The sequence below is a fragment of the Bacteroides sp. AM16-13 genome (assembly GCF_003602705.1).
Taxonomy (GTDB): domain Bacteria; phylum Bacteroidota; class Bacteroidia; order Bacteroidales; family Bacteroidaceae; genus Bacteroides; species Bacteroides xylanisolvens.
The window spans coordinates 1-52,082 of the sequence record NZ_QTLK01000012.1; the positions used below are offsets into that span (position 1 = coordinate 1).

The window sequence follows — 52,082 nt, forward strand, 5'->3', positions numbered from 1 at the left end:
GTTCTATTTTTTACTTGTACTACTTGTATTGTTTATCAATATTTCAAAGAACTAACGTGGCTTCCGCCGCGCCTGCTTTCTTTGCGAAAGCGGATGCAAAGATAAGGACTTTTTCAGATAACTTCCAAACTTTTTCGAAGTTTTTTTTGTTTTTATTTTCTGATGCCTTAATCTTGTAGCAGAATGTCAGCCATTAGGCTCTGTCTCTCTAGCAAAGCGGGTGCAAAAGTAGACAACTTATCAATAACATCCAAATATATCTGACTATTTTTCGGCTCTTTCTTGAAACTTTTTTTGTAACTCATTGATTGATAACGATGTCATAGAGTATGTTTTTTCAGATAGACACATCCTTATATGGAACACCTATACATTATTATATAGTGCACTCAAATGTAAGTTCTATTTTCCTATACCTAACAGAAATTCTATATACATTCAAGATTCCACGATCCACTTTTCGATATTACGAGTTTCTGCGCTAAAATTTACTCCTATTTTAAAATGATAGCCGTCATAACACTCTCTCAAATCTTCACAGAGTTTATCATACGTTATTCCACGTGCTGCTGCAAATTCATGTAGTTCCGCTTCCAGATTTTCATGGATTTCACGCTCGCTGACACCACAAATTTCGACATACTCATTCCACATTGAAATATCATCCAAATTGTTCAAGTCACTGAATACACTGACTTTGCCAAACTTTGTCACGCCGGTAAGCAGAGCAAACTTTATATACCCGTCCTTCGTTTTCAAAGCGCCATAAAATGGCCTCAGGGTATTTTGGAATTGCTTTTGAAGTTCTTCATTGCCGATGGCTTGTAACATAGGTTTGTCATACTCATCTACCAGAATAACTACACGTTGCCCCGTCTTTTCGAATGATACCAGCAAAGCGCAGGGAAAAGAATGTTTCAGACGGACGGGTGCCGTATTGGCTTTCCCAATATTCAAGATTATCATTCAATATTTTATCCAGACTTTCCAGCGTGTCATACTTCTCAATATTAAGGTCGAGATGCAATATAGGATGCTTTATCCAATCCTTTTCCAACTTTTCCACAGCCAATCCTTCAAACAGTTCCTTTTTCCCTTGGAAATAAGCCTCCAAGGTAGAAATGAGCAGACTCTTTCCAAAACGGCGCGGACGACTCAAGAAGTAATAACTTCCGGTCTTGACCATTTGATACATTAATGCAGTTTTATCAATATAGAAATAACCGTCATTACGAATCTTTTCGAAATTCTGAATGCCGATAGGATAAATTTTATTGCTCATAATCTCTGCTTTTATAAATTAATACCAGTCACCTGTCCTACATATATATATTTTTAATAGAACTCCTTCTCACGCAAGGTTAAAAGATTCTTTTCCTCAAGCCACTATTACCTCTAATTTTCCCTACAATAAAGTTTGAAAAATAAAAAAACATCTGCCACCTGCAACAAAATCGAAATAACAAGCTGACTGATAAACAATTATAGCGTTGCAGATACCGTTGCAGATACGTTGCAGATAAAAGTATCTGCAACACAGCGGTAAGAAGAAATATTGCACACCAAGCATCAAAGTTTATTTTCCTATCATTGAAGCGCTCGTTTCCTGCGTCAGAACTCCGGTTCCCAGGCGGGAAACTACAGTTTCCGCGCATGGAAACGAGAGTTTCCAGCCAGAGATACTAGCGTTTCCCGCTAGAGACACTGGAGTTTCCATATAGAGAAACGACAGCGAAACCGTAGCTAAAGATTTTCAGAGAAGGAGATATACAAGACTAACCCCAGTTATAATCCTCCACGTAACCGTCGAAATACTCATCCAGACTAACGCCAAGCTCCTTGGCTACGGCAATAATCCGCCGTTGTTCGACCGGACTAAGGTTCATGTCTCCCCTACGTTTCAAATAATAGTTCTTTCTACCCATATATTCAATCATACGATAGCGAAAGGTATCTGCCACACGAACCGTAAGAGCACTAATCGTACGCATAAAGCCGCGTGCATAACGCACTTTCTCATTGGAACGGTAATAATCACAAGCACTTTTCATCGCTTTCAGCCGGTTGGGATTCATTATTGACAGGAAAACCCGCTCCGCCGGAGCATACTCTAAGGCGATATGCCGCAGACAAGTCGTGGCACGCGGACATTCTTCGGCTGCACACAAGCCGAAAGTATAAGGAACGATGGAATAATCGAATGGTTCTTTCATTGCTGTTTATCGGTTTTATTGTTATTAAATTCTACAAATGTACGGATAAAAAGGATAAACAGATAAAATATCCATGTTTATTTGCAAGAACGGGCAAATATGACTAACTTAGCAGAATATTATTAACAAAACAAAAGATGAAAATCACTCAATTAAGAGACAAGGACAAAACTACTGCGCTGACTACAATGGATATGGAAACGTGGATAGGAAAAACACGGACAGAAACAAAGACACAGCCTGTGTCCGCTTTCAGAGAAGTGTTGCGATATTCCCTGCCCGACTCACGCTGCTACGAAGCAGACAAGCTTCCGAAGATTCTTCCGGCTGCGGAATTCCGCAGGGCGGAAGGTGGAAAACAAATGAAAAGTTATAACGGAATAGTTGAACTGACCGTCGGACCGTTGTCAGGCAGTCCGGAGATTGCACTGGTAAAACAATTGGCATGGGAACAGCCGCAGACTCACTGCGTCTTTACCGGTTCGAGCGGACGGACAGTGAAAATATGGGCGAAATTTACACGCCCTGACAATTCGCTTCCACAGAAAAGAGAAGAAGCGGAGATATTTCATGCGCATGCCTATCGTTTGGCCGTGAAATGCTATCAGCCGCAAATTCCGTTCAGCATTTTACCCAAAGAGCCTAGTCTGGAACAGTACTCACGGCTATCACACGACCCGGAACTTATGTACAGACCGGATTCCGTTCCGTTTTATCTGTCGCAACCGTCAGGGATGCCCGAAGAACTGACTTATCGGGAAGCGGTACGCTCGGAAAAGTCACCGTTGACACGGGCCGTACCGGGATATGACACGGAGCGCGCTGTATTCATGCTTTTCGAAGCGGCTTTGAGAAAGACCCATGAAGAAATCTACGAAGCGGAAGATGAAGGTGCACCCGAAAGAGGGGAAGACTTTCAGGCTATGGTGACACAACTGGCAGTCAACTGCTTCCATTCGGGCATTCCCGAAGAGGAAACGGTGAAACGTACTATTTTCCACTATTACCTGCGCCGGCAAGAGGTGCTCATCCGTCAGTTGGTCAAGAATGTATATGAAGAACAAAAAGGGTTCGGAAAGAAGAGCAGCTTAGGGAAAGAACAGTACCTGTCACTCCAGACAGAGGAGTTTATGAATAGGCGCTACGAATTCCGTTACAACACCCAAGTGGGAGAAGTGGAATACCGCGAACGGAACTCATTCCATTTTTACTTCAATCCTATCAACAAACGGGTGCTGAACAGTATCGCACTAGATGCGCAAGCCGAAGGTATTCCGCTATGGGACAGGGACATAAGCCGGTATATCTACTCCAACCGCATCCCCGTATTCAATCCGTTGGAAGATTTCCTCTACCATCTCCCCGTCTGGGACGGCAAAGACCGTATCCGCGGACTGGCACAAACCGTTCCCTGCGAAAACAAGCATTGGGTAGACTTGTTTCACCGCTGGTTTCTCAACATGGTCATGCACTGGCGTGGGACAGATAAGAAATATGCGAATAATGTTTCGCCCCTGCTGGTAGGCCCGCAAGGTTGCCGTAAATCGACATTCTGCCGCAGCCTCATCCCGCCCGCCATGCGTGCATACTATACGGACAGCATCGATTTCTCACGAAAGACGGATGCCGAATTGTATCTCAATCGTTTTGCGCTCATCAACATTGACGAGTTCGACCAGATCAGCGCCACCCAACAAGGATACCTGAAACATATCCTGCAAAAACCGATTGTAAATATGCGCAAACCTTATGGAAACGCCGTACTTGAAATGCGCCGTTATGCTTCATTCATCGCGACGAGCAACCAAAAGGATTTGCTGACCGACCCTACGGGCAGCCGCCGCTTTATCTGCATCGAAGTAACCGGAACGATAGATACAAACAAGGCGATAGATTATGAACAGCTTTACGCGCAGGCCATGTATGAGCTCGACCACGGCGAACGTTACTGGTTCGACCAGTCCGAAGAGCAGATTATGACCAGAAGCAACCGTGAATTTGAACAAGTTTCGCTCGAAGAACAGTTGTTTTACCGTTATTTCCGTCCGGCCAAAGAGAAAGAGGATGGCGAATGGCTCTCACCGGCGGAGATTTTGGAAGATATAAAGAAAAGCAGTGCCATACCGTTGTCAAACAAGCGGGTAAGTGTGTTCGGGCGAGTTCTCCGTAAACATGAAATCCCGTCGAAACGTGTACACAGAGGTACTGTCTACCATGTTGTACGAGTTTTATAAGACCAACAGATGCGTTGCAGATACTACATCTGCAACGTATCTGCAACAGGTATCTGCAACGCTGTAATACGTTTATTTTCAATAAGATAATTCAATTTCGTTGCAGGTGGCAGATAAAAAAGCACTTTACAAACTTATGTGTAGGTAAAGCTATCTTTCTGTTAAATTCTCAATGAGCCATAAACAAAAATCTCCCCTGCCTGTTACATAGGCAACTTAAACATAGTAACCTAAACATAAAAATTATGGCTAGAGAAAGTGTAAAAATTCTACAAGGGAAACTAGATGTAGAAAGTTTGATCGCACAGTTGAACGCAGCATTAGCTGAAGAATGGTTGGCATACTATCAATATTGGGTAGGTGCATTAGTAGTGGAAGGTGCCATGCGCGCCGATGTACAGGGTGAATTTGAGGAACATGCCGAAGAAGAGCGCAGACATGCGCAACTGCTCGCTGACCGTATCATTGAGTTGGAAGGAGTTCCGGTGCTTGACCCGAAGCAATGGTTCGAGTTGGCAAGATGCAAATATGATGCTCCGCAGGGGTTCGACTCTGTCAGTTTGCTGAAAGATAATGTAGCCTCCGAACGCTGCGCAATCCTTCGTTATCAGGAAATTGCAGATTTTACCAATGGGAAAGATTTCACTACCTGCGACATTGCCAAACATATTCTTGCCGAAGAGGAAGAACATGAACAGGATTTACAAGATTATCTGACGGACATCGCCAGAATGAAGAAATCATTCCTCGACAAGTAAATTCTAATATAATAATTAGGCAAAAGAGGGTGTATCCTGCAGGGGATATTCCCTCTTTTATCTATTATAGTACGATAAAAACAAAACTATTTTAGAGTAAATCAAGAAGAAATCTTTCTTTTTTCGTATTTTTGTCCCAATATGCACGTTTAATCCAAGTAGATAACGAACATTAGCAAAAAAAGAATGAAAGTAATTGATTTAATACATAGCAACAAGAAAACTGCTTTTTCTTTCGAGATACTTCCACCGCTGAAAGGAACGGGAATAGAAAAGTTATATCAGACAATCGATACGCTTCGGGAATTTGACCCGAAATATATCAATATCACTACTCACCGCAGCGAATATGTGTATAAAGACCTCGGTAACGGATTGTTTCAGAGAAACCGCTTGAGAAGGCGTCCAGGAACGGTTGCCGTGGCTGCCGCCATCCAGAACAAATACAATATTACGGTAGTCCCGCATATTTTGTGCAGCGGATTCACACGTGAAGAAACCGAGTATGTGTTGCTCGACCTGCAATTTCTGAATATCACGGAATTACTGGTGTTGCGTGGTGACAAAGCGAAACATGAGTCGGTATTTACACCGGAAGGTGACGGTTATCATCATGCTATCGAGTTGCAGGAACAAATCAATAATTTCAATAAAGGTATTTTTGTAGACGGTTCGGAGATGAAAGTCAGCAGTACGCCGTTTTCATACGGGGTAGCTTGTTATCCGGAGAAGCACGAAGAAGCGCCTAATATCGAGACTGACCTTTACTGGCTGAAGAAAAAAGTGGAGAACGGGGCGGAATATGCCGTGACGCAGTTGTTCTACGATAACAGGAAATATTTTGAATTTGTGGAGCAGGCGAAGGCGGCAGGTATCAATATACCTATCATTCCGGGAATCAAGCCGTTCAAGAAGCTGTCTCAACTAAGCATGATTCCAAAGACTTTCAAAGTGGATTTGCCGGAAGACTTGGTGAAAGAGGCTTTGAAATGCAAGAATGACGCGGAAGCCGAGCAAGTAGGTATCGAATGGTGTGTAGCCCAGTGCAAGGAGTTGATGGCTCACGGAGTGCCGAGTATTCATTTCTACTCTATCGGAGCAGTAGACAGTATCAAAGAAGTAGCCAAAATCATTTATTGATATGTTTTTCAGAGACGTAATCGGACAAGAAGAAATCAAGCAACGGCTCATTCAGGAAGTGAATGAGGGGCGTATTCCACATGCCCAGCTTATCTGCGGCCCGGAAGGGGTCGGGAAAATGCCGTTGGCTATTGCATACGCACGTTACATCAGTTGCACTAATCGGGGGGAGACTGATGCCTGCGGAACGTGTCCGTCCTGCGTGAAATTCAATAAACTGGTGCATCCCGACGTACATTTCGTATTCCCTATCGTGAAAAGCGCAAAGGGGAAAAAGGAAGTATGCGATGATTATATAGCCGACTGGCGACCGTTTGTTATCAATCATCCTTACTTTAATCTCAATCACTGGTTGGGAGAGATGGATGCGGAGAACTCACAAGCATTGATCTATGCCAAAGAGAGTGACGAGATTCTGAAAAAGCTTAGTTTGAAATCCAGTGAAGGGGGATTTAAGATTACGATTGTATGGCTGCCGGAAAAAATGCATCCGGTGTGTGCCAACAAACTGCTGAAGTTGCTTGAGGAACCGCCCGAAAAAACGGTTTTCTTATTGGTATCGGAAGCGCCGGACATGATTCTGCCCACTATCCTAAGCCGTACCCAGCGCATGAATGTGCGGAAGATTGATGAAGCCAGCATCGACCGGGTATTACAGACTAAATATAACATTTTGCCTGCCGACAGTATTTCCATTGCCCATCTGGCAAATGGGAATTTTATCAAGGCACTCGAAACAATTCATCTGAATGAAGAGAACCAGTTGTTTTTTGACTTGTTTGTCAGCCTGATGCGGTTGTCTTACCAACGGAAAATCAGGGAGATGAAAATGTGGAGCGAGCAAGTGGCGGGCATGGGACGTGAACGTCAGAAGAACTTCCTGGAATATTGCCAGCGCATGATTCGGGAGAATTTTATCTTCAACCTGCACCAGCGCAATTTGACGTATATGACGATTAATGAACAGAATTTTGCAACCCGCTTTGCGCCTTTTGTCAACGAACGGAATGTGATGGGTATCATGGACGAATTAAGCGAAGCGCAACTACATATAGAACAGAATGTAAATGCTAAAATGGTATTCTTCGACTTCTCGCTGAAGATGATTGTACTGTTGAAGCAATAATAAATATATAAACTTATGGAATATAAACTTCATAATGGAAGCGGTGGCCTTTGCTGCAAAGGATGCTCCCGACAAGATAAAAAGCTGAACACCTACGATTGGCTGGCGGACATTCCGGGCAATGCGGAAGAGAGTGACATGGTGGAAGTGCAATTCAAAAATACCCGGAAGGGATATTTTCGGAACAGCAACAAGATTAAACTGGAAAAAGGAGATGTAGTTGCCGTTGAAGCGGCTCCCGGCCATGACATCGGCGTGGTTACATTGACCGGCCGGCTCGTTCCCCTGCAAATGAAGAAAGCAAACTTCAAAGCAGATACGGAAATTAAGCGTGTCTATCGGAAAGCCAAGCCGGTAGATATGGAAAAGTTCAACGAAGCCAAAGCCAAAGAACACGCTACGATGATTCGTGCGCGTCAGATTGCGTTGAATCTCAATCTGGATATGAAAATCGGAGACGTGGAGTATCAAGGGGATGGCAACAAAGCTATTTTCTACTATATCGCCGATGAGCGGGTAGACTTCCGGCAACTGATTAAAGTATTGGCCGAAGCATTCCGCGTACGTATCGAAATGAAACAAATCGGTGCCCGTCAGGAAGCAGGACGCATCGGCGGGATTGGCCCTTGCGGACGCGAACTTTGCTGCGCTACATGGATGACGAGCTTCGTCTCTGTTTCTACCAGTGCAGCCCGTTTTCAGGATATCTCATTGAATCCGCAGAAACTTGCCGGACAGTGCGCTAAGCTGAAATGCTGTCTGAACTACGAAGTGGACTGTTATGTGGAAGCACAAAAACGTCTCCCTTCAAGAGAGATAGAGCTAGAAACGAAAGATGGTACTTTCTATTTCTTCAAAGCGGATATTCTAAGCAATCAGGTTTCTTATTCTACGGATAAAAACTTCCCAGCCAATCTGGTCACTATCAGCGGCAAACGTGCGTTTGAAGTAATCTCCATGAATAAGAAAGGGATGAAACCGGACAGCTTGCTCGAAGAAGAAAAGAAACCGGAACCGAGAAAACCTGTTGACTTGCTGGAACAGGAAAGTGTTACCCGTTTCGACCGCAGCCGGAATAATAAAGAGGGCGGCAATAATGCTAACCGGAATAATAAAAAGAAGAAGAAAGGAAACAATAATAACGGAAACCGCCCGCAACAGCAAGCAGAAGGCGGCAATCGTCCGCAACAACCTCAACGGGAAAATGAAAACCGCCCGCAACAGTCAGAAAACGGCAACAGAGGGGAAAGAGACAACCGCCCGAGAAATAACAATAACAACAACCGGAACAGAGGACAGAACCAAGGACGGAACAACGAAAACAGACGTCCGGAAAGAGGATCAAATCAGGAACGTCCACAAGGACAGGAACGGTCGAATCAGGAACGTCCGCAGCAACAAGACCGTCAACGCGAACAGCAAGGACAGGAACGTCAAGAACGTCGTCCCAACCACGAGCGTCCTTCTAGGCCGGAAAGAAATCAGAATCAGGAGAAACAGTCAACTAATGAAAAGCCTACTCAAGAATAGTATATTGAGTCTATTCAGCGCTTGCTTACTGACAGCCTGCAATGAACATACAGTGTATCACTCTTATCAATCCCTTCCCAACAAGGGATGGGGAAAGAGTGATACACTCTCTTTTCAGATTCCCATAACTGACAGCGTTCCCACTACTCTCCGGCTTTTTGCGGAAGTCCGCAACAGTATCGAATATCCTTATCATGACCTCCATTTATTTATCAGTCAGAATTTACAGGATTCTACGGTATGGCGCACTGATACCATTGCTTTCTGCCTGGCTGACTCTACCGGAAGATGGACGGGACACGGATGGGGAAGCATTTACCAATCGGAAACTTTTATTACATCTGTTCGCCCTTTACATCCTGCAAATTATACTATTAAAATTATGAGCGGAATGAAAGATGAAAAGTTACAAGGATTGAGCGATGTAGGTATCCGTATTGAGAAGCAGTAAGATTAGAGTCTTCTGCCACGTCCTGCATCAATGCGCAGGAAGATAAACAGCAATATCGTAAATCCCCATAAAGAAGAACCTCCATAGCTGAAGAAAGGCAATGGAATACCGATAACCGGAGTTAACCCCAGTACCATACCGATATTAATAAATAAGTGGAAAAGGAAAATACTGACGACCGAATATCCATAAACCCGCCCAAAGTTGGAAGTCTGCCGCTCGGACAGGAAGATTAATCGTAAGATCAAAATCAGGAAAGCCAACAAGACAGCAGCCGAACCGACAAATCCTTGTTCCTCACCCACTGTACAGAATATAAAGTCGGTATCCTGTTCGGGCACGTACTTTAATTTTGTTTGCGTACCATTCAGGAACCCTTTTCCTGTCAACCCACCGGAACCGATGGCAATCTTGGACTGATTCACGTTGTATCCGGCACCGGTCAAATCTTCTTCCAAACCGAGCACTACTTTGATACGGACTTGCTGGTGAGGTTCGAGCACATTATCAAATACATAATTGCTGGAATACAGGAAGCCGACAGAACCGATTGTAAACAGGGCAATCAGGAAATAAGTACGCTGCCGCTCACTTAATGCCAAATAAATCAGATAGCCTATCACCACAATACAAAGCGTCCATTGCACCCAAACGAGGCTAAAATGCACCCAATATTCGGATATTAAATAAGCAATCAGTAATATAGCCAAACTTCCACCAATGATATTGCGGGTAGCAGACCATTTCTTACGATATACCCACACCATACCACCGGCAAATAATAAGATCAATAGTAATACGATAAATTCTCCCAGTGGTGTAGGAGTATCGGCGATAAAGACTTCATCAAAACGGATGCCGACCACAAAGTAGATTACCGCACATACGCCCGCAAAAAGCACTACTCCCGGCATTCCTTCACGATAAAGAACCAGAAAAAAAGCAAGATAAACCAATGCAGATCCTGTCTCCCGCTGACCGATAATCAATAACATCGGAAGAAGAATGATGAACCCCAGGATAAAGGCACACTTTTCTTTCTTGATACTGAATGAATAAGAATTCATGTATTTAGCCAACGCCAAGGCCGTAGCGAACTTGGCAAACTCGGCGGGTTGCAGGCTCACAGGCCCCATGACAAGCCACGAGCGTGATCCTTTGGTGTCCGGTGCTATGAAGATGGTAACAATGAGCAGGAGAATCATCCCCACATATATAATGTACGCGAACATATCATACATACGGTCTTCCAGCATCAACAGCACGAATCCGAGCCCGAAGGAACAGATAATCCACACGAACTGCTTGCCGGCACGGGTCGAGAAGTCGAGGAAGTCGCGTTCGCCATAGTCATAGCTGGCTCCGCAGACGCTAAACCATCCGCCGACAATCAGGAGCAGGTAAATAAAAATCGTTACCCAGTCCAGCGTTTTCCACAAACTATCGTTCCTCGTTACCATATAATATCACTCTGTTACTAAATTCTTCCGCCCTCAACTCATTCTCCGGCGAGAGCTTGCCTTTCAAATACTGTTCCATCATCAGTGCGCCGAAAGGAACTCCGTAAGTAGCACCCCATCCGCCGTTCTCTACATAGACGGCAATAGCTATCTTCGGTTTGTTCATCGGCGCAAAGCCCATAAATACCGAGTGGTCGTGTCCGCGGTTCTGCGCAGTACCCGTTTTTCCACAGGCTTCCAAATCCGGAACCATCACTGACAGCATACGACAAGTTCCTCCGGTGGCTGCGCCACGCATCCCTTCTACGACTGATTCATAATGTCTTTTCTCAATAGTGGTATAACGTGGTACGCGATAGATGCTGTCCAACTGATTATCTTGGATTTCCTTTACAATATGCGGTGTCACAAAGTATCCTCTGTTAGCAATCGTTGCTCCCAGGTTAGCAATCTGAAGGGGAGTGGATAGAATTTCCCCCTGTCCGATAGAGATACTGATTACTGTCAGTCCGTTCCAATGTCCGCGATAGGCTTTATCGTAGAACTGCGCATTCGGAATCAAGCCCCGTTTCTCTCCCGGCAAATCAACTCCCAGTTTGTAGCCAAATCCTTGCGAAACCATGTGGTCTTTCCAGACCGTAATGGCGTTTTGTGGCGAACCGTATTTACGATCGCCAAACATACGGAACAATCCCCAACAGAAATAGGAGTTGCACGATGTAGCAATAGCCGGAATCAATGGCAAGGGAGATCCGTGAGCATGACAGCCTACTGTCAATCTTCCGTAATGGAATCCATGTGAGCAAGGGAATGCCGGACTTTGTTCGGTGATAATTCCTTCTTGCAGAAACGTCAGTCCTTGCGCTGTTTTGAACGTAGATCCCGGAGGATACACTCCCATCAGGGCACGATTCAAAAGCGGTTTGGTCATATCACGTTGCAAGGCCAGATGGTTCTTGCCACGCTGGCGGCCAATCATCAAATGCGGGTCATAATTGGGAGAGGATACCAGACAAAGGATTTCTCCGGTCTCCGGTTCAATAGCCACAATGCTTCCAATCTTATTTTTTAATAAACGTTCTCCCAGCATCTGTAAGTCAATATCCAAACTCAATGTCAGGTTCTTGCCGGGAACGGAAGGACGGTCATATTCACCATCCATATAATGTCCCTGGATACGACCGTGCGCATCGCGAAGCAGAATCTCAATTCCTTTCTCGCCACGCAGATACTTTTCATACGATTTCTCGACTCCTAACTTGCCGACATAATCCCCACGGATGTAGTATCCTTCTTCATCCGCTTCCATTTCTTTTGCGGAGACTTCTCCGATATCTCCCAAAGCATGGGCGGCAGCATTGTACGAATATTGGCGAATGGTACGCCGTTGGATATAAAAGCCACGAAACTTAAACAGCTTTTCCTGAAAGACACCACATTCTTCCGCCGAAAGTTGTGACATAAACAACTGGTTGGTATAGCGGGAATACCCCGGATTGCGGCGACGGTCTTTCATGTCGCTCATAATTTTGAGAAACTGCGCACGGGTGATATTCAGCGATTGGCATAAATCGAGTGTGTCCAGATTCTCTATTTCCTTTGGCACGATCGTTATGTCGTATGCCGGCTGGTTGAATACCAATAGTTTACCGGTCCGGTCATAAATAGCGCCACGCGAGGGGTATTGGATCTTATTCAGAAAAGCGTTACTGTCAGCATTCTTCTTGTAGTCATCAGTCGTGATCTGCAATACAAAAAGACGTATCAGATAAATCAAAACAATGGAGATAGCAATGCCTCCGATTACAAATTTGCGCTTCTCTAAGATATAATCTTTTGCCATCGTTACTTCTTAATCCCTTCTATAGCTATGATACAGGTTACAGTCAGAATAGTGCAAAGAAGCACTCGCAACAGTAACAGCCAAATGCTGGTAAATGAGAAGAACTCAATGGAGAGTAATGCCAGACTGTGCACAAAAACACTTGCAGTGGTATATTTTAAGAAAGGACTGATTCCCATCGTCTTGAAAGAGGGAATAAGGCTGTCCGGATTATCACGAGGCATGAACAGACGAAGCAAAGAGGGACGGAGAAAGGCAAGCAATACGGTAGCTGCCGCATTCATTCCCGGAGTATCGGAGAATATATCAATGGTCAGCCCGAAGAAAAAAGCCCACAACATCAGTTCATTCCGGGAAGTGCCGGAGCTGAATTTCAGAATAAAATAGATATAGAGAAAAGGAGTAGCATAGCCGGCAATATGTACACTATTAAGGATTAGCACCTGAAGAAGTACCAAGCCGATAAACCATCCGATTCTATGTATATAAGTAATAATCATTCTTTCATCACCTTGTTTTCAAGTTTCTTCTGTTCTTCCTGACCTGTCCGGGCTACCACCCGAACGTCACTCAACTTACCGAAATCAGTAGCCAGCTTGATTTTCAACAGATAGGAAAGTCCGTCATTAGAGTCGGACATATCATCTACCGTTCCCACCATTATACCTTCGGGAAAGACGGTGGAGAAACCACTGGTAACGACTGTATCTCCCAAATTAAACTCTGCATGACGAGGCAAGTCTTTCAGATAAGCATAGCGCGAATCTCCATGTTCCCATTTCAGGTAGCCGAAATAATCACTGCCGATAATCTTGCAACTGATATTCGACTTGCTGTTCAGTACCGAAATCACCACCGAGTAGGAAGGAGAGGTTTCATAAACAATCCCTACAATCCCATTACCATCCACCACTCCCATTTCGGAGCGAATACCGGAAGAGGAACCTTTATCGAGCGTGATATAATTATCAACCAGATTCAAACTGTTCTTTATCACATGCGCTTTAAACAACTGATAATCCGCTTGCGGCACCTGCCGGATGCTGTTGATGGCCATAGAATCGAGCTGCTGCTCTCTCAATGCTTTTTCCAGATTAGTGATCTGTTGTTCGAGCACCATGTTGCGATCCAACAGATCTTCATTGACCGATTTCAGATGAAAATAAGAGGAAATCCCTCCCGAAACTTCATAAACCGCCCCCACAACCGTATTGGCAGAAGTGAAGAATGCACTCTGCTGATAACGGTTGAACCGAAATAACAAAACAAAACTGGCTACCTCCAATAAGATGAAGAGGAACCAGTAATTGTATTTCAGAAGGAAGTTTAATAAATTCCTCATCCCCGGTTTATCTCATTAAGAAAGAGAAACGGTCTACGTTCTTCAATGCCACTCCTGTACCTTTGGCAACTGCATGCAAAGGATCTTCCGCAATATGGAAAGGAATATTGATCTTATCGGTCAATCTCTTATCCAGTCCACGAAGCAATGCACCACCTCCGGAGAGATAGATACCATTGTGCACAATATCAGCATACAGTTCAGGAGGTGTATTTTCCAATGCACTCAAGATAGCAGTTTCGATCTTTGAAATTGATTTCTCCAGACAGTGAGCTACTTCCTGGTAACATACAGGCACTTCCATCGGAAGAGCTGTGATACGGTTCGGACCATGAACGATATAATCTTCCGGAGCATCATCACCCAGTTCGGTTAAAGCAGCACCTACATTGATTTTGATACGTTCTGCCATACGCTCGCTGACTTTCACATTGTGCTGACGGCTCATATATTCGCGAATATCCTCTGTCAGGTCATCACCGGCTGTGCGGATGGAGTTGTTGGAAACGATACCTCCCAAAGAGATAACGGCAATTTCCGTAGATCCACCACCTATATCGACAATCATGTTTCCTTCCGGAGCTTCTACGTCGATGCCGATACCGATTGCCGCAGCCATCGGCTCGAAAATCAAATAAACATCACGACCGCCGGCATGTTCCGCAGAGTCACGGACAGCACGGAGTTCAACTTCCGTACTTCCCGAAGGAACGCCAATCACCATGCGAAGAGAAGGTGAAAACAAATGGTTGCGAGTATTCACCTGCTTTATCAAACCGCGCATCATCTGCTCGCAAGCATAGAAGTCGGCAATCACTCCGTCTCTCAACGGACGGATGGTACGTATGTTTTCGTGGGTTTTTTCATGCATCAACTTCGCCTTTTCCCCCACGGCAATCATCTTTTCTGTACGGCGATCCAGAGCTACAACCGAAGGCTCATCCACCACGATTTTTCCGTTCGTGATGATGATAGTATTGGCTGTGCCCAAGTCCATTGCTATCTCTTGTGTAAAAGAAAATAATCCCATATTTTTAAATGAAGAATTAAGAATGAAGAATTAAGAATGAGGATGCTGTCACGTGCAGTCATTCTTCATTATTAGTTCTTCATTCTTCATTAATATTAGTGTTTAAAATGACGGATACCGGTAGTCACCATCGCCATACCGTGCTCATTGCAATAAGCAAATGATAAATCGTCTTTTACCGAACCTCCCGGTTGGATAACAGCCGTAATACCTTCTTTATCTGCAATTTCCACACAGTCGGGGAACGGGAAGAAGGCATCGGAAGCCATGACTGCACCATTCAGGTCGAAGCCGAATGATTTGGCTTTTTCAATTGCTTGTTTCAATGCGTCTACACGTGAAGTCTGTCCTACACCGCTTGCAAGAAGTTGTTTATCCTTTGCCAATACGATGGCGTTGGATTTGCTGTTCTTTACAATTTTGTTGGCAAACAACATATCTTCCACTTCTTCCGGAGTAGGAGCTTTGTCTGTCACGGTTTTCAGGTCGGCTACCGTTTCAATATTAGTATCTTTATCCTGCACCAATACGCCATTCAGCAAAGCACGGAATTGTTTCTTAGGCAATTTAGCTTCCTTACGAACGAGGATGATGCGGTTCTTTTTCTGTCCCAGGATTTCGAGTGCATCCACATCATAATCCGGCGCGATAATCACTTCGAAGAAAATCTTGTTGATTTCTTCCGCAGCTTCTTTGTCGATGACACCATTCGTAATCAATACACCTCCGAAAGCAGAAACCGGATCACCGGCCAATGCGTCTTTCCAAGCTTCCAAAACTGTAGCACGGGAAGCTAATCCGCAAGCGTTGTTGTGTTTCAGGATAGCGAAAGTGAGGTCATCGAATTCGTCGATCAAGTCAACGGCTGCATTGATGTCGAGAAGATTGTTATAAGAGATTTCTTTTCCGTGAATCTGGTCGAACATTGCTTCCAGATTTCCGTAGAAATAACCTTTCTGATGTGGGTTCTCACCGTAACGAAGTTGCTTCTGGCTATTAACAGAGCAACGGAAAGCAGAACCTTCGCCGGCATCGAAATAGTTGAAAATAGCCGAATCGTAGTGAGAAGAAACGGCAAATGCTTCTTTAGCCATCCAGCGACGTTCTTCGAGTGAAGAAGTAGCGCCGTGCTCCATCAACATATCCAATAATGGTTTGTATTGAGCTTGAGAAGCTACGATGATTACATCGTTGTAGTTCTTGGCTGCGGCACGAATCAGTGAGATTCCGCCTATATCGATTTTTTCAATAATGTCTGCTTCAGATGCACCGGAAGCTACGGTAGCTTCGAACGGATACAAATCAACAATAACCAGATCTATCTCGGGAATTTCATATTTCTCAATCTGTTGCATATCCTGTTCCAGGCCGCGACGACAAAGAATACCTCCGAAAATTTTCGGATGTAATGTCTTTACTCTACCACCGAGAATAGAAGGATAAGTGGTCAAATCTTCCACTGCCTTGCAAGGATATCCCAATGATTCAATAAACTGACGAGTTCCGCCTGTCGACAAAAACTCTACTCCCTCTTCATGAAGTTTGGTAATAATTTCATCCAAACCTTCTTTATGGTATACAGATACCAATGCAGTTTTTATTCTTTTAGACTCTGACATTGAATTGCTTATTAAGTATTTGGTGTGCAAAGTTACGAAATATTGTTTATCGTACGTAATAAATAAGGTGTGAATTAATAAAAAAAAGCGTTGACTCTCCTCAACGGAAAATCAACGCCTCTTCGCATATATGTTCTCTATTCAAAAACTATTACCAGATAGATACTCGTTTTTCTTTAGGTACGAACATCGAATCCTGTTCGGTGATTTTGAATGCTTCATACCAATTCTGGATATGAGGAAGAGCACCGTCCACACGCCATTTGCCTAATGAGTGAGGATCAAGTTTGGTTAATCGGAGAATTTCTTCCGGACGGATATTTCCTGCCCACACATTAGCGTAAGCCAGGAAGAAACGTTGTTCCGGAGTAAATCCGTCAACAATTTCCAGTGGTGCGGCTTCTGTTGCATTCTTGAATGCCTGGAAAGAAACTTGCAAACCTCCGTGGTCGGCAATGTTCTCTCCAAGTGTCAGGCTACCGTTTGCGTGTACGCCCGGAGCTACTTCAATGCTGTCAAAGAAGTTAACCATCACCTGTGCCCGTTCTTCGAACTTTTTAGCATCTTCTTCTGTCCACCAGTCTTTCAGGTTTCCGTCTTTGTCATATTGACGTCCCTGATCGTCAAATCCATGAGTCATCTCATGGCCGATTACCACGCCGATTGCACCGTAGTTCATAGCATCGTCCGCATTCATATCGAAGAACGGAGGTTGCAGGATAGCTGCCGGGAAACAGATTTCATTAGTAGTCGGGTTATAATAAGCGTTCACAGTTTGAGGAGTCATCAACCATTCATCCTTGTCTACCGGTTTGCCGGCTTTGGCAATCATTTCGTTATAATCCCATTCGTTGGCACGCTCGATATTTGCCCAGTAAGAATCATCTTTGATCTCCAGTGCGGAGTAATCTTTCCATTTATCAGGATAACCTATTTTTACATGGAAGGTTGCCAGTTTCTCCAACGCTTTTTCCTTGGTCGGTTCACTCATCCATTCCAAACCTTTGATACGTTCTCCCAAAGAAGTTTGCAGGTTCTTCACCAGTGTAACCATACGTTCTTTGGCAGCAGCCGGGAAGTACTTCTCTACATACATCTGTCCTACCACTTCGCCAAGTACACCATCTACGGTGCTCACGGAACGTTTCCAGCGAGGTTGCATTTCTTTCTTACCAGACATTGTCCTACTGTAGAAGTCGAAGTTTTGTGCTTCAAAATCATCGCTTAGATAAGAAGCGGCAGCATCTATCAATCCCCATTGGAGGTACAGTTTCTGATCGTCCAGTGATACGGTGTTTATCACATCGGCTACTTCCTTCATGGCAGCAGGCTGACCTACGTTCACTTCTTCCAAATCTTTCAAACCGGAAACGGTGAAATAAGTATCCCAGTCAAAAGTCGGGAAGTTCTTTTTCAGCGTCGCCCTATCCATCTTGTTATAATTAGCATGAGGATCACGCAATTCCACTTGTGAACGAGCCGCTTTCGCTAGGCGAGTTTCGATGTTCATCACTGCTTTCACAGCTTTCTGTGCAGTAGCCTCATCATAACCTGCCAACTGGAACATTTTGGCGATATGTTCCTGATATTTATTACGGATATTTTTAGTCTGCTCGTCATTCTCCAGATAATAGTCACGCTGTCCCATTCCGATACCACCTTGATAGGTCTGTACGATATTCATGGAACTGTTCATATCATCTGCACTTACGAACATGGTGAAGTAAGGACGGATGCCTTTCTTCTGGCTCTCGGCGATATATGCATAGATTTCTCCTTTATCCTTGAGAGCGTCAATGGCTGCCAGTTCTGCTTTGATCGGAGCTACACCTTCCTGGTTCAGCTTCACGCTATCCATTGCGATATTATAAAGATCGCCTACTTTCTGCGCAGCACTGCCCGGTGCGTTATCTTTCTTCGCTGCCAATTCGGCAATCAATGCTTTCAGTTGTTCACGACTGTTTTCGCGCAACATGTCGAATGTACCGAAACGTGAATACTCGTCTGTCAGCGGATGATCTTTCACCCAACCTCCACAGGCATATTGATAAAAACTTGTACCCGGCATAGCCGTGGTATCCAGATTAGCAAGGTCGATACCGGACGTCAGCACGGCCTCTTTCTTACTGTTACATCCTGTTGTCATAAGGCATACGGCAAGAATTGGTAAATACTTGGTTACTTTCATATTGTATAAATAATTAAATAGTCTCTCTAATCAACAATCATCCTACCCGCAGTCCGGCACCGAGGAAGAAGGTGACCGACACCGAGGAACGCCTCGTTCCTCAACGAGAAACACCTGTTTCGACACCGAGAAACAGATACCCGCCAGGAATACCTTCTACCGAGGTATAACGTTTCTCTCACATAGTGCCCGGAAATATGCATTTTGTTCTAATTTTTCGTTTCTTCCAGTTCCATCGAAACCCGTTCCCACTCTTCAACAATGCCATCCAACTGTTGCTTCAGTTTTTGATGCCGTTCATAGAGCTGCATATCCGAAGCTCCTTCGGGAGTTGCCATCTTCGCTTCTACGATAGCAATCGCGGATTCGGTTTCCTCTATTGAGGCTTCGCAGTCCGCCACCTGGCGTTCGAGTTTCTTAATCTTCTTATTAAGTTCTTTCTGGGCTTCGTAAGAGAGCTTATTCTCCGAAGGCTGACCGGTTTCAGGTTCATTACCTTTAGCTGAAGCCGTAGGAGAAGCCGACAGTCCCGCTCCTTTCTGAAGCTCGTTCAAGCTATCTATCTTTTTCTTTTGCAAGAATTCATAGATACCTCCAAGGTGTTCTTTTACAAGTCCACCACCAAACTCATATACTTTAGTCGCAAGTCCATCCAGAAAATCACGGTCGTGGCTGACAAGAATCACTGTTCCGTCAAATTCGCGGATAGCTTCCTTCAAAACATCTTTCGAACGCATATCCAAATGATTGGTCGGTTCGTCCAGAATCAGTAGATTTACGGGTTCCAGCAGAAGTTTAATCATCGCCAATCGCGTACGTTCTCCTCCGGAAAGGACTTTCACCTTTTTATCCGAAGCTTCGCCTCCAAACATGAAAGCTCCCAGTATATCACGTATCTTCAGACGGATATCTCCTGTCGCTACTCGGTCAATCGTATCGAATACAGTCAGGTTCTCATCCAACATTTGTGCCTGGTTCTGCGCAAAATAACCGATTTGTACATTATGTCCGATCGTTAGTTTGCCTTCGAAATCAATTTCGTCCATGATACATTTCACCAAGGTAGACTTACCCTCTCCGTTCTTTCCGACGAAAGCCACTTTCTCTCCCCTGTTGATAGTCAGGTTGACATCATGGAAAACGACATGGCTGCCATACGCTTTGCGCACATCTTCGCAAATCACAGGATAGTTTCCGCTACGACTGGCTGGAGGGAATTTTAAACGCAAGGCGGAATTATCTTCCTCGTCCACTTCGATGCGGTCTATCTTTTCCAGTTGCTTGATACGGCTTTGCACCTGTACGGCCTTCGTTGCTTTATAACGGAAGCGTTCAATAAAATCTTCCGTATCTTGTATTTGTTTCTGCTGATTTTCGTAAGCACGGAGCTGTTGCTCACGGCGTTCTTTACGCAAGACTACAAATTCATCGTACTTCACTTTGTAGTCGTAAATCTGACCGCAAGTAATTTCGATGGTGCGGGTAGTTACGTTATTCAGGAAAGCACGGTCATGGCTGACTAATACGACTGCATTGGCACGTGTAGACAAAAAGTTTTCCAACCATTGGATACTTTCAATATCAAGGTGATTGGTCGGCTCATCGAGCAAAAGCACGTCCGGGCGTCGTAAAAGCAGTTTTGCCAATTCGATACGCATACGCCATCCACCGGAAAACTCCGAAGTAGGGCGTTCAAAATCTTCCCGGCTGAATCCCAATCCAAGAAGTGTCCGTTCGATTTCCGCCTGAAAGTTCGTACCGCCCATCATCAGGAAGCGGTCGTTTTCATGCGTGAAACGGTCTATCAACTGATGATATTCTTCCGAATCATAGTCTGTCCGTTCCGCCAGTTCCTGATTCATCCGTTCCAACTTCGCCTGAAGCTCAAATATATGTTCGAATGCCAGTTCTGCCTCTCCCATCACCGTCCGGTTGTCGGAAAGAATCATGACCTGTGGCAAATATCCGATGGTTACATCTTTCGGAGTAGCTACCACTCCGCGTGTCGGTGACTGCAAACCTGCCAATATCTTCAGCATGGTTGATTTGCCGGCACCATTTTTGCCGACCAGCGCAATGCGGTCTTTCTTATTAATTACATAGCTGACGTCCTCAAAAAGCGGCGTCGCATTAAATTCTACTGATAATCCTTCTACTGAAATCACTTCTGCTTCTGATTTATAACATTTTGGACTGCAAAGATACTGAATATTTATTAGATACTACTTAGTATGATACGTTATGAAAAACAAAAAAAGCAGTCATTCTTATGAATGACTGCTCTTTATCTTAATCAATGGCTCTTCTTTAGAACAACTTAGCAGGATATTCACCGGCATCTACCAATGCCTGAATCTTGTCTACTACGCTCTGACGGTCTTCCGGATAAGTGACGCCGAACCACTTGCTGGTAGTATCCAGTACTTCAACAGTGGCAGTTCCGTCATTAATCAATTTATCTACCATCAATGGGATGAAGAACTCGCTCTTCAGGTTTTCCATATTCTTCGGATCGCTAAGGAAAGTCTTGAAGAATTCCTGGCTGTAAGCGAAGTAATCAGGAGTGAATCCCCAGAAGTTCATACTTACCGGAGTCGTGTCGGGAGTAGCCGTCCATTCGCCATCATCACCGATATATTTCACTTCACCGTCCAGACGTTGAATCTTCGTACGTTCTACTACAGATGTCAACAATCCTTTAGCATCTGTACTACAGATACCACGAGATACCGTACCGCTTTCGCTCAATGTATTTCCTACACGAAAACCTACCATTGAATAAACGTTCTTTGAATTTTCAGGAAGAGCAGAAAGGAATTTGCCCATTACCTGGAAAGAATCACGACCATAGAAGTCATCGCAGTTGATCACTGCAAACGGTTCTTTAATCACATCAGCACCCATCATTACTGCATGGTTAGTACCCCAAGGTTTGGTACGGTCTGCCGGGCAAGTAAAGCCTTCCGGAAGATCGTCAATTGACTGAAATACCAGTTCGCAAGGAATGTGACCTTCGTATTTGGAAATAATTTTATCACGGAAATCTTGTTCAAAATCTTTGCGGATTACAAATACAAGTTTGCCAAATCCGGCATTGATAGCATCATAGATTGAGTAATCCATAATAGTTTCGCCATTAGGACCCAGTCCGTCTAATTGCTTCAAGCCTCCATAACGGCTACCCATACCGGCTGCCAATAAGAATAAAGTTGGTTTCATAAATTGTGTAATATTAAAAGGTTAGTGATGTCAACGGCATCAGATTTCGTTGCAAATTTACAAAAACTTTCTTTCTTTTGTCTTGAAACAAAAGAAAGAAACAAAGAAAAATTCAAGACTGACTTTTTTCTCCTACTCACACCCTTCACTACGCTAAAGGGCAGAAACTCGCTTCGCTCAAACAATCTGCCCTTTTTAACGCTTCGTTACGGGTGTTCGCTTAACGGAGAAAAAAGTAGGTCGGAAAACCTTTCGGCATGTAAACCCATGCAGAATCAAAAGTACATCAATGACAAATCTAGAAATCCGGTAATTCATAACCTATGCAGCAAACACGCCGAAAGGGGATCGGCCTCGTTTTTCCGGCGTTAAGCGCAGGCGTTTTCTCCAGCGTTAAAAAGGGCAGACTGTTTGAGCGAAGCGAGTTTCTGCCCTTTAGCCGGAGAGAACACCGGAGTAGCCGGAAAAACGCAGCCTTGAATTTTCTTTGGTTCTTTCTTTGTTTCAAGACAAAGAAAGAACGTTAGAAGGGATAACCGATAGCAAAATGTATTCCCAGATTCTTCATAAAGGATCCTGTGACATTGTAATATCCGCTTCGTTCTGTATCGTAAGGCAGATGCAAAGGAATACCGAAATCAAGACGGAACACAAGAATATCCATATCATAACGAATACCGACACCGGTGCCCAAAGCGATCTGTTTCGGGAACGTTTTCAGTTCGAGTTGTGAATTGGGACGGGCCTCATCCTTGCGCATCAGCCAAACGTTTCCCGCATCCAGGAAAGTGGCTCCCCAAATGCTCTTAAAGATACGGAAACGGTATTCTACATTTGCCTCAAAACGGAAAGTACCCGTCTGGTCGAGGTAAGAGTAGCGGCTTTCCGCCGGATGGTATCCGCCCGGGCCGATGCTACGTACCGTAAAAGCGCGGATGCTGTTGGCACCACCCACATAGAATTGTTCGCTGTAAGGGGCTATCGTTGCATTACCGTAGGCGAAGAGAGCGCCCAAAGCTACACGGGAAGCAATCTTATTATTCTTGTCCATATTCCACAAATGGCGGAATTCCGTATTCAGTTTCACAAACTGCGCGAAAGGGACGTTCAGCAAACGCTTGTCCTCTTTGCTGAAAGACTGACCGAAAGCACGGTAAATCACCGAGGTCAGGTTACCGGCAGAGGTTACAGTCGATTGCCACCAGATCGGATTTTTAATACCGCGTGCGGAGGCATTATCATACGTATAGGTATATTCCATAGCAGGAATAAACTGGTCTTTCAAACTGATATATAATGCAGGATTGGCATCGGCAATCTCCCTGAACTCTTCCGATTGGTGTTGCAGGACGTTGAATGTCAGTTTGAAAGGGGTGATACTATGCCGGCTTGTACGTGTCGGTTGGAAATCGTAGGTAGCATTTCCGCCGAATGACAATAGTTTATAATACCTGGCACGGTTCAACTGGTCGATGTATAAACGGAATGTAGTGGTAGCCGGGAAGTCAAACTCCCTTTTCCCCCAATGCGGGAAAACCACGCGCGGGAAAGTCAGAGAGGTAGAAACTCCCATCTCCCAGCTGTTCATCAAAGAGCTTTTTTCTCCTCCGCCGGTTTGCCATTCATAAGAGCCTTTCAGCTTCACGTTCCAGCTTTCGCCACCTCCGAATACATTGTTCCGGGTGACACCGAATGATGCTCCGGGACCGGTTTGGTCGTTACTTTTGGTTACGACATTCAATTCCAGTTCGGCGTCCAGCGGCTTGGCAAACGTGGCCTGCATGGTTACGTTCAGCGTATCACAAACGGCTGTCGTATCTTTCGGAGCATATTGCAAATCCAGATAACTGAAGATTCCCAACTGGCTAAGTTTCTCCTGCACCTGCTCCTGTCGATACTGACTGTAAAGACGGGTACGATTGGAAGCCCGCATCTGTGCATTCCGCACAAACTGTTGATAGTTCAACCAACGATAAAGCATATTCGGACGTACCTGCAATTTCTTATAATAATGTATATTCAGATTCTTATACATCATGCTGTCATTGGGCGCCTCACCATTCTTGCCAAACAGGTAAACAGAAGCATCTCCTACATAGTAAGGACGTTGTGCCGCAGCGGGTAATCCCGGAACGGGAATCAGACGAAGGCTGATATGTCCACCGGGAACCAATGTCGTATCTGCCTGATAAGTCATATAATCGGGACGGAAGTAAAAATATCCCCGGTTACGCAACAGCGTACTGATACGGGTACGCTCTTCATCCAGATCGACCACGTTAAACTGCTCGCCGGGACTTATATAAGACATTCGACGTCCCCGTTCCATAATGCGCAACGTTTGAGGAGTGAAACGCTGATAATAAACCGTATCTATAAAATAAGGATTCTTCATGTCTACCGTATAAAGAATACTTGCTTTCAGGCTGTCTTTCTTATCGACCAATGTTTCATAAGTCACTTTCCCATTGAAGTAACCATAATCACGGAGTAAGTTTGTAGCCACCTTGATACGAATCTCCGGATTGACAGTAGAGATAAACACCGGAGGATTGGCAGCCAGGCGGTTGAACATCCACTTTCCAAATCCCTTTTTATATTTCACAAAGTCGTTATACATCCACATTTTAAAAGGAATAGGCAGAAGGCCTCCTAACATCTTTGTACTGGGAGTTTTGTCAAGAGCCGCATCAATCTCTGTTAAAGCCGTCTCTCCTACCGGTGTTGCCGACTTATTCTCTACCACCGTTTTTCCTCCTGTATAAAGTACCTCCCCTTCAGGCAGGTGTTTTGTCACCGAACAGCCCGAAAACAAAATGATACCAATCAGACAACTTGCTAATATGTTATTATATATCCCTTTCATGCTTACTTCTTTTTCTTAAAGATGAACAGTTCACTGAGTTTGTCCAGTTTCTTGCGAAGTACCAGACCGACTCCTGTTTCCGTAATCTCGCCTTCGAGTACACTCTCGTAGTTTTTATCGTAGAACAGACGAACATAACGGGTTCCGGTTCTATCCAAACGATATTCCAGAGAGATGTTATCGATAAAGGATTCCGCATCATTCGTCGCATTCTCACCTGTAGACACCTTACCTCCGATTACAATCTGGAAACGGTTGTTAAAGAGACGTTGTGAATAACGGAAACTGTAATCCGTACGCTTACCACCCGTATCCGACAAATTGTGATCTTCGATACCGACAGAAACACTGGCATTTTTCAAATTTCCCATCAATGAGTTGATTTGGCTGCTTAATACGGAGTTCAGTGCGGAACCCATATTTAGTTTACCCAATCCACCACCTCCGCCACCAATCGGTCCGGTGCCAAGATAGGTTTTCATAACCATAATATAGAGGGCTTGTTTACCTCTCTCTTCCGCCCCCATGGCTGTCAACTCGTTTTGTATGGTTGCATCTTCGGGAGCAGATACATCAAATGCAAAAGAAAGATTATCCAACCGGTTCTTGACAACGATGGACACATCGAAATTAACCGAACGTGTTCCGCCGTTCTCTCCCTCGGAAACAGAAGCACGGATACGATCGGTTGCTTTGAAGTTCAACATCGGGTCCATGGGGTTTCCTGTCCATTCCACATAGCTACCGTTATCGATAGCAAATTCTTTGGCAGCAATGACAGGTAAAGCATATTTCATCAAACCGCCGCTCAACGTATAGCGTCCGGTCAATGTCAGATCACCTTGCGGAGTATATTTCATAGAGAGGTCACCTCCCCCTTCCAGTTCGACACGATTGTCATTGCTTGCATCCAAATCGACTTTCAAACGGACGGATGGATCGATATGTACCATCATCACCATGTCCAACCCGCCTAAAGAAACAGTCGGCACTTCTTGTTGGACAACCGTAGTGGTGTCGCTAAACGAAGTAAAGGTTACCAGACTTCCCAAACGATCCTGTACCGTCAACGGCGAGTCGGTCAAGATATAGGAAACGTCTGTATTACCCAGCAGGCTCATGTTTCCACGCATGTTCAATCCATCCAACGGCCCTTTCACTGTTGCCCGGAAATCGGCAAAGACTTTTCCGTAGACCAGACTCTCACGAGTGCGTTTGGCATCCAGAAGCGTATAGTTCTGCGCCAGCAGATTCAGATTCGCCATCGGTCGGGACATATCCCTGAAATCAACATAACCGTCAATCGTGAATGGAGTTTTTCCTGTTGTATAGATAGCGAATTTATCAAATTCCAACCGATTATTCTTTATCTGTACCGGACGGTTATCAAATCTGAAGTTGGCACCATACTGCCGGGACAGGACAGAAACGCTATCCAATATCAGTTCGCCATTAATCAAAGGCTGTTCGGTGCTACCGGTAATATTCAGATTACCATCCATATCACCAGCTAATGTAACCATCTGATCGGGAATAAATACATTAGCTACACGAAGCGGGAAATGCTCTAAAGTGGCGTTCACTTCCAAGCTATCCTTTCCTAATCGGGTTGGGATCAACTTGCCATCCGCCACCATCACTTCCACCTTGTCATGATTCAGATAAGCGTTAAGATATTGCTTTCCTTGTTCGCCCGGCAACCAGGTAGCTCCTAATGTCACATCACCAATTCGTTGACGTTCATAAGTCAGCTCGTCAATAGATGATTCAACCGAGAGTTGAAGGTCTTTTTCAGTCTGTACGTAGTGTGCTTCCGCAGAGAATAAACCGGTTATTTCCGGGAAGTAAGGTAGTACCTTACTCAATTCGGCTAAACTGATTCTTCGGATTTCAACATCTATATTCTGTAAAGAAACAGTGTCTCCCTGCACCGAATGTACACGGAATCCCATTCCTTCATCATCCCACATATCTACATTAGCGTAAACACGCATATTTTTATGCACATAAATCCAATTGTGATTCTCATTAAAATGGAATTTCTGAAAGGCAACAATCGGTTCTTCCGGGATTAATGTGAAAGCTAATCCATCGCCTTTTCCATGACCTTCCAATAAAGGACGTGCATTGACGCCAAGCAATACGCCAGTTTCTCCTTTTCCATTCTTAAAGTCTACCAGCAGTTCCGCATCCCGGTCACGAATCTCTCCTGTCAGTGTAGTAGAGAAAGAGAATTGCGGATTCTTCGGTCCGTTAATAACACCGGCACGCAATTTCATGAGTGTAGTGTCTTGTTTGACCGTAAAGAAGATGGTGTCTAGTTGCAAAGTATCCACTTTCAAAGCGTGAATAGCGGCTTTTCCATTGATTCCCCAATCAGGAGCCGTTCCAAATTTCACTGAAGCATCATGGTAAGCAATCTTTTTAGTAGCCAGAAAATACGCCAAGGGGTTTTCTTGCCCTGCAGAGAAAGAGAAAACTGCCGTCGGTAACGCCTTACGCAATTCAGCGTGATTCAATGCTTTCTCATCAATCTGCTTCATCAATACATCCACAAAATGAGTAGATTGGCGAATTAAAGGATTAACACCGGAGCGTGCGCTCAAGTCGAGTTTCATATCACCGGAGATTAAATGTGCCGAAACTAAATCCCGACGGGCTTCGGCAACTAAGTTAAAAGTCAACGGACGCTTCATTGGCTGCGGCATAATTCCCAGTTCATGCAAATCCAGTTGAGTAACATCAATCGTTATTTTACCGTCGGGGTAACTGTGTGCCAGATTATATTCAGCATCTGTTATCATTTTCAATAAAGCATTATCGCTTGTCAGATGTGCAGTGACCAATGCGCCTTTAAGTTCTCCCGTCAGATCAAGATCGGAAAGATGGTATTTAGCATAATGAAGTTGATCTAATGCAAGATTCAATTTGGCAAATGAATGGTAGGACATGACATCTAATCCACGACCATTAGCTGCAGCCGAGAGAGAAAGTTCATAGATAGAGTCTTTCGGGAGGAAACTATGAAGTTGCAGATTGTCTATTTTCAGATCAGCCTTATAGACTTCGGTAGCGGTATTTAAGGCCGCATTCACATCCATAGCTCCTTGTCCTTCTTTCAAACGGAGATTTGCTTTATATTCAGGACCTTTGATATCCACTTTCGCCACCAGATTCATACTGTCAGGAATAACAAGCGTGCCATTAGGGGCTTCTCCCGACAGAGCGGTCAGGAAGTTTAGGTTTTGAGTGGTCATTTTCAGACCGATGGTTCCGGTGCGTGTGAGGTTGTCGGCGAGGTTTTCCAAAAGACCACCGCCCTCCAATGCAAAAGCCCCCGGCAGGTCTACTGTAAAGCGGGAAATCTGCATTTCTTTCAGATTGCCATCCGTACCGGCACGGATGACGAGCGGGCGGAATGGATAGGCTTCTTTGAAGCTTTCAGGTAGAGCACCGGCAAATAGCATGACGTCTTCTTTGCCAATATAGGCATTGAGACGGGCAGATAAGCGGCCCGTAGTCGGGATGTTGACCAGTTCCCAATAGGTATGTGCAGATAAATCGATTTCAGAATGTGGAGTGTTCAGTTTCAAACTGGGAACACAGATAACAGAATCATTGGAGTAGGCTCTACCCGTCAGGGCAGTGACGCTCAATCCGGAGCGTTCGTTCATGGTAAATTCACGAATGACTGCGTTCATATCCCTCCCTTTATACAGCAAGGAATCCAGAGCGATGCGAATATCCCGAACGGCAATATGAGAAGCGTCGAAGCCCTCTGTCGGTTGAGCAGTTCCGGTATCATAGCTGGCGGAGGTTCCCGATAATAAGAACTTCTTCAAGTCGTAGTATTGATTCTTCAAATCTGCTTGAGCATTATTGATGGCCGCTTCTCCAATATGGGCCGTCATACGCATGGAATCAGCAGGAAGTTGCATGCTGAACGATACATTTTTCAATTTCAACTGATGAAGAGCTACTTTCCAGTTGATCGGAGCAGAAGCTGTGGTATCTTTGGGCGTAGTTGTGGTATCATTCATCAGTAGCTGCATGTGAGTGTCGGATAGTTCGACCTGATTGATAACCGCTAGTTCATTAGACAGATCGACGCCATGACTTTGCAGGAAGAAACGTCCCAAAACGCCTTTAATCTTCATTCCCTCCATCAAATCGGCTGAATTAACGGCTACCCGGCTCAAAGTCACTTCATCCACTTCAACTTTTCCTTTTATCAACGGCCATGCCTGTACACGGACATTGAGGCTTTCTAAAGACAAAAGGGTGTCCGGCTGTTGAATGACCTCCACGCCACGTACCAACAGATTAAGTGGGAAACGAAGGTCTATCCGCTCCACCTGAATCTGCATGCCGGTTGCTTTAGAGGCGTATGCAGTAACCTCCCGACGCAAAAGATTCTGAACGGGAGGAACATAAAGCAATACCATTAGTATTACAAAGAGTATTATAGGAGTAAGCAGTATCCAGCTTACCCAACGTATCCATTTTCGTTTCATGTAAAATGTGTCAGTGTAAATAAGGTGACACAAAGTAAACAAATTATTCCGAAAAAAGGTTGACGACAGGAGCAAAATGTTCTGCAACAAAAGAAATATAAGTATTCTGTTTTTTCTGACTTCACCAGAAGCAGCGACTTATATTGCTTCATTTATATCATAATAAAAAAGATGAAGTTACTTGTTAGTCATATTACCCAATGTATCCGATTGTCTAATAAGACAGATATTGGCTCTATTTACAGATATACAGAATTCCTTAAAAAATACTATCTTTGATAATAAAAGCAGCGTTCGCCACTAGCTTTAAATCCCCATTGATCAGAAGCTTCAACAGCGATCAAATGAACACCTTCGCAGCACTCTTTAGGTAATTGTAGTCCCCAGATTTGAGGAGAAAATTGCCTTCTGAACGGATTTCTACGATTGAAACGAGTTGGATATATTTTTAGCTGATTCCAACTTCTCACCCTTGCTACATTCACATCAAGTTCTTCTTTCTTCTCACATAATAACCATTCACCATTATCCAAACGACAACGTACTATTGTACTATCTGAAGCTCCATAAACAGTTACAAGCATTTCTCCCTGGTGTTTGTTTCTCAATTCATCGATATAAACATCTGTCGAGTCAATACCTGCAATCCAAATATTCATCTGTCGGGAAGCATCCATCCCTATGCCCTTATACCGGAAAGAATAGTCTTTCTCTGTAAAATCAAAAACAAAATAATTACGAGGAGTACCACATTGCATCAAAGCAGACGGAATACCTTCCCAATCCTTTTCTCCCACCCACCAGAAACCACAAGAAGCCCCTGTTACTAATTCATGTACACAAACATCCTGACCATGTAAAAAATTCCTCTCCACCTGATGCATGTGCCCAGTCAAAGCTAAAACATTCCCTCGTCCTTCTAATATTTCAATCAATGCGGATGAATTAGTAGTATGTACTAATGGAATATGCATACAAAGTACGATCTGAGCATTTTTAGGTACAAGTTTCAGATCATTTGAGACAAAGCGCAATTGACTATCAGAAATCTTCCCTACATAAGAACGTGTTCCTTTACCATAGACATTATTTAGAACAATAAAATGTACGTTTCCTTCGTTAAAAGCATAAGTCGCTGATCCAAAAGCTGTATTATATGAAAAGGTTTGATTAATCCTTATAGAATCAGCATCCCGATCGTGATTACCTATAACTGTCCATGATTGTACAGGCAATAGTTCCATCATCTGTTTGATAGCGGGAAATAAATTTAAATTGTTATTCACTAAATCACCTAAAAATATATTGAACGAAGACGAATCTGCTTGCAAAAGTTCTGGCCATAAAGAACGGGAAGCATAATCCAACTCCTGAGAATTACCGACTTGTACATCTCCTATTGCGTTTATTGAGAAATGCTTATTTACCTTTTTCTTATTCAATCCAAAATTGATTTGTTGCGTCTCGGTATCCCCATGACTATTCCAATAATAAAATCCTGAATTTACTATTTGATTAGACAATAGTGTCCAATTATTCGGAAGAATCGGGAAGATACTGTTTCCCTTAGAAAGTCTGATTCTGAAATGTCCCTGTTTATCTGCAAGTAGAACAGTATCTCCATTAGATATGGCTATTCCCGAAATACCTTTTTCTCCTTTGTCCTGAATCCCATTTTGATTACCATCTTCATAGACACAACCTTCTATCCAAGCAACATCTTGAGCCAAACATTTTGTGGAAACAAAACTGCCTAATAAGAAGAATATATATATAATCATGAACTTTTTCATTTTTTCATCTTATTAAGATAAAAACAAGGAAGGATATATTAAGATAAAAACCATCTATACCCTTCCTCGCATTTACATTATTTTATTAAAAGCATAACGTTTACTTATCTGTATATTTAAAAACTATAGCATGGTTATTGTCATCTGTAAATGAAATATATCCAACTCCTGTGGAGGAGAAAGCTATATTCAAATTACTAGAAGCAATATCTGCTAATTTATGAGGATCTGACCATTGCTTAGTTTCATTATCCAAATAAATAACCTTTGGATAATCTTGATCTTGTTCATCTCTGTAGGCAACAAAAGGAGTACCATCAGGAGCTATTGATATGGCCACTGAAGTTGAAGTTGAGGTTTTAAAATCCAAAGGCAATGGATTTCCTCCTACTGTGGACCATTGTTTTGTTACCGGATCATATTTCTTTAGTCTCAAGTTATACACACCTGATGTCACTGCATCATCACTTGTTAAGATATAAAGTGTACCATTTTCTTCTGCTTCAATATCCAATCCAACAATACCAGTCTGAGTAGCATTTGGTTCTACATAGTTATTTAATAGAATACTCCATGTTCCATTTTTATATTCATATACTGAATGACCATAATTTACGCCTGCTACTGCCCCACGGTTAACCACCAACAGATAGGCAGCATGCTCTGTCTTAGCAAGATTACAATTATAGATTGGAGTCCCGGAAGCCAAAAGTGGTAATTCACTACTCGCCCAACTGTTCTGATAAATAGACATAACTAACACTCGCCTTGGAAAAGAAACTTTGTTGCTATTGTTCACTTGTGAAACAATAGTCTCTCCATTATCTAATACTCTTAAATGTAATTGCTGAGATTGAGCATTTACAAATCCTTGATTACCTACATAATTCCAGGTAGTCCCATTCCATTTCATTAAAGACGCAGCACCTGCAACTGTGGTAGCACTGTTATCAGAATAAACGACATAAGGAATTCCATCCTTGTCAATATCAAAATCATAATTTGACAAACTAACTTCTCCTCCAAAGCCTTCTAAAGAACCAACTGCTGTCCAAGTTGTACCATCAACAAGTTTTATGACAGCCATTTTCTCTTCTTCTTTTAGTTTAAAACCAAGATATGGAACTTGATCCACCGGGTTTATTTTTAAAACAGATCCACTGAAAACTGATGTCGCTGTAAAGTCCGGCATTCTTACCCAAGCCATATTAGAAGACTTAGCAACTGTTATCGTATACTTTACATTCTGTTTTCCATTACTAACAATGTAATCTACAGGAGCTGTAAAATCATTGGCAGTAGCACCACTAACTTGTGTAACTCCATCTACCAAGACGATATTACCATCGTTCGTCGTAAAGCGAGCGACAAGTGCACTTTTATCTATAAATGCAGGCATAGTAACCTTAGCTGTTGTGGAAGATAGGGTAGCTATATAATCATCTGATAATATACTTGAATTATCTTCAGCATAAAACCCAAAGGTTAACAGCTTAGCTTCAACTCCTTCATCTGTCCCATCATTCTTGTCATCCGAACAAGATGAAAACGCAGCAAACAAAACAATTACTGCCATCCAAAATAAATCTTTCATTCTATTCATACCATAAATATTTGTGGACCGGAGTCCTGTTATACAATCATATTATTACTAATTTTTAGGGTAAAGCACAGCTTTTATCATGGGAGTAGTGCTCAATAAAGATTTTGCAAAAGAAGAAATATCTTTTGCTGTTATACTATTTACTGTTTGTGCATAATTATTCAGATATTTCCAATCCTCCTGTTGATTGAATATGGAATTGCGAATCCAAGAAGTCCAAAAAGAGTTTTTTTGTTTATCCAATTCAAAATCTTTCAAAAGATTACGTTTAACATCCGTTAATATACCGTCAAATGATTCCGGATATTCATAAAGTCTTTGTAATTCTTCTTGTGTAGCATTAACCAAACTATCAACATCCTCTGGCAAGCAGACAAATCCAATCATCGTTCGTGATAAGAAAGAAGGATATAAACCCGCACTCGAAGCTACGCTTACACTATAGACTTTTCCCATTTCCTCACGCAAACGGTTAAGTAAACAAGTGCGCAACATCGCTTTCATTACATTCGATTTCAATGTGAATGAGCTAAACTCCTCTAACAAACTGTCTTGCTGGAAAATCAATGAAACTGATGCTTTAGGAGAATCCCCCGTGTGACGTATCAATGAACAGGATTTATAAGGTATATTACGTTCTGTATAACACCAATCCGTATCATTCGATCCTTTAGGTAATCCACCAATATATGTAGTGATTAACGGCTTTATATCCTGTATAGTACAGTCTCCCAAAATAACAAATGTGTAATCTTTCGCTGCACCATAAAAACGATTGAATAGAGGAAGCATATCCTCTTGCTTTACATATCGTGTTATTAAAGAATCAGAAAGTATTGTATTTGTGTAATTTCGTCCGTTCAAAAGCCACATTAGTTCTTCCTGAAAAAACTCCGTCGGACTTTTTTGCTTGACACGATAATTTTCTTTTGTCTTCTCTATTGTTTGTTTACAAATTGCTGTATCCAACTGAGGGTACATCCATTTGGTATAGAGTAGTTGAAACATTGTTTCCATATCCTTTACCTGCGATACTCCAGCTAGCCCAGTACGTGTCTTATCAACAAGTAGACGCATAGAAGCAGAGTTTCCTGCCAGAAAATAGTTCAATGCATCCCTTGAAAAATTTCCGGCTCCAGAAAGTGAAATAATACTGGGAGCGAATAGACCTGTATAATAATGTAAAGAATCTAAAGAATAAAGCCCTCCTTTCCGAAAACCAGTCAACAACACCTTCCCCTTATCGAGTTCTGAAGACTTAAATATAATGCGCGTGCCATTATTTAGCCAAAGAGACACAGCTCCTATCTCTGGTATATTTTCTTCTCTGACAATATGTCCCCCCGACGGTAATTGGCATAATTCATCCGGTACAGAAAAATATTTATTATACCGTTTCGAAGATTGTTTTCTGGCTTCTTTTATAATTGACATCAAAGTCGCATCTCCATTCACTTCCTTATTAGCTTTTTCATTTGCTCGCAATAGATAATGCATCTTTTGGGGTGAATATACTTTTGCCAAATTCCTAACCAAAGCAACAGAGTCTAGTTCTGGAAAATATCGTTGAACTAATCGATACTCTTCTTGTAATGAGGTAAATCTGTTTCCTACATAAAAATCGGCATAAATATCGTTCATTAATTCAACGGAAGCAGGATTTTGCTGATTTTGAAGTTTATTCTCCAAGTTATTATAAATAACCTTTTTGGCACGTTCTATTTCCGTCTCAGTAAACCCATAACGAAAGATTTGCTGTTGCTGTGCAATAAACTCCGAAATACCTTTTTCCATTTTCCCAGGTAGTAGTTCTACCGAACATAGCAATACTCCAGTTGCATTCAGAAAACTTGAGTACTGAATACTGGCTTTCCTATAAGAAGGATTTTCAAAAGCCCAAGCATTCATTCGCATCTTAAAAAGGCGATTCAATAATGTTCGGGTCAAATAAGCCTTATAATCCTTTGCTGTCTGAACCGGTTTTGAAAGTGGCAGCAACTGAATCATATCCAATTCTATTGTTTTCAGCGATTCATTGGTAAGTATCTTTACCGCTTCCTTTTTATAAACAGGAATGTGGCATTGCTTCCAAATAGGAGAGGCAAGAGACGATAGTTTCCCGAATTTCTCCTTTATAAGCGTCTCAACCTGTTCAGGATTTATATCACCTACAACGGCCACAGCCATTAGTGAAGGATGATACCATGTTTGATAATAATCCAGAATATCCTCTCGTTTACAGTTTCTAATGACAGCCGTATCACCAATAGTCATTCGTTCGGAATAGTGCGAACTATTCAGAAGCTCCAATAGAAAAGCTGTATCACTATCGCGTTTGGCATCTCTCTTCGACAACCATTCCGAAAGTATAACTCCACGTTCTTTTTCTACCTGCATTGAATCGATAGAAAGCCCGCCTGCCCAATCAGCTAAGATAGTTAATGTTGAATCTACCATTTGAGGATTGGATGAAGGCAACTGCAATTTATACACAGTCTCATTAAACGAGGTGTGCGCGTTTAAATCTTTCCCGAATTTGGCTCCTTTCGACTCTAAGAAACGAACCATACCATCAGAGGGGAAATGATAACTACCATTAAATGCCATGTGTTCTAGGAAATGAGCCAATCCTCGTTGATTCTCCTTCTCCATGACGGAACCAGCCTTCACAAACAAACGATAAACGGCTTCCCCTTTGGGATTCGTATTCGGGTAAATATAATAGGTTAATCCATTATCCAGTTTTCTTACAATCAGATTCTTATCATACTGTAAGAACTCCGATGATTGCCCGTATACAACAGGGCTTAGCAATAAGCCTATAAAAATCAGCCATAAAAACTTTTTCATTCTACTCCTTCATTAATTCTGTTTCTCTATCACCAGTTCGCGCTGTAAACCGTCGGGACCTGGAAGCCCCATAGTCAGTCCTTGATTATTGCCAGTCAAACGAATGGTTATTGTATTGTCTTTGTTCTCATCTAAATGATTTGGCATCCATCGGATGCGTATGGGCATATCATAAATACCCGGTAGAAAAGTTAATGTACTACCCTTTGTTACCAGTTCAAAATCAACACCGGATTTCAGACCATCTCCTACTATGACTTGATAGTTCACTTCCAGATTCTCAGTCAGAGGTTTCGAACTCAGATACACACTATAAGTATTAATGTTATTCACATCCGACTTGACAATAACTTTAGATACACCTTTATCTGTCATAATATGAATAAAAGGCGTATCATAAGGCTCTTTCTCATCAGTAGTACATGCCCAAAGGCAGCTTATTAGTAATATAAAGTATAGTGATCTCATAAATGATTTATTTTTAATTGTTTACTGTCGGATTGGGTTGCATATTTGTATTCGCATTCAATTCTACTTGCGGAATAGGCAATACAAAATAATCACTAGGATAAACGATCTTTTCCACTGAAGAATTCGTATTTTCCTCACGTTTAAGATCCTGCTTCCAGCGTATAATGTCAAAGAAGTTATGTCCCTCAAAACAGAGTTCCTTTACACGTTCCTTCTCTATCAGTTGTATCAGTTTTGCGTCTGAATATTGACTAAGTGTATTGACTGCATAGTCTGTATCTACAGCACGCTCCAAAATAGATTTAAGATATCCGGAAGCAGCTGTATAATCTTTCAGATGCCAAGCTGCTTCAGCAGCATTCATATACATTTCGGAAAGACGGAAAACAAATGGATCATCCCTATTCACTTGATTATCTGGCTGTTTTAGAGAATAATATTTGGAACAATAAGCTATTCCATCTTTATTTCTAAGTAAGCCAAGACGGATATCTCCTTCATCGAACAACGTAAATAATGTATCTGCAGGAACACAGGAAGCATCATAAAAAGCCTTTAATTTTCCTGATTGATCTATTCCATTCAATCGAAAGATAGCTTCTCCCGTAGTAGAAAGATCCTGGTACATATTTAAATAGGTATCTCCTTGAGACAGTTTCCCTGTCCCAATTGCCAGTTTTGCATACTTCAGGGCGTTATTCCAATCTTCCATATACAAATAGACTCTCGAATATAATGCGTTGACCGCTTGTAAAGAAGCATAATATATTCCACTTGATTCAATGCCCCTGAAACAATCGGCAGCTCGTTCCAAATCTGCTAAAATTTGTAAATATACTTTCTTAACACTCTCCCTGGAAACATTATCATCGGGACCTGGAGTTTTTAATAGAATAGGAACTCCTAAATGTGAAGCATCTGACGTGTAATTATAAGGTTGTGCATATACCCTACATAAATCGAAATGGCACAATGCCCTCAAGAATAAAGCTTCTCCGAGAATACGTTGACACATATCCTTTGCATTCGGATAAGCTGAAATCACCTGAGGCTGATATTGAATTACATTATTCACATTTGCCAAGGCTTCATATATTTTACGCCAAATATACCCTACAGCTCCTGTCTCTTGTAAAGCATCAGAAGTAAAATTATACTGATCAAGCATATCTGCTCCTGCAGAGACATACTTCATTGACAACATATTTCCGGCAACATCCGGATATTTTGTAAACTCATTGTCATAATAAGCATACATCTTATTATATGCGCCAACCAGCCCTGCATTAAGTCCGTCAGGATCTGAAAGGAATGAAGGGATTGTTGTTTTTCCTTTTTCTTCAACTTCTAAAAAATTGGTACAACTGCTAACCAATTGCATAATGATGCATAAAGCACCGACTAGTAGATATATTCTTTTTTTCATGTTATCTTAAACCTATTTAATTATAATCCTACATTTAGTGCTATCGAGAAATATCTTTCCATCGGATAACCACTCATACATGTTTTATAAGAATTATGATCCTTTCCCGAATAAGGGGTCCAGACCCATAAATTATCTCCAATTAAAGAAATAGAACAATCTTTTAAGCCAGTCGAATGTAGAATTGTCCGGGGAATTCGATAGGAAAATACTAGATTCTGCAAACGAACCTGAGTTTTGTTATACAAATAACGGGTAGAGTTCATCACCGACTGAGTAGAGACACCCCATATTGGTTTAGGGTTCAGCACTAAATCGCCGGATTTTTGCCAACGATTCAACTGGTCAATAGACTGATTTTCCGTCATTATATTCAACCCATCCGAATTACTTGCCCTACCGAAAGATGTAAATCCGTAGCCTCCTATTGAATAATTGAACATAAAGCGCAAACTAAAATCTTTGTACGTTAAAGTATTTGTCAAGCCACCAGCTAGGACAGGAGTTGAACTCTTATACGGGACACGGTTATCCGTACTGTAAATCCGTGTTATATTCCCTTTTGCATCATACCACAAAGGTGCTCCGTCACGAGGATCAACTCCAGCCCAGCGCACTAAGTTATATGTATGTATGTCATATCCTTCCCTCCAAACCATCTCACCCATATTTTTCTGAATGCCATTATATAGCTCTAAGAGTTTATTACTATTATGTGCTAGATTCAGATCAGTTAACCAACTGAAATCACCATCTTTCTTCGGCCGGAAATTGTGACTAGTTATAGTCACTTCAATCCCTTTATTTAATATTGTTCCTACATTTCTATACACACGAGTATCACCTGTCGTTCGAGAAACATCTAAATTACTCAACAAATTAGTTGTCTTATTATGATACCCTTCAACTTCTATATCCAAACGATCGAACAAGCGTACACGAACACCTATATTTGTCATATAAGTAGTTTCCCAACTCAAACGGCTGTTTGGACACCCCGACATAACACCACCTATTTCTCCTGCATAAGAATAACTTTCCCCATAAGAATATAAGCCAAGAGCTTCCTGAGAACCTAAGCGGGAATTTCCATTTGCCCCATAACTAGCTTTTATTTTCAAAATATTCATCCATGGAATATTGTAAAAACTCTCATTCTGAACATTCCAAGAAACTCCTATAGAACCAAAATTAGCCCAGCGTACATCTGACCCAAATTGTGAATTTCCGTCTCTACGTCCATTTAATGTCACATAATATCGATGATCGTAAGAATAACTAAGCTGCCCTAACATAGAAGCTTTGCGTTTCGTCTTACTAGTATTAGTCCCTTTACGCTCTTTTGCATAAGACACATCTTGAATATGATCATTAATGAAGCCTGACCCTGTAACTCCAAGTGTCACATAGTCCTGTGAACCAGCCTCAATCCCCAATAATCCACTTATATCATGTTTATCAAAAGACTGCTTATAATTAATGCGATGTACAGTAGTCCAGTTCATCATATTTAATGAGTTTCTAGTGGAATAACCTATCGGACCATCAGCGCTCGTCATTCCGGACCAATTAGTACGAGCATAATAAATTTCTTCCTTACCTGACTGATAATCAACACCAAATTGTCCTGTGTAAGATAACCCTGAAAGAATATCATATCTCAACATTAAATTGGCATTCGTATATAAAGTCTTTTGATTATAAATATTCTCTTCCCTTTCCGCTACACTGTTCAAGAAACGGTTCTCCGACCATTTAGGACTTCCATCCGTTTCTTTTCCGGATATAACCTTATTGTAAAGACGAAAAGTTCCATCTTCATTATATGGTTCGAATATCGGTAAGTACTCATAATAATCCCTTCCTGGATTAAACAAATCATTCACATTATAAGAAGTAGCAAGATCAACCGAGACCTTAAACTTTCGAAGAAAAGTAAAATCCAAATTAGAACGAATAGAAAAACGCTGTTGTTTATTCCCTTTCACCGTTGCTGTATTCTCTAAATAAGAAGCTGATAAATAATACGCTGTATTCCGAGCCCCTCCCATTAAAGATAAATTTGTTTGAAAAGTATTAGCGGTATCATAAAACACATCTGTCCAATCTGTATTTGTAAGGCTGTATTTGTTCATTTCATTATCAGTATAGGGAAAGTATTTTAAATCGTTCCCTGCATTTTGATAAGCTTCCTTAGCTAACATTAGATATTGATTGGCATTCAGAACTTTCGGACTAGTACTCTTATCAATCTTTGCAACTCCATATTGAGCCGTTAAATGAATACGCAAGTCACCTTCTTTTCCTTTTTTAGTTGTTATCAATATGACTCCGTTTGCACCATTCGCTCCGTAAATGGAAGTTGCCGTAGCATCCTTCAATACTGTTATTGACTCAATATCATCAGGATTGATAAAAGATAACGGACTGATAGTCGTACTCATTCCAGGAATCAAATTAGTATGTTCACCTGTATAAATAGGAGTCCCATCCACAACCCACAATGGCTCGTTCGAAGCAGATAGAGAAGCATCTCCACGAACCCTTACATTGTAACGTGCACGTGTATTATCCGGTGAATCTGTATTCGGATCAATTTTCACTCCCGGAATCAAGCCATCCAACATTTTATCCACTCGTAAAGCTGGTAATGCTTTTAACTGGTCAGCATTCACTTGAAAAGCACTACCGACTTGGTCTAGCCTCTTTTGTGCTGTACCATACGCTCCTACAACCACGACATCATCAATAGAAATCGCATCCTGAACAAGTTTTACATTAAGTACTCTTCCCTTAACGGGTACTGTTTTCGTTTTCATCCCCACAAATGAAAAAGTTAAAAAAGCCTCTGCCTTACTAGACACTTGAATTGAATAGCGTCCATCCATATCCGTTATCGTAATATTACGAGTATCCTTTTGTTGTATAGTTACACCGACTAATGGTTCACCGGTATCATCCTTTACTTCTCCTGTTACTAAGAATTTATCATCCTGCTGTAGTTCTTCTTTTTTATTAACAGTGATAATATTGCCAGACTTTTTAAAAATAAAACCTGTTCCATTAAACAAACGATTCAAAACATCAAAAACTGATTCCTTTTCTGCCGTAACGGAAATCGGTGTTATAGTCTCCAATAATTCTGTATTATAAACAAAATCCAGTTTGGTCTGTTTTTGGATCTCATTAAACAATGTACTAACAGAAACACCACTCAAATGTAACGTTACCTTATAATTCTCTTGCATATAATCTTCACCAACGAACAAGAACGATTCCTCACTATAATTTTCATGAGAAATGGCATACAGGTAATTAGGGACTAATGTTGTACATAGCAACATTATAATAATTAGAATTCTCATAATCACTTATATATTATTATTTATTCTTCCGATCAATTTTAATACGAAGTCCGGAAATCTTAAAGTCAACATTTACTGTCTCTTCGATAGCATTCAAAATGACAGCTATATCGTCATATCGATATAAACTGCCTGTGAAATGAAGTACTTTCAATGATTTATCTAAGAAATCAACATCTACATTATACCACAATGCAAGTTCTTCCATCAGACTTCCCAGACTCTCATCATAAAAAATAAAACGATTAGAATGCCAAGCGGTATTTAATAACAAATCTTTATTTTCAACTGATAAAAGATCCGTAGAAGCATCCCATATGGCTAGCTGTCCTGGTGATAGTTTATGCAACTTTTGAGATTGAGTATAAATTCCAATGCTACCCTGCACTAAAGCAACTTCAACTTTTCCTTTCACACGAGACTTCACATTAAACGCCGTCCCAAACTGCTGTATCAAAATTCCTTGAGTTTCTACTTTAAATGGATGTAATGAATCTTTCGCTATTTCAAAAAAGGCCTCCCCTTTCAATTCTACAGTTCGTTCATTCATACCTTTAAAACTAACCGGATATTTCAACTCTGATAAAGAATTCAAATGTACCCTTGTTCCATCTGATAAAGTTAATCGAAATTCTCCTCCACGAGGAACAGACAAAGTATTCTGTTGACTTATTTCCACTTTTGATGTTTCTGGGATATGATAAACAATCATCCCATCATACTCTCTTGCAATAGGTGTATCACCTATATAAATCCAATGTTCTTGCCCTGATTTTTTCAATTGTTTAGCACTACCATCTTCTAAAGTCAATATTGCTTTTGACTCTCCAGGAGTTATTCGTGATGCCTCATAGTAAAAATAGAGTCCTCCCCCTACAGAAAATAGCAATATCAGTAGAGCACAAGCAATCTTCAACCAACGACGAGAAAAAAAGCCTATTTTTCTTTGCGTTGATATCCTTCTAGTTCCCTTATGTAAAGAGGTCCATACTTTACGGAAAGCCTCATCCGATTTAGCATCAAAACGATGATATTGACGATAATCCTCAACAGCAGTCTTATCCAAGCTGATTTTCTGAAAAAAACGCAGATGAGATTCATCCTCTTGCAACCATTTTTTTAGAATTTGGTCTTCTTCTTTAGATAAACACCCGACCAAGTATTTAACAATTAGTTTTTCAATCTCCATACTATCTAATTATCATTTGTATTACACAAACGATTATAGATATAAATCGAGGTACAAGAAAAGAATAAAAAATGAGGTATCTGGATATTTTTTTTGCAATTTCTCTTTCAGATTGTTCCGAAGAGTTTTCATTGCACGTTTCTTTTGAGTTTTAACAGTTTCTATTGACAACGATAATTTTTTAGCAATAGCATCATTATCATAACCTTCCAGATGTAACAAGAATATTTCCCGACAACGTTCCGGAAGTAAATCAATCTGTTTAAATAGTAAGCGAAAAACTTCTTCTTTCTGAAAAGAATCATCCGACAAGAAACGATTTGCAGTCAAAGCTTCTTCAATATAACGACTTTCTACATTTTGATGTCGCAAATAATCAAAAGCCGCATTTCTTATCGAAATATAAAGAAATGAACGAAAATTCGCTTGCGAAGGAAATATACGATTTTCTTCCCACAAAGATGCAAATACATCTTGTACGATATCTTCAGCTATATCTTCACGTTTCGTATATTTTTGAGCATAACATACTAATATCCCGTAATAATCACTGAACAATCTTTCAAATATATCTTTCCGATTAATAGAAAAACCAGGCTCACGTATCATTTAGCAAGTTTTAGACAGCAAATATAGAAATAAACGATAGAAAAAAACAATAAATAAACATTAAATCATATTTCAGAATTAAGAATATTCGAACACTCTACACCGTTTACCTCTTTCAGGATTTTCTGAATTTCTTGAAGAATGCTCTCAACCTTTTCATTTATTTCCGTAGAAAAGTCCTCCCCACGCCTTGCCTCCAACCAACTCAGTAGAATTACAGCATTCCCAGCTCCAATCAATGTAAAAAGAGGAAGAAGTTTGTGAGCTATTGCAGCTATTTCATCCACCTCCTTAGCATTTAATGCCTGCACCATCCGGTCAGCACTCTTTTGTGTTTCCTCTATAAATGTTTGGATAATGGAATGTGTAGCTTCAGGATCATCCTCCGAAAAAGAAGTGAGGGCATTTACATTTAGTTGCATATCTTCTGTTATATGCGCTTCATCGGCCGAAAGTTGACCTTCATTTACTGTTAGCAACAATTCCTTTACTGTAAACGGTTTATGCAAACAACCGGCAAAACCATGTTCATGTAAAGCGGCTTTATCCATTTCACTACGGGCAGTCACAGCAATAACAGGGATTGTTTTTGCTTGTGGTATATTAGAAGCCCGTAATAGTTTTACCAGATCAAACCCGTTAATGGCAGGCATTTGTATATCTGTCAGCAATACATCGAAGACGGAAGAGCGAAGTTGTTCAATCAGCTGTTCCAGCTGTTCACAGCACACTGCATCAATACCATGCTGTTTCAACATGGCGGCAGTCAGATTCAGCTGAATCTTATCGTCATCAATCAAAAGCACACGAATGACTTTCATGGGAGGAATGGCAGCCGACTGTTTGGGAGCGTATGGACTTTCATTCTCCGAAGATTCACTTTCCGGAGATTCGCTCTCTGCAAGGAATTTACCTACCGGATAAAGAGGTAAAGTTACAGTAAAACAGCTCCCTTTTCCTAATGTGCTTTGCACGTCAATGGTTCCTTCAAGCAAAGTTACCAATTTCTTCACAATAGAGAGTCCGAGTCCGAAACCTTCTTCCCCCTGCGCACCGGAAAGACGTGTAAATTCTTGGAAGATACGTTCACGATCTTCTGATGCCATTCCTTTTCCTGTATCGGCAATGGCGATGGTTAACTTAGAAGAATCATAACTGGCTGTCAGGCTAATTTCTCCTTTTTGAGTAAACTTTACGGCATTGGACAAAAGGTTGTTCACAATTTGCCGGAGTCGCAAAGGATCACTGATATATCTTCCATTCAGTTCCGGGACGACGTGACATTGCAAGGCTAAACCTTTGGCAGCGGTCAAAGGTTCGAAACTGACATAAATTTCGTCGAATAGCTGGGAAGGGTTAAAGGTTACGCGATTCACTTCCGCTTTATTGAGATCAAGCCGGTGGAAATCAAGCAAGTCACTGACTAACTTCAATAAATGTTCTGAAGAACTTTTCATATTGTCGAGGTAGAATCGTTGCCGTTCATCTTCTGTCAATCGGGACAGGAGTTCGGTATATCCCATAATTGAGCCTAACGGAGCTTTAAAATCATGGGTAATGGCAAGCATTAATTTTTCACGGGCGATCAGCAAATCTTCCGCCCGTTTATTCGCCACCTCCAATTGCTGGCGGTAACGGTTGCTACGGGAAATATCCCGCATAATCAATATCAGGAAAAAAGCCGATAATAGTACGGCACCAACCGCGATACCGCCGATGATACGTGCCGACCGCATCCTCACTTCCTGCTGAAGTTCGGCATCCTGACGGGCACGCAAGGTCATTTCTTCCTCATACTGTTTAATCAAGCTATCCATCCGTGCCGTCAACTGCGTATTCATCCGCTGGTACTTTGTACTGGTACGTCGGATTGTTTTCCTCCGTTGCAACCGTTTTTCTTCGGTAGCCATGCGGATTTTCTGCTGAAGAGAATCTTTAGAAGTGGTCGGTTGGAGAATGGTATCAGTGGCTACTTCCAACGATGTATTTACTAATACGGCACTGTCTTGTTTAGAAGGGGAAAACACTTCGGCGAGTCGTTTGAAGAATCCCTTCTTTTTAGGAGTAGTGATTAACGAGTCACGTTTGGTGATGACCCGATGTTGTACCCGTTGCTGGGTAATCACAGAATCCTGTTCGGATATGATTTCTTCGATTTCCGAAGCAGAGAGAAGGCTGTCGTTTGCCTCACTTAGCACCCGCAACATCTGAATCGTGTTTTGATCTTTCTCATGGAGAAGGGTCAATAAACTGTCTGTTCTTAAATTCTGTTGATCGTCGGCGGCCGACAATGCTTCCATCTCACGATGTACAAACACCAGCGAGAAAAGGAGGATCGCCAGCAACAAAGTGTAACCGGCGGTTATTTTCAACTTTGTAAAACGGAAGGAAGCCATTGGGGTTAAGTATTAAGTTTTAATTATCAAGTATTTAGCATCAGGTTTTGGGGTGAGGTTCGGGGAGTTTCGTCATGTGATGAAAACGCCACCAAAGCATCAATCCTGCGCTCGTCAAACCAAAAGGAAATGCCATCCAGACACCTACTACTCCCCATCCCATGACAAAGCCGCAGAAATAACCTACAGGAAGAGAAATAATGAAATAGGCGACAAAGGCGATAATCATCATTAGTTTTACATCTGAAATTCCACGCAAAGCATTGGCGAAAGTAATCTGCAGTCCGTCGCCAAACTGGTAAACGAGGAAAGGGAAGATTAGAGAGGTCACCATAGCAGCCACTTCCTGACTGTCGGTAAACCAGCCTCCCAAGTAATTCCGGCAAAGGAAGACAATCAAAGAAAGCACAACGCCCAATGTCATCATCAGATGAAAACCTGCATAGGCAGAACGACGTACATTAATGATATCATTCTGACCTTTGAAGTTACTGACACGAACAGCCACAGCAGCACCCATACCGTAATACATCATAAATGTAAACTGCGAAATAGCCAGCATAACCTGATGAGAAGCCAGAGCGATAGTACCCAGCCAACCGATCATGATCGCACTTAGACTAAAGGAGGCTGTCTCCATTCCCATTTGAAAAGCAACCGGCCATCCGAGACCATTCAAATGCCCAAATACAGCTCGTGACCATCCCAAACGGAAAAAGCCAATCTTATAGCGGACAAAACGCGGACTACGCATAAAGATGATGATAAATATAATCACCATCACGATACGCGAGAACAGCGTGCTGACACCTGCTCCCAACAGACCTAACTCGGGCAATCCGAGCTTTCCATAAATCAGGATATAGTTTCCTATGATATTCAAGACATTTCCACCAAGCAATATCCACATAGCGGTTTTTGTATCCGTAATTCCGTCTGTAAACTGCTTGAATCCATTGAAAAGCATGACAAACACTAGTGAAGCGAGCAAAACAAGGTAATACGGTTTAATCAGGGGAATCAATTCTTCCGGCTGTCCGAGACGTTCTATATTTAGATAAAGAACAGTCATACAGACAGTCAGCAGCAATGCAACCATCAGGTTTGCCAGCAAACTGTTGCGTAAAGCCTGTCCCGCAGGGGCATACTGGCGGGTTCCATACAAACCTCCCACAATGGGAGTCAGCCCATACGAAAAACCCGTACTGAAAATAATCGCCAGATTGAACACATTATTGACGAAGGAAGCTGCTCCCAGCTCAATCGTACTATGATGCCCGATCATTAACGTATCCGCAAATCCAAGAACGATTACTCCTATTTGACCGATCACAATCGGCAGTCCGAGAAAAATTAGTGCTTTATAATGCTCTTTATATGTACTATAAATATGTCTCATTTACTTTTCCGTTACCTAAACGTATCTCCATTTTCAGGCAAAGGGACTTTCCCCTTTCACTGATAGATTATAAAAAGGGAGAATTTAATTTTGTTGTTTCTTATAATATAGTATTACTCCGTTCTCCTTACGGAAAGCAGATTGAGCTACCGCCCGCAATTGTTCAGCCGTGACAGACCGATAACGATCGACCTCTTTTTCCATGTCCTCCGCCCGGCCAAGCAATTCGTACCAAGCCAGGTTGGTTGCCACATTCAAATAATTGATGTTGCCGAATATCTGGGTGGACTCAAATTTGTTCTTCACTTTTTCCAGTTCCTGTTCGTCAACCAATTCTTGCTGCAACAGTTCCAGTTCTTCCCGCACTGCCGCTTCCGCCTGTTCCAGGGTGACACCTGCCGAAGGTTTACCACTAATATGGAATAACCCCGCATCTACACTGCCGGAAATATAAGCATCTATACTCGAAAATAATTGTTTCTGTTGTACCAAACGCTGGTTCAACCGGCTGGAACGTCCGTTGCTCAACACATCCGACAAAATATCAAATGCATAATAATCCGGATGGCAATGGGCAGGCATGTGGTATGCCATAAATAAAGAATCGAGAGGAACATTTCTCTCTACCGTCAGCCGCCGTTCTTCCGTCTGTTCCTGTTCTTGTGGCAGGTTCCGTTGAGGAACTTCCCGACGAGGAATAGAGCCGAACCATTTTTCTGTCAAAGCAACCGCCTCTTCGAAAGAGATATTACCGGTCACAGCTAATATGGCATTATTAGGAGCATAAAAACGGAAAAAGAATGCCTTCACTTCTTCCAGCGTAGCATTGGCAATATGCGACAACTCTTTTCCGATAGTAGGCCATTGATAAGGATGCGTCTGATAAGCCAGAGGACGCAAAAGATGTCCGATATCCCCATAAGGCTGATTCAAACATCGCTGTTTGAATTCTTCCATTACTACTCCCCGCTGTACCTCCAGACTCCGTTCGCTAAAATCAAGACTCAACATCCGGTCGGATTCCAACCAAAAGCCGGTTTCTACATTCTGACGAGGTACAGTGAGGTAGTAATTGGTTATATCATTATTCGTCCAGGCATTATTCTCTCCACCCGCCAATTGAAGCGGCATATCATAATCGGGAATATTCACCGACCCTCCGAACATCAGGTGTTCGAACAAATGGGCAAAACCGGTATGTTCGGGATCTTCGTCGCGAGCTCCCACATTATATAATATATTAAGGGCAACCATCTGCGTACTTTCGTCCTGCGAATGTACCAGACGTAACCCATTATCAAGAATATGCCTGTTGATTTTCATATATTTCAGTCAAGTATTGTCACCTTTGTTATTTTTACATCTTCTTCGGGACGATCGCTACGGTCGGTTTTCACCTGCTGGATTTTATCCACAATATCCAGACCTTTCACTACTTCACCGAACACAGTATATTCGCCATCCAGATGCGGAGTTCCTCCCACCGTTGTATAGGCTTCAATCTGTTCCGGAGTGAAATGAAATTCCGGTTGTTTAGCTGCCATTTCCTGTGCCTCTGCAAACAACTTTTCCTGCAAATCATAAAGACCATTTTCGTCATTTGCTTTTCGCATCTTATAAATTTCCTTCATGTGTTTCTGTGCCAGCGTATTGAAAATAACATTAATCTTATTCTCATTCATCTGGCTTTCCATACCCAGCAAGGTAGAGTCATTGAACACCTTACCTGTCACGATATAGAACTGACAACCGGAAGATTCTTTCTTCGGGTTCACATTATCTCCCTGACGGGCAGCGGACAGGGCACCTTTCTTATGGAAATATTTAGGATATACAAATTCAGCGGGAACAGTATAACCTACATCTCCCGTACCCAGCATTTTTCCTTTCGGTGCATTCTTTGAGTCCGGGTCACCAGCCTGAATCATAAAATCTTTGATAACACGATGAAACAGTGTGCCTTCATAAACACCGTCCTTCACCAGTTTGATAAAATTATCACGATGTTTCGGTGTCTCATTATATAGTTTCACCTCGATATCTCCTACAGTTGTCTCAATCTTTACCAACGTTTCTTTATCCATGTCTCCTCCTTTTTTTGTTCCGGTTTTGCAGGCAGTAAGTCCGCAAAACGATATGGTTAATATTATCAATAGAATCTTTTTCATAACACTTTTATTTAATTTAAGTTTGCAAATATACCACTTTCGCCTAAATCCTCTTACCTTTGTGACTTAAAAGAATCAAAACCTGACATGATGAGCTCCATATTGATCGTTGAAGATGATATCACTTTTGGAATGATGCTAAAAACCTGGCTAGGCAAAAAGGGCTTTGAAGTATCATCAGTGAGTAATATTGCCCGCGCCCGAAAACATATCGAAAGCCAAAACGTCGATCTGATTTTATCAGACCTGCGACTACCCGACCACGAAGGTATCGATCTGCTGAAATGGATGAATGAACAAGGCATGGACATTCCTTTAATCATCATGACTGGCTATGCGGATATACAATCCGCCGTACAGGCAATGAAACTGGGAGCACGTGATTATATAGCCAAACCGGTAAATCCGGAAGAATTACTGAAGAAAATTTCTGAATGTCTGCAGTCTGAAAAGAGTCCTGCTACTCATAACGTTGCTAAATCTTCTTCTAAAAAAGGTGCTTCTACTTCATCTAAAGATTCAACAGAAAATCATCGTGCTTATCTGGAAGGAGAAAGTGATGCAGCCAAACAACTCTACAATTATGTAGGTCTGGTAGCTCCGACCAATATGTCCGTACTTATCAACGGTTCCAGCGGAACAGGAAAAGAGTATGTGGCGCACCGTATTCATCAACTTAGCAAACGAAACGATAAACCGTTTATTGCCGTAGATTGTGGTTCTATCCCCAAAGAACTGGCTGCTTCCGAATTTTTCGGTCATGTGAAAGGTTCGTTTACAGGTGCTCTGACAGATAAAACGGGGGCTTTCGTTGCAGCCAACGGTGGTACTATCTTTCTGGATGAGATCGGAAACCTTAGTTATGAAGTGCAGATACAACTGCTTCGTGCCTTGCAAGAGAGAAAAATACGTCCGGTAGGTTCTACACAGGAGATATCGGTAGATATTCGTCTGGTATCTGCCACCAATGAGAATCTGGAACAAGCCATTGAAAAAGGTACTTTCCGTGAAGACCTTTATCATCGTATCAATGAATTTACCCTCCGTATGCCCGATCTGAAAGAACGGAAAGAAGATATTCTGCTCTTTGCCAATTTCTTCCTCGATCAGGCAAACAAGGAACTGGATAAACACCTGATTGGTTTCGATGCAAAAGCATCGCAAGCTTTAATGAATTATCATTGGCCGGGAAATTTGCGCCAAATGAAGAACATCGTCAAAAGAGCAACTTTATTGGCACAAAGCAGTTTCATTACTTTATTGGAATTGGGGACCGAGCTTTTAGAAACTCCTGCATCCAGCAATACGAGCATTGCATTACGCAATGAAGAGACTGAAAAAGAGCATATTTTGGAGGCGCTACGCCAAACAGGAAACAATAAGAGTAAAGCAGCACAATTACTGAATATTGATCGAAAGACTTTATATAATAAATTGAAATTATACAATATTGATTTGTAACAAGTTACATTCTTGCATTTTCTCAAGTGTTCTCATGCCTATGAGAAAATTTTCTCAATGCAATGAGAAAAAATTCTCACTACTATGAGTATTTATTCTCATCACGGTGAGAAATGATTCCTTTTTGTAGTGCTCGAACTTATCTTTAACCGAATCTATCGCATTACCAGATATTATTAATTTTAATGCATATTCCATAGAATAAAATGACCCCCATGAATTAAAAAACATTATTACCCCTTGCATTTGTGCCACTCGCTGCAACCAATCTGCAAGCACAAAGCAATATGCAAATAGAACACGCGGACAAACGTCCGAATATCATTCTCTTTATGGTAGACGATATGGGATGGCAGGATACTTCACTCCCATTCTGGACACAGAAAACACACTATAACGAATTGTACGAGACTCCCAATATGGAGCGGTTAGCCAAACAGGGAATGATGTTTACTCAAGCGTATGCCAACAGTATCAGTTCTCCTACCCGGTGCAGCCTCATCACCGGAACAAACGCCGCACGTCACCGAGTAACTAACTGGACGCTGCAAAAGAATACAATGACAGACCGTAAAGATAGCATTCTGGCAGTCCCTGACTGGAATTACAATGGAGTAAGTCAAGTGTCCGGCACTAATCATACTTTCGTAGGAACCTCCTTCGTGCAACTGCTAAAGAACAGCGGTTATCATACTATACATTGTGGAAAAGCCCATTTCGGAGCGATAGATACTCCAGGGGAAGATCCGCATCATTGGGGATTCGAGGTAAATATTGCCGGACATGCGGCCGGTGGACTTGCCAGTTACCTGGGAGAAGAGAACTACGGACATACCAAAGATGGGAAAGCGGTATCACTGATGTCTGTTCCCGGATTAGAGAAATATTGGGGAACGGAAACCTTTGTAACTGAAGCATTGACGTTGGAAGCCATTAAAGCACTGGATAAAGCGAAAAAGTATAATCAGCCTTTCTATTTGTATATGTCGCAATATGCCATCCACATTCCTTTGAACAAAGATATGCGCTTCTATGAGAAGTACAAGAAAAAAGGAATGACAGACCATGAAGCTGCTTATGCCACACTGATTGAAGGAATGGATAAAAGTTTAGGTGATTTAATGAACTGGCTGGAAAAGAATGGAGAAGCCAACAACACTATTATCATTTTTATGAGTGATAACGGAGGACTTGCATCCGAATCCGGATGGCGTGACGGCAAGCTGCATACACAGAATTATCCATTGAACAGTGGTAAAGGTTCTACTTATGAAGGCGGTATCCGCGAACCGATGATTATCAGCTGGCCGGGAGTAGTAGCTCCGGGAAGCAAATGCAACAACTACTTGTTGATAGAAGACTTCTACCCTACTATTCTTGAAATGGCAGGTGTCAAGAACTACCAGACAGTTCAACCGATAGACGGTATCAGTTTCATCCCTCTGCTGAAACAGACAGGCAACCCAGCTAAGGGTCGGAGTCTTTTCTGGAATATGCCTAACAACTGGGGAAATGACGGTCCCGGAATCAACTTTAATTGTGCCGTTCGAAACGGTGACTGGAAATTGATTTATTACTATGGAACAGGAAAGAAAGAGTTATTCAACATACCTGATGATATAGGAGAAAGCAACGACCTTAGTGCACAGCATCCGGACATCGTGAAGAAACTTTCTAAAGAGCTGGGCAACTTTCTAAGAAAAGTAGATGCACAACGACCGACTTTCAAAGCGACAGGTAAACCTTGTCCCTGGCCGGATGAAATTAAGTAAATAGATTACCTAAATAAAAGAACTGTGGCGGGGGGGGGGGGGGGAGA

Annotated in this window: 32 protein-coding genes and 1 pseudogene; 8 read left to right on the forward strand and 25 right to left on the reverse strand. The window is 42.1% G+C overall.

Annotation, left to right across the window (positions count from 1 at the left end):
• Positions 1–501 precede the first annotated feature (501 nt).
• Together DW173_RS11255 and DW173_RS11265 are read right to left on the reverse strand one after the other, a co-directional pair.
• Positions 502–1,282: pseudogene (locus DW173_RS11255) on the reverse strand (AAA family ATPase); the annotation flags it as partial.
• Between the two features lie 493 nt (positions 1,283–1,775).
• Positions 1,776–2,213 carry a DUF6078 family protein gene (locus DW173_RS11265; RefSeq protein ID WP_004304904.1) on the reverse strand — a complete coding sequence of 146 codons (438 nt, stop codon included), beginning with the start codon at positions 2,211–2,213 and terminating at the stop codon, positions 1,776–1,778.
• A 137-nt stretch (positions 2,214–2,350) separates the two neighbouring features.
• On the opposite strand from DW173_RS11265, the gene DW173_RS11270 reads away from it, so the two are divergent.
• The 6 genes from DW173_RS11270 (at position 2,351) to gldH (ending at position 9,452) form a co-directional block, all read left to right on the forward strand.
• Positions 2,351–4,447, forward strand: coding sequence for a BT4734/BF3469 family protein (locus tag DW173_RS11270; RefSeq protein WP_120144466.1), 2,097 nt, complete (start codon positions 2,351–2,353; stop codon positions 4,445–4,447).
• Positions 4,448–4,692: 245 nt separating this feature from the next.
• Positions 4,693–5,205, forward strand: a complete 513-nt coding sequence (locus DW173_RS11275; protein ID WP_004304906.1) for a ferritin-like domain-containing protein — start codon at positions 4,693–4,695, stop codon at positions 5,203–5,205.
• A gap of 186 nt (positions 5,206–5,391) precedes the next feature.
• Positions 5,392–6,345 (forward strand): methylenetetrahydrofolate reductase [NAD(P)H], encoded by a 954-nt coding sequence (gene metF, locus DW173_RS11280; protein ID WP_004304907.1) that lies wholly within the window; start codon positions 5,392–5,394, stop codon positions 6,343–6,345.
• A gap of 1 nt (position 6,346) precedes the next feature.
• Positions 6,347–7,471, forward strand: a complete 1,125-nt coding sequence (locus DW173_RS11285; protein ID WP_004304908.1) for an ATP-binding protein — start codon at positions 6,347–6,349, stop codon at positions 7,469–7,471.
• A gap of 15 nt (positions 7,472–7,486) precedes the next feature.
• Complete coding sequence (locus DW173_RS11290) at positions 7,487–9,001, forward strand: stage 0 sporulation family protein (protein ID WP_008776373.1); 1,515 nt, start codon at positions 7,487–7,489, stop codon at positions 8,999–9,001.
• Positions 8,979–9,452 (forward strand): gliding motility lipoprotein GldH, encoded by a 474-nt coding sequence (gene gldH, locus DW173_RS11295; RefSeq protein WP_004299946.1) that lies wholly within the window; start codon positions 8,979–8,981, stop codon positions 9,450–9,452. Before DW173_RS11290 ends, gldH begins: the two co-directional genes overlap by 23 nt.
• A 2-nt stretch (positions 9,453–9,454) precedes the next feature.
• On the opposite strand, the gene rodA is transcribed toward gldH, so the two are convergent.
• From rodA to DW173_RS11420, 23 genes are all read right to left on the reverse strand, one after another.
• The gene (gene rodA, locus DW173_RS11300; RefSeq protein ID WP_008024621.1) at positions 9,455–10,912 is read right to left on the reverse strand and encodes a rod shape-determining protein RodA; all 1,458 of its coding nucleotides are present in this window, start codon (positions 10,910–10,912) and stop codon (positions 9,455–9,457) included.
• A complete protein-coding gene (gene mrdA, locus DW173_RS11305) occupies positions 10,893–12,755 on the reverse strand; it encodes a penicillin-binding protein 2 (RefSeq protein ID WP_004324644.1) in 1,863 nt (620 codons plus the stop codon). The genes rodA and mrdA overlap by 20 nt, the downstream gene beginning before the upstream one ends.
• A 2-nt stretch (positions 12,756–12,757) precedes the next feature.
• On the reverse strand, positions 12,758–13,255 hold the full coding sequence (gene mreD / locus DW173_RS11310) for a rod shape-determining protein MreD (RefSeq protein ID WP_004299943.1): 498 nt from the start codon (positions 13,253–13,255) through the stop codon (positions 12,758–12,760).
• Complete coding sequence (gene mreC / locus DW173_RS11315; protein WP_004299942.1) at positions 13,252–14,097, reverse strand: rod shape-determining protein MreC; 846 nt, start codon at positions 14,095–14,097, stop codon at positions 13,252–13,254. The genes mreD and mreC overlap by 4 nt, the downstream gene beginning before the upstream one ends.
• Positions 14,098–14,104: 7 nt before the next feature.
• The gene (locus tag DW173_RS11320; RefSeq protein ID WP_004299941.1) at positions 14,105–15,127 is read right to left on the reverse strand and encodes a rod shape-determining protein; all 1,023 of its coding nucleotides are present in this window, start codon (positions 15,125–15,127) and stop codon (positions 14,105–14,107) included.
• Positions 15,128–15,222: 95 nt separating this feature from the next.
• Positions 15,223–16,746, reverse strand: coding sequence for a bifunctional phosphoribosylaminoimidazolecarboxamide formyltransferase/IMP cyclohydrolase (purH, locus tag DW173_RS11325; protein WP_004310431.1), 1,524 nt, complete (start codon positions 16,744–16,746; stop codon positions 15,223–15,225).
• A gap of 151 nt (positions 16,747–16,897) precedes the next feature.
• Positions 16,898–18,934 (reverse strand): M13 family metallopeptidase, encoded by a 2,037-nt coding sequence (locus DW173_RS11330; RefSeq protein WP_004299939.1) that lies wholly within the window; start codon positions 18,932–18,934, stop codon positions 16,898–16,900.
• A 209-nt stretch (positions 18,935–19,143) separates the two neighbouring features.
• Complete coding sequence (gene abc-f / locus DW173_RS11335) at positions 19,144–21,099, reverse strand: ribosomal protection-like ABC-F family protein (protein WP_008024615.1); 1,956 nt, start codon at positions 21,097–21,099, stop codon at positions 19,144–19,146.
• Between the two features lie 142 nt (positions 21,100–21,241).
• The gene (locus DW173_RS11340) at positions 21,242–22,153 is read right to left on the reverse strand and encodes an NDP-sugar synthase (RefSeq protein ID WP_004299937.1); all 912 of its coding nucleotides are present in this window, start codon (positions 22,151–22,153) and stop codon (positions 21,242–21,244) included.
• 523 nt (positions 22,154–22,676) lie between these two features.
• Positions 22,677–25,019, reverse strand: a complete 2,343-nt coding sequence (locus DW173_RS11355) for a BamA/TamA family outer membrane protein (protein ID WP_087322928.1) — start codon at positions 25,017–25,019, stop codon at positions 22,677–22,679.
• A 2-nt stretch (positions 25,020–25,021) separates the two neighbouring features.
• Positions 25,022–29,533, reverse strand: coding sequence for a translocation/assembly module TamB domain-containing protein (locus DW173_RS11360; RefSeq protein WP_199722837.1), 4,512 nt, complete (start codon positions 29,531–29,533; stop codon positions 25,022–25,024).
• A gap of 269 nt (positions 29,534–29,802) precedes the next feature.
• Positions 29,803–31,326 carry a calcineurin-like phosphoesterase C-terminal domain-containing protein gene (locus DW173_RS11365; RefSeq protein WP_004304922.1) on the reverse strand — a complete coding sequence of 508 codons (1,524 nt, stop codon included), beginning with the start codon at positions 31,324–31,326 and terminating at the stop codon, positions 29,803–29,805.
• 100 nt (positions 31,327–31,426) lie between these two features.
• A complete protein-coding gene (locus DW173_RS11370) occupies positions 31,427–32,929 on the reverse strand; it encodes a hypothetical protein (protein WP_225450265.1) in 1,503 nt (500 codons plus the stop codon).
• A 48-nt stretch (positions 32,930–32,977) separates the two neighbouring features.
• Positions 32,978–35,779 carry a M16 family metallopeptidase gene (locus DW173_RS11375; RefSeq protein WP_004304924.1) on the reverse strand — a complete coding sequence of 934 codons (2,802 nt, stop codon included), beginning with the start codon at positions 35,777–35,779 and terminating at the stop codon, positions 32,978–32,980.
• Between the two features lie 12 nt (positions 35,780–35,791).
• Complete coding sequence (locus tag DW173_RS11380) at positions 35,792–36,247, reverse strand: hypothetical protein (RefSeq protein ID WP_004304925.1); 456 nt, start codon at positions 36,245–36,247, stop codon at positions 35,792–35,794.
• Between the two features lie 13 nt (positions 36,248–36,260).
• Positions 36,261–37,676: a RagB/SusD family nutrient uptake outer membrane protein gene (locus DW173_RS11385; protein WP_004324639.1), complete on the reverse strand. Its 1,416-nt coding sequence runs from the start codon at positions 37,674–37,676 to the stop codon at positions 36,261–36,263.
• 20 nt (positions 37,677–37,696) lie between these two features.
• On the reverse strand, positions 37,697–41,041 hold the full coding sequence (locus DW173_RS11390) for a SusC/RagA family TonB-linked outer membrane protein (RefSeq protein WP_004304927.1): 3,345 nt from the start codon (positions 41,039–41,041) through the stop codon (positions 37,697–37,699).
• Between the two features lie 16 nt (positions 41,042–41,057).
• On the reverse strand, positions 41,058–42,230 hold the full coding sequence (locus DW173_RS11395; RefSeq protein WP_120144469.1) for a FecR family protein: 1,173 nt from the start codon (positions 42,228–42,230) through the stop codon (positions 41,058–41,060).
• 33 nt (positions 42,231–42,263) lie between these two features.
• Positions 42,264–42,839, reverse strand: coding sequence for an RNA polymerase sigma-70 factor (locus tag DW173_RS11400; RefSeq protein ID WP_004304929.1), 576 nt, complete (start codon positions 42,837–42,839; stop codon positions 42,264–42,266).
• A 65-nt stretch (positions 42,840–42,904) separates the two neighbouring features.
• The gene (locus tag DW173_RS11405; protein ID WP_008997863.1) at positions 42,905–45,235 is read right to left on the reverse strand and encodes a hybrid sensor histidine kinase/response regulator; all 2,331 of its coding nucleotides are present in this window, start codon (positions 45,233–45,235) and stop codon (positions 42,905–42,907) included.
• Positions 45,236–45,275: 40 nt separating this feature from the next.
• Positions 45,276–46,634, reverse strand: coding sequence for an MATE family efflux transporter (locus tag DW173_RS11410; RefSeq protein WP_022199757.1), 1,359 nt, complete (start codon positions 46,632–46,634; stop codon positions 45,276–45,278).
• Positions 46,635–46,718: 84 nt separating this feature from the next.
• Positions 46,719–47,957 carry a M16 family metallopeptidase gene (locus DW173_RS11415; protein WP_004299932.1) on the reverse strand — a complete coding sequence of 413 codons (1,239 nt, stop codon included), beginning with the start codon at positions 47,955–47,957 and terminating at the stop codon, positions 46,719–46,721.
• Between the two features lie 5 nt (positions 47,958–47,962).
• Positions 47,963–48,802, reverse strand: coding sequence for a peptidylprolyl isomerase (locus tag DW173_RS11420; protein ID WP_004304934.1), 840 nt, complete (start codon positions 48,800–48,802; stop codon positions 47,963–47,965).
• An 87-nt stretch (positions 48,803–48,889) separates the two neighbouring features.
• On the opposite strand from DW173_RS11420, the gene DW173_RS11425 reads away from it, so the two are divergent.
• Together DW173_RS11425 and DW173_RS11430 are read left to right on the forward strand one after the other, a co-directional pair.
• Positions 48,890–50,263, forward strand: a complete 1,374-nt coding sequence (locus DW173_RS11425; protein WP_004304936.1) for a sigma-54-dependent transcriptional regulator — start codon at positions 48,890–48,892, stop codon at positions 50,261–50,263.
• A gap of 287 nt (positions 50,264–50,550) precedes the next feature.
• Positions 50,551–52,035 carry a sulfatase gene (locus DW173_RS11430; RefSeq protein WP_199722838.1) on the forward strand — a complete coding sequence of 495 codons (1,485 nt, stop codon included), beginning with the start codon at positions 50,551–50,553 and terminating at the stop codon, positions 52,033–52,035.
• Positions 52,036–52,082 lie beyond the last annotated feature (47 nt).

Excerpts from the sequence above, each read along its gene's own strand:
- DW173_RS11330 (WP_004299939.1), bottom strand. The coding sequence starts at position 18,934 with ATGAAAGTAACCAAGTATTTACCAATTCTTGCCGTATGCCTTATGACA.
- mreD (WP_004299943.1), bottom strand. The coding sequence starts at position 13,255 with ATGATTATTACTTATATACATAGAATCGGATGGTTTATCGGCTTGGTA.
- purH (WP_004310431.1), bottom strand. The coding sequence starts at position 16,746 with ATGTCAGAGTCTAAAAGAATAAAAACTGCATTGGTATCTGTATACCAT.
- DW173_RS11320 (WP_004299941.1), bottom strand. The coding sequence starts at position 15,127 with ATGGGATTATTTTCTTTTACACAAGAGATAGCAATGGACTTGGGCACA.
- DW173_RS11290 (WP_008776373.1), top strand. The coding sequence starts at position 7,487 with ATGGAATATAAACTTCATAATGGAAGCGGTGGCCTTTGCTGCAAAGGA.
- DW173_RS11360 (WP_199722837.1), bottom strand. The coding sequence starts at position 29,533 with ATGAAACGAAAATGGATACGTTGGGTAAGCTGGATACTGCTTACTCCT.
- DW173_RS11370 (WP_225450265.1), bottom strand. The coding sequence starts at position 32,929 with ATGAATAGAATGAAAGATTTATTTTGGATGGCAGTAATTGTTTTGTTT.
- DW173_RS11425 (WP_004304936.1), top strand. The coding sequence starts at position 48,890 with ATGATGAGCTCCATATTGATCGTTGAAGATGATATCACTTTTGGAATG.
- DW173_RS11400 (WP_004304929.1), bottom strand. The coding sequence starts at position 42,839 with ATGATACGTGAGCCTGGTTTTTCTATTAATCGGAAAGATATATTTGAA.
- DW173_RS11285 (WP_004304908.1), top strand. The coding sequence starts at position 6,347 with ATGTTTTTCAGAGACGTAATCGGACAAGAAGAAATCAAGCAACGGCTC.
- DW173_RS11340 (WP_004299937.1), bottom strand. The coding sequence starts at position 22,153 with ATGAAACCAACTTTATTCTTATTGGCAGCCGGTATGGGTAGCCGTTAT.
- DW173_RS11385 (WP_004324639.1), bottom strand. The coding sequence starts at position 37,676 with ATGAAAAAAAGAATATATCTACTAGTCGGTGCTTTATGCATCATTATG.
- DW173_RS11375 (WP_004304924.1), bottom strand. The coding sequence starts at position 35,779 with ATGAAAAAGTTTTTATGGCTGATTTTTATAGGCTTATTGCTAAGCCCT.
- DW173_RS11410 (WP_022199757.1), bottom strand. The coding sequence starts at position 46,634 with ATGAGACATATTTATAGTACATATAAAGAGCATTATAAAGCACTAATT.
- mrdA (WP_004324644.1), bottom strand. The coding sequence starts at position 12,755 with ATGGCAAAAGATTATATCTTAGAGAAGCGCAAATTTGTAATCGGAGGC.
- DW173_RS11415 (WP_004299932.1), bottom strand. The coding sequence starts at position 47,957 with ATGAAAATCAACAGGCATATTCTTGATAATGGGTTACGTCTGGTACAT.
- DW173_RS11430 (WP_199722838.1), top strand. The coding sequence starts at position 50,551 with ATGCAAATAGAACACGCGGACAAACGTCCGAATATCATTCTCTTTATG.
- DW173_RS11380 (WP_004304925.1), bottom strand. The coding sequence starts at position 36,247 with ATGAGATCACTATACTTTATATTACTAATAAGCTGCCTTTGGGCATGT.
- DW173_RS11405 (WP_008997863.1), bottom strand. The coding sequence starts at position 45,235 with ATGGCTTCCTTCCGTTTTACAAAGTTGAAAATAACCGCCGGTTACACT.
- gldH (WP_004299946.1), top strand. The coding sequence starts at position 8,979 with ATGAAAAGCCTACTCAAGAATAGTATATTGAGTCTATTCAGCGCTTGC.
- rodA (WP_008024621.1), bottom strand. The coding sequence starts at position 10,912 with ATGGTAACGAGGAACGATAGTTTGTGGAAAACGCTGGACTGGGTAACG.
- metF (WP_004304907.1), top strand. The coding sequence starts at position 5,392 with ATGAAAGTAATTGATTTAATACATAGCAACAAGAAAACTGCTTTTTCT.
- DW173_RS11395 (WP_120144469.1), bottom strand. The coding sequence starts at position 42,230 with ATGGAGATTGAAAAACTAATTGTTAAATACTTGGTCGGGTGTTTATCT.
- DW173_RS11420 (WP_004304934.1), bottom strand. The coding sequence starts at position 48,802 with ATGAAAAAGATTCTATTGATAATATTAACCATATCGTTTTGCGGACTT.
- DW173_RS11390 (WP_004304927.1), bottom strand. The coding sequence starts at position 41,041 with ATGAGAATTCTAATTATTATAATGTTGCTATGTACAACATTAGTCCCT.
- DW173_RS11355 (WP_087322928.1), bottom strand. The coding sequence starts at position 25,019 with ATGAAAGGGATATATAATAACATATTAGCAAGTTGTCTGATTGGTATC.
- DW173_RS11275 (WP_004304906.1), top strand. The coding sequence starts at position 4,693 with ATGGCTAGAGAAAGTGTAAAAATTCTACAAGGGAAACTAGATGTAGAA.
- DW173_RS11270 (WP_120144466.1), top strand. The coding sequence starts at position 2,351 with ATGAAAATCACTCAATTAAGAGACAAGGACAAAACTACTGCGCTGACT.
- DW173_RS11265 (WP_004304904.1), bottom strand. The coding sequence starts at position 2,213 with ATGAAAGAACCATTCGATTATTCCATCGTTCCTTATACTTTCGGCTTG.
- DW173_RS11365 (WP_004304922.1), bottom strand. The coding sequence starts at position 31,326 with ATGAAAAAGTTCATGATTATATATATATTCTTCTTATTAGGCAGTTTT.
- mreC (WP_004299942.1), bottom strand. The coding sequence starts at position 14,097 with ATGAGGAATTTATTAAACTTCCTTCTGAAATACAATTACTGGTTCCTC.